General features: G+C 63.9%; 41 protein-coding genes. 24 read left to right on the top strand and 17 right to left on the bottom strand.

Annotated features, from left to right (window positions below):
- The first annotated feature begins 128 nt into the window (after positions 1–128).
- The 8 genes from ABIB91_RS39060 to ABIB91_RS39025 all read left to right on the top strand — a co-directional run bounded on the left by ABIB91_RS39060 (position 129) and on the right by ABIB91_RS39025 (position 6,565).
- The gene (locus ABIB91_RS39060; RefSeq protein ID WP_354163268.1) at positions 129–1,400 is read left to right on the top strand and encodes an FCSD flavin-binding domain-containing protein; all 1,272 of its coding nucleotides are present in this window, start codon (positions 129–131) and stop codon (positions 1,398–1,400) included.
- The gene (gene soxX, locus ABIB91_RS39055; protein WP_354163271.1) at positions 1,393–1,839 is read left to right on the top strand and encodes a sulfur oxidation c-type cytochrome SoxX; all 447 of its coding nucleotides are present in this window, start codon (positions 1,393–1,395) and stop codon (positions 1,837–1,839) included. Before ABIB91_RS39060 ends, soxX begins: the two co-directional genes overlap by 8 nt.
- Before the next feature lie 8 nt (positions 1,840–1,847).
- Positions 1,848–2,315 carry a SoxY-related AACIE arm protein gene (locus tag ABIB91_RS39050; protein WP_354163274.1) on the top strand — a complete coding sequence of 156 codons (468 nt, stop codon included), beginning with the start codon at positions 1,848–1,850 and terminating at the stop codon, positions 2,313–2,315.
- Entirely contained in the window at positions 2,315–2,632 is a 318-nt protein-coding gene (soxZ, locus tag ABIB91_RS39045) for a thiosulfate oxidation carrier complex protein SoxZ (RefSeq protein WP_219682779.1), read from the top strand. The genes ABIB91_RS39050 and soxZ overlap by 1 nt, the downstream gene beginning before the upstream one ends.
- Positions 2,629–3,408 carry a sulfur oxidation c-type cytochrome SoxA gene (soxA, locus tag ABIB91_RS39040; RefSeq protein ID WP_354163277.1) on the top strand — a complete coding sequence of 260 codons (780 nt, stop codon included), beginning with the start codon at positions 2,629–2,631 and terminating at the stop codon, positions 3,406–3,408. The genes soxZ and soxA overlap by 4 nt, the downstream gene beginning before the upstream one ends.
- A gap of 78 nt (positions 3,409–3,486) precedes the next feature.
- Positions 3,487–4,809: an ABC transporter substrate-binding protein gene (locus tag ABIB91_RS39035; RefSeq protein ID WP_354163280.1), complete on the top strand. Its 1,323-nt coding sequence runs from the start codon at positions 3,487–3,489 to the stop codon at positions 4,807–4,809.
- Positions 4,806–5,744, top strand: coding sequence for a carbohydrate ABC transporter permease (locus ABIB91_RS39030; RefSeq protein WP_354163283.1), 939 nt, complete (start codon positions 4,806–4,808; stop codon positions 5,742–5,744). The genes ABIB91_RS39035 and ABIB91_RS39030 overlap by 4 nt, the downstream gene beginning before the upstream one ends.
- A complete protein-coding gene (locus ABIB91_RS39025; protein ID WP_354163286.1) occupies positions 5,741–6,565 on the top strand; it encodes a carbohydrate ABC transporter permease in 825 nt (274 codons plus the stop codon). Before ABIB91_RS39030 ends, ABIB91_RS39025 begins: the two co-directional genes overlap by 4 nt.
- Here the strand turns inward: ABIB91_RS39025 and ABIB91_RS39020 are convergent, their stop codons facing one another.
- Entirely contained in the window at positions 6,566–8,221 is a 1,656-nt protein-coding gene (locus tag ABIB91_RS39020) for a regulator (protein WP_354163289.1), read from the bottom strand.
- A gap of 10 nt (positions 8,222–8,231) precedes the next feature.
- Positions 8,232–8,933 (bottom strand): cysteine hydrolase family protein, encoded by a 702-nt coding sequence (locus tag ABIB91_RS39015; RefSeq protein ID WP_007594065.1) that lies wholly within the window; start codon positions 8,931–8,933, stop codon positions 8,232–8,234.
- A gap of 759 nt (positions 8,934–9,692) precedes the next feature.
- Here ABIB91_RS39015 and ABIB91_RS39010 point away from each other — a divergent pair.
- Positions 9,693–13,169 (top strand): indolepyruvate ferredoxin oxidoreductase family protein, encoded by a 3,477-nt coding sequence (locus ABIB91_RS39010; protein WP_354163292.1) that lies wholly within the window; start codon positions 9,693–9,695, stop codon positions 13,167–13,169.
- A 137-nt stretch (positions 13,170–13,306) separates the two neighbouring features.
- Here the strand turns inward: ABIB91_RS39010 and ABIB91_RS39005 are convergent, their stop codons facing one another.
- The 4 genes from ABIB91_RS39005 to ABIB91_RS38990 form a co-directional block, all read right to left on the bottom strand.
- Positions 13,307–15,031 (bottom strand): FAD-dependent oxidoreductase, encoded by a 1,725-nt coding sequence (locus tag ABIB91_RS39005; RefSeq protein WP_354163295.1) that lies wholly within the window; start codon positions 15,029–15,031, stop codon positions 13,307–13,309.
- Positions 15,032–15,090: 59 nt separating this feature from the next.
- The gene (locus tag ABIB91_RS39000) at positions 15,091–16,110 is read right to left on the bottom strand and encodes a S1C family serine protease (protein WP_354163298.1); all 1,020 of its coding nucleotides are present in this window, start codon (positions 16,108–16,110) and stop codon (positions 15,091–15,093) included.
- Between the two features lie 91 nt (positions 16,111–16,201).
- On the bottom strand, positions 16,202–16,651 hold the full coding sequence (locus ABIB91_RS38995) for a gluconate 2-dehydrogenase subunit 3 family protein (protein WP_007594075.1): 450 nt from the start codon (positions 16,649–16,651) through the stop codon (positions 16,202–16,204).
- A gap of 7 nt (positions 16,652–16,658) precedes the next feature.
- A complete protein-coding gene (locus ABIB91_RS38990; protein WP_354163301.1) occupies positions 16,659–18,257 on the bottom strand; it encodes a GMC family oxidoreductase in 1,599 nt (532 codons plus the stop codon).
- A 196-nt stretch (positions 18,258–18,453) separates the two neighbouring features.
- Here ABIB91_RS38990 and ABIB91_RS38985 point away from each other — a divergent pair, with 196 nt between their 5' ends.
- The gene (locus tag ABIB91_RS38985) at positions 18,454–19,242 is read left to right on the top strand and encodes a thermonuclease family protein (protein WP_007594078.1); all 789 of its coding nucleotides are present in this window, start codon (positions 18,454–18,456) and stop codon (positions 19,240–19,242) included.
- A gap of 219 nt (positions 19,243–19,461) precedes the next feature.
- On the opposite strand, the gene cyoD is transcribed toward ABIB91_RS38985, so the two are convergent.
- The 4 genes from cyoD to ABIB91_RS38965 are packed head-to-tail and all read right to left on the bottom strand — an operon-like array spanning position 19,462 to position 23,312.
- Positions 19,462–19,851, bottom strand: a complete 390-nt coding sequence (gene cyoD / locus ABIB91_RS38980; protein WP_007594086.1) for a cytochrome o ubiquinol oxidase subunit IV — start codon at positions 19,849–19,851, stop codon at positions 19,462–19,464.
- Entirely contained in the window at positions 19,848–20,489 is a 642-nt protein-coding gene (locus ABIB91_RS38975) for a cytochrome (ubi)quinol oxidase subunit III (protein WP_354163304.1), read from the bottom strand. The genes cyoD and ABIB91_RS38975 overlap by 4 nt, the downstream gene beginning before the upstream one ends.
- Positions 20,489–22,489, bottom strand: a complete 2,001-nt coding sequence (gene cyoB, locus ABIB91_RS38970; RefSeq protein WP_354163306.1) for a cytochrome o ubiquinol oxidase subunit I — start codon at positions 22,487–22,489, stop codon at positions 20,489–20,491. The genes ABIB91_RS38975 and cyoB overlap by 1 nt, the downstream gene beginning before the upstream one ends.
- On the bottom strand, positions 22,479–23,312 hold the full coding sequence (locus tag ABIB91_RS38965; RefSeq protein WP_354163308.1) for a cytochrome ubiquinol oxidase subunit II family protein: 834 nt from the start codon (positions 23,310–23,312) through the stop codon (positions 22,479–22,481). Before ABIB91_RS38965 ends, cyoB begins: the two co-directional genes overlap by 11 nt.
- Positions 23,313–23,536: 224 nt before the next feature.
- On the opposite strand from ABIB91_RS38965, the gene ABIB91_RS38960 reads away from it, so the two are divergent.
- Genes ABIB91_RS38960 through ABIB91_RS38950 form a run of 3 tightly spaced genes read left to right on the top strand, consistent with a single transcriptional unit; the run spans position 23,537 to position 25,734 of the window.
- Complete coding sequence (locus tag ABIB91_RS38960) at positions 23,537–24,358, top strand: SDR family NAD(P)-dependent oxidoreductase (protein ID WP_354163310.1); 822 nt, start codon at positions 23,537–23,539, stop codon at positions 24,356–24,358.
- Positions 24,359–24,377: 19 nt separating this feature from the next.
- Complete coding sequence (locus ABIB91_RS38955) at positions 24,378–24,932, top strand: carboxymuconolactone decarboxylase family protein (RefSeq protein ID WP_007594091.1); 555 nt, start codon at positions 24,378–24,380, stop codon at positions 24,930–24,932.
- 1 nt (position 24,933) lies between these two features.
- Complete coding sequence (locus ABIB91_RS38950; protein WP_354163312.1) at positions 24,934–25,734, top strand: SDR family NAD(P)-dependent oxidoreductase; 801 nt, start codon at positions 24,934–24,936, stop codon at positions 25,732–25,734.
- Between the two features lie 184 nt (positions 25,735–25,918).
- Here ABIB91_RS38950 and ABIB91_RS38945 read toward each other — a convergent pair whose 3' ends face one another.
- Entirely contained in the window at positions 25,919–27,250 is a 1,332-nt protein-coding gene (locus ABIB91_RS38945; RefSeq protein ID WP_354163314.1) for a PQQ-dependent sugar dehydrogenase, read from the bottom strand.
- Positions 27,251–27,485: 235 nt separating this feature from the next.
- Here ABIB91_RS38945 and ABIB91_RS38940 point away from each other — a divergent pair, with 235 nt between their 5' ends.
- From ABIB91_RS38940 to ABIB91_RS38930, 3 genes are all read left to right on the top strand, one after another.
- Positions 27,486–28,676, top strand: coding sequence for a urate hydroxylase PuuD (locus ABIB91_RS38940; protein ID WP_354163316.1), 1,191 nt, complete (start codon positions 27,486–27,488; stop codon positions 28,674–28,676).
- 146 nt (positions 28,677–28,822) lie between these two features.
- Positions 28,823–29,680 carry a VOC family protein gene (locus tag ABIB91_RS38935; RefSeq protein ID WP_354163318.1) on the top strand — a complete coding sequence of 286 codons (858 nt, stop codon included), beginning with the start codon at positions 28,823–28,825 and terminating at the stop codon, positions 29,678–29,680.
- Positions 29,681–29,759: 79 nt separating this feature from the next.
- Complete coding sequence (locus tag ABIB91_RS38930; RefSeq protein ID WP_027516602.1) at positions 29,760–30,035, top strand: hypothetical protein; 276 nt, start codon at positions 29,760–29,762, stop codon at positions 30,033–30,035.
- Here ABIB91_RS38930 and ABIB91_RS38925 read toward each other — a convergent pair.
- On the bottom strand, positions 30,032–31,066 hold the full coding sequence (locus ABIB91_RS38925; RefSeq protein ID WP_354253298.1) for a L,D-transpeptidase family protein: 1,035 nt from the start codon (positions 31,064–31,066) through the stop codon (positions 30,032–30,034). The two genes, ABIB91_RS38930 and ABIB91_RS38925, sit on opposite strands and share 4 nt — an antisense overlap.
- A gap of 182 nt (positions 31,067–31,248) precedes the next feature.
- On the opposite strand from ABIB91_RS38925, the gene ABIB91_RS38920 reads away from it, so the two are divergent.
- Positions 31,249–32,205: a lytic transglycosylase domain-containing protein gene (locus ABIB91_RS38920; RefSeq protein ID WP_354163323.1), complete on the top strand. Its 957-nt coding sequence runs from the start codon at positions 31,249–31,251 to the stop codon at positions 32,203–32,205.
- A 49-nt stretch (positions 32,206–32,254) separates the two neighbouring features.
- Here the strand turns inward: ABIB91_RS38920 and ABIB91_RS38915 are convergent, their stop codons facing one another.
- Positions 32,255–33,379, bottom strand: a complete 1,125-nt coding sequence (locus ABIB91_RS38915) for a DUF1236 domain-containing protein (RefSeq protein WP_354163325.1) — start codon at positions 33,377–33,379, stop codon at positions 32,255–32,257.
- Between the two features lie 101 nt (positions 33,380–33,480).
- On the opposite strand from ABIB91_RS38915, the gene ABIB91_RS38910 reads away from it, so the two are divergent.
- Positions 33,481–33,966 carry an NUDIX hydrolase gene (locus ABIB91_RS38910; protein WP_354163327.1) on the top strand — a complete coding sequence of 162 codons (486 nt, stop codon included), beginning with the start codon at positions 33,481–33,483 and terminating at the stop codon, positions 33,964–33,966.
- Here the strand turns inward: ABIB91_RS38910 and ABIB91_RS38905 are convergent.
- Positions 33,953–34,927, bottom strand: coding sequence for a Bug family tripartite tricarboxylate transporter substrate binding protein (locus ABIB91_RS38905; RefSeq protein WP_354163329.1), 975 nt, complete (start codon positions 34,925–34,927; stop codon positions 33,953–33,955). The genes ABIB91_RS38910 and ABIB91_RS38905 overlap by 14 nt on opposite strands.
- 439 nt (positions 34,928–35,366) lie before the next feature.
- Between ABIB91_RS38905 and ABIB91_RS38900 the strand changes: the two genes are divergently transcribed.
- Entirely contained in the window at positions 35,367–35,969 is a 603-nt protein-coding gene (locus tag ABIB91_RS38900) for a hypothetical protein (protein WP_354163331.1), read from the top strand.
- On the top strand, positions 35,966–36,256 hold the full coding sequence (locus ABIB91_RS38895; RefSeq protein WP_354236459.1) for an HGGxSTG domain-containing protein: 291 nt from the start codon (positions 35,966–35,968) through the stop codon (positions 36,254–36,256). Before ABIB91_RS38900 ends, ABIB91_RS38895 begins: the two co-directional genes overlap by 4 nt.
- A 52-nt stretch (positions 36,257–36,308) precedes the next feature.
- On the opposite strand, the gene ABIB91_RS38890 is transcribed toward ABIB91_RS38895, so the two are convergent.
- The gene (locus ABIB91_RS38890; RefSeq protein WP_007594113.1) at positions 36,309–36,485 is read right to left on the bottom strand and encodes a hypothetical protein; all 177 of its coding nucleotides are present in this window, start codon (positions 36,483–36,485) and stop codon (positions 36,309–36,311) included.
- Positions 36,482–36,745 (bottom strand): hypothetical protein, encoded by a 264-nt coding sequence (locus tag ABIB91_RS38885; protein ID WP_219685128.1) that lies wholly within the window; start codon positions 36,743–36,745, stop codon positions 36,482–36,484. Before ABIB91_RS38885 ends, ABIB91_RS38890 begins: the two co-directional genes overlap by 4 nt.
- A 372-nt stretch (positions 36,746–37,117) precedes the next feature.
- On the opposite strand from ABIB91_RS38885, the gene ABIB91_RS38880 reads away from it, so the two are divergent.
- The 3 genes from ABIB91_RS38880 to ABIB91_RS38870 all read left to right on the top strand — a co-directional run bounded on the left by ABIB91_RS38880 (position 37,118) and on the right by ABIB91_RS38870 (position 41,445).
- Positions 37,118–38,629 carry a CYTH and CHAD domain-containing protein gene (locus ABIB91_RS38880; protein ID WP_354163334.1) on the top strand — a complete coding sequence of 504 codons (1,512 nt, stop codon included), beginning with the start codon at positions 37,118–37,120 and terminating at the stop codon, positions 38,627–38,629.
- A gap of 69 nt (positions 38,630–38,698) precedes the next feature.
- Positions 38,699–40,318 carry an inorganic phosphate transporter gene (locus ABIB91_RS38875; protein WP_354163336.1) on the top strand — a complete coding sequence of 540 codons (1,620 nt, stop codon included), beginning with the start codon at positions 38,699–38,701 and terminating at the stop codon, positions 40,316–40,318.
- 716 nt (positions 40,319–41,034) lie between these two features.
- Positions 41,035–41,445, top strand: coding sequence for a hypothetical protein (locus ABIB91_RS38870; RefSeq protein WP_007594128.1), 411 nt, complete (start codon positions 41,035–41,037; stop codon positions 41,443–41,445).
- A gap of 83 nt (positions 41,446–41,528) precedes the next feature.
- Here ABIB91_RS38870 and ABIB91_RS38865 read toward each other — a convergent pair whose 3' ends face one another.
- Positions 41,529–42,668: a lysozyme family protein gene (locus tag ABIB91_RS38865; protein WP_354163338.1), complete on the bottom strand. Its 1,140-nt coding sequence runs from the start codon at positions 42,666–42,668 to the stop codon at positions 41,529–41,531.
- A 251-nt stretch (positions 42,669–42,919) separates the two neighbouring features.
- Between ABIB91_RS38865 and ABIB91_RS38860 the strand changes: the two genes are divergently transcribed.
- Positions 42,920–44,197 carry a L,D-transpeptidase gene (locus tag ABIB91_RS38860; protein ID WP_354163340.1) on the top strand — a complete coding sequence of 426 codons (1,278 nt, stop codon included), beginning with the start codon at positions 42,920–42,922 and terminating at the stop codon, positions 44,195–44,197.
- The last annotated feature ends 221 nt before the right edge of the window (positions 44,198–44,418 follow it).

Here is a 44,418-nt window from a genome sequence, read left to right as displayed (position 1 = left end):
TGTTTTTTGTGGGGGCCCGTTCAAACATATGGGTTTGGGGGGGGTCCCCCCACAAAAACAACCCCTGCCCTTATACCCCCGGGGGGGGCCGGAACCGCCCCCCGCGGCACACTTTCCGGACAAGACCCATGAATGCGTCGGTGACACGGCGGGATGCCGTCCTCGGCATCACCGCCGCGGCCACATCAATCGCCGTCCCTTCGATCCTGCGCGCGCAATCGGCAGGCCGCGTCGTCGTGGTCGGCGGCGGCTTTGGCGGTGCGGCGTGCGCCCGCGCGCTGAAGCGCGCGCAGGCGAACTTGCAAGTCATCCTGATCGAACCCAGTCCCGTCTTCACCTCCTGCCCGTTCAGCAACGAGGTGATCGCGGGTCTGCGCGAAATCGACGCGCAGCAGTTTGGCTATGACAGACTCGCCGCCGAGGGCGTCACGGTGATCAGCCAGGCCGTAACCACAATCGAGCCGCAACTGCGCAGCGTCATGACTGCCGATGGCGTTGCGCTGCCCTATGATCGTCTCGTACTCTCCCCCGGCATCGACTTCCATTTCGAAGCCCTGCCCGGCTACGACGACGCGGCATCAGAAAAAATGCCGCACGCCTGGACGGCCGGCGCACAGACGCTGCTGCTGCGTCGCCAATTGGAGGCAATGCCGGACGGCGGCACCGTCGCCATTGCGATCCCCGCCAATCCCTCGCGCTGTCCGCCGGCGCCTTACGAGCGCGCCAGCCTGATCGCGCATTACCTGAAAACGAAGAAGCCACGCTCAAAGGTCTTGATCCTCGACGCCAAGGACAGCTTCTCCCAGCAGCGACTGTTCGAGAGGGCGTGGAAAGAGCTGTACGGCGATATGATCGAACGCATCTCTCTGTCGCAAGGCGGCCGCGTGACCTCGATCGATCCCGCGACAAGGACCATCGTCACCGAATTCGGCAACTACACGCCTGACGTCGCCAACGTCATTCCGCCGCAGCGAGCGGGACGCATCGCCGAGATCGCGGGCGCTGCGGATGCCACCGGCTGGTGCCCGATCGATCCCGTGACCTTCGAATCGAAACTTGTCCAGAATATCCACGTCGTCGGCGATGCCTGCCTCGGCGGGGGCATTCCCAAATCGGCGTCCGCGGCAAGCGCACAGGGCAAGGCCTGCGCTGCCGCGATCGTGAACCTCCTTGCCGGCCGCGCACCAGACACGCCGCGACTGATAGGCGTCTGCTACAACATCGTCGCACCCGGCTACGGCTTTTCACTCGCGGGCAATTACCAGCCCAGGGGCGACATCTTCGCCGAGGTCGAGGGCGGAGCGACCAGCCCGGTCGATGCGCCGCGCGAATTGCGTGCCCGCGAGGCGACCGATGCCGAGCGCTGGTTTCAAACCATCACGGCGGACACCTTTGGCTAAAGCATCGGTCCATATCGCAGCTCTGATCGCCGCAAGTGTTGCCGGCGCTGCTAACGCGGACGAGCTTGTGCCCTACAACGTCGTCGGCGACGGCATCGCGGAATCGCTCACCGGCGCGCCCGGCGATGCCGCGCGCGGGCGCGCGCTCGTGCTCGCGCGCACGACGACCTGCATCCTCTGCCATTCCGGTCCCTTCTCCGAAACCCGGTTCCAGGGCGACCTCGCGCCTGACCTCTCGGGTGCGGGGAACCGCTGGACGGTGAGCCAGTTGCGGCTTCGACTGGTCGATGCGGCGCGCTTCAACCCTGAGACCATCATGCCGTCCTATTATCGCACCGACCACCTCGTGCGGGTCGGGCGAAATTTCGCCGGCAAACCGATCTTGTCCGCCGCCGAGATCGAGGACATCGTGGCTTTTCTTGCAACGCTTCGGGACTAGGACTGTTCATGCCGACCACGCGACGACAATTCCTGACTCTTGCCGGAAGCGTGACGGTCGCCGGAACGATCCCGATCGTCACGCTGCGGCCGCTCGAGGCGACACCGGCGATGCTCAATGCCGCGATCCGCAACGTGGTCGGCGAAGCACCGGTCCGCACCGGCAAGGTGAAGCTCGACATTCCGCCGCTGGTCGAGAACGGCAACACGGTGCCGATGACCGTGAGCGTCGCGAGCCCGATGACGGCGGACGACTACGTCAAGAGCATCCACGTCTTCAACGAGAAGAACCCGCAGCCGAACATCGGCAACTTCCATCTCGGCCCCTCCTCCGGCCGCGCCCAAATCTCGACCCGGATTCGGCTCGCCGACACCCAGAAGGTGGTGGCGATCGCGCGTCTTTCCGACGATACGTTCTGGCAGGTCACGACCGAAATCGTCGTGACGCTGGCCGCCTGCACCGAGGAGATGAATTGATGGCTGCGCTCATCAACGTTCCCACGAAAGCCAGACGCGGCGAAATCATCGAGATCCGCACGTTGACCTCGCACATCATGGAGACCGGCTTCCGCCACACCGCGGATGGGGCGCTGGTACCGCGCGACATCATCACGAGCTTTACGTGCCGCTATAACGGCACCGAGATTTTTCGCGCCGATCTCTTTCCGGCGATTGCGGCCAATCCCTATCTGTCGTTCTTCACGGTCGCGAAGGAGAGCGGCAAGTTCGAGTTCGAGTGGATCGGCGATAACGGTTATTCGTCCAGCGCATCGGCGTCGATCACGGTCGAATGAGTTTTTGGCGCACGATATCGGCCGCGGCGCTCCTCGCCACCGGCCCTGCCCTGCTCGCCGGCGAGATTCCGCCGGATGCGCGCCGCTCCGGCTATTCGTTCATGGGGCTCGACACCCGCGCGATGCAGGATGACGACACCTCAAATCCCGGGATGCTGTTCGTGCTCGATGGTGAGGCGTTGTGGACGAAGAGGACCGGCAGCGCCGACAAGGCCTGTGCGGATTGCCATGGCGATGCACGCGGCAGCATGAAAGGCGTCGCCGCGCGCTATCCGGCCTTCGACAAGGCGCTGGCGCGCCCCGTCACGCTCGACCAGCGCATCAATCTCTGCCGCAGCAATCATCAGCAGGCACCGGCGCTCCCCTACGAGAGCCGCGACCTGCTGGCCCTGTCCGCCTACGTCGCGCACCAATCGCGCGGCGCTGCGATCACGGCTGGCGACGACCCGCAACTGAAGCCATTCGTCGAACAGGGCCGCGACCTCTTCATGCAGCGCGAGGGCCAGCTCAACCTTGCCTGCACCAATTGCCACGATGACAATTTCAACAAGCGACTTGCCGGCGCGCCGATCACGCAGGGACAGCCGACCGGCTATCCGCTTTATCGCCTGGAATGGCAGACGCTGGGATCGCTGGAGCGCCGGCTACGCAGTTGCATGACGGGCGTCCGCGCCCAGGCCTATGATTTCGGCGCGCCCGAGCTGGTCGCGCTCGAACTCTATCTGATGTCGCGAGCGCATGGCTTGCCGATGGAAACGCCGGCCGTGCGGCCCTGAATTCCACAGATTAGGGCTAGGCAGACGCAGAACGGCCGCTAGTATCCGCCCAAATTGAGTCACAGGGAGGGACCTAAAGTGGTCAACCACAAAATCTCGCGTCGTACGCTCTTGACCGGCACGGCCGCAGCTGGAGCGCTCGGCCTGACGGGAATGCCGGCGCGCGCCGAGGTGAACTGGAAGAAATACGCAGGGACCAAGCTCGAGGTGATCCTCGCCAAGGGGCCCCGCGGCGACAACCTGCAAAAATACGTCAAGGAGTTCACCGAGCTCACCGGCATCCAGGTCGAAGCGGAGCAGATTCCCGAGCAGCAGCAGCGCCAGAAGGTGGTGATCGAGTTCACCTCGGGCCGTCCGAGCTTCGACGTCGTCCATCTCAGCTATCACGTGCAGAAGCGGCAGTTCGAGAAGGCCGGCTGGCTCGCCGACTTGACGCCCTTCATGAAGGACCCGGCGCTGACCGCGCCCGATCTCGTCGAAAGTGACTTCTCGGCCGCGGGCCTGCAATACGCCAGGAACGACAAGGGCCAGATGCTGTCGCTGCCGTGGTCGGTCGATTATTTCATCCTCTATTACAACAAGGAGCTGTTCGAGAAGAAGGGCGTCGCCGTTCCCAAGACCCTCGACGAGATGGCTGCGGCGGCCGAGAAGCTCACCGATACCAAGGAAGGCATCTACGGCTTTGTCGGGCGCGGCTTGCGCAACGCCAACATGGCGATGTGGAGCAACTTCTTCCTCAACTATGGCGGAGAATTCCTCGACGCCAAGGGCAACATCCTGACCGACGGTCCGGAAGCCATTGCCGCGACCAAGCTGTATCAGACGCTCCTGACCAAATCGGCACCTCCAGGCGTCGCCGGCTTTAACTGGATGGAGTCGATGGCCTCGTTCACGCAAGGCCGATCCGCGATGTGGATCGACGGCGTCGGCTGGGCGCCGCCGCTGGAAGATCCGGCTGCCTCGCGCGTTGTCGGCAAGGTCGGCTACACCGTCGTGCCCGCCGGCCCCAGGGGCCAATATTCCTCGACCTATGGCGACGGCATCGGCGTTGCCGCTGCGAGCAAGAACAAGGAAGCCGCCTATCTGCTCTGCCAATGGGTGGTCTCGAAAACGCAAGGAGCGCGGCTGCTGCAGGCCGGCGGCGGCGTACCGTTCCGCAACTCGATCCTTGGCGATCCCGAGGTCCAGAAGGGCGTCAAGACCAAGGAGTGGCTGCAATCGGTGATCGATTCCGGCAAGATCAGCAAGCTGGGCCTGCCCGTCGTGATCCCGGTCGCCGAATTCCGCGACATCGTCGGCGCCGCCGTCACGGCGACCTTGTCCGGCGCCGATCCTGCCGCCGAGTTGAAGAAGGCCAACGATCAGTACCGGCCGATCCTGGAGCGTAGCGAGAAGGCGTGAGTGCGTTGACACAATCGACTCCGGGCGCGGCACAGTCTGATGTCGCGCCGGAGAAGGAGTTGCGGCCGCCGTCGTACTGGCCGTTCGTGGTGCCGGCGCTGGTCGTCGTGATCGCGATCATCATCTTCCCGTGGGTCTTCACGATCTGGATGAGCCTGAACGAGTGGAAGGTCGGCTCCTCGACCACGTTCGTCGGATTATCCAATTATCTGCGGCTGACGAGCGACCCCCGCTTCATCGAGGCCGTCGGGCATACACTGGTCTACACCATGCTGTCCGTGCTGCTGCCGCTCGTCCTCGGCACGTTCGCGGCCGTGGTGTTTCACCAGAAATTTCCCGGCCGCGGCTTTCTGCGCGGCGTCTTCATCATGCCGATGATGGCGACGCCGGTGGCGATCGCGCTGGTCTGGACCATGATGTTCCACCCGCAGCTCGGCGTGCTGAACTATCTGCTGTCACTGGTCGGAATCCCTGCGCAGCTCTGGGTATTCCATCCCGCCACCGTCATTCCTTCGCTGGTGCTGGTCGAGACCTGGCAATGGACGCCGCTGGTCATGCTGATCGTGCTCGGCGGCCTCGCCGCGATCCCGACCGAGCCTTATGAAAGCGCACAGATCGACGGCGCCAGCATCTGGCAGGTGTTCCGCTTCATCACCCTGCCGCTGATCATGCCGTTCCTGTTCATCGCCGGCATGATCCGCATGATCGACGCCGTGAAGAGCTTCGACATCATTTTCGCAATCACCCAGGGTGGACCGGGATCGGCGTCGGAGACGATCAACATCTATCTCTACAGCGTCGCCTTCTCCTACTACGACCTCGGCTACGGCTCGGCGATTGCTGTCGTGTTCTTCCTGCTGATCGTCCTGCTTGCGGCGGTGATGCTCTACGCGCGCCAGCGCATGCTGTGGACCGAGATCGCGAGCGGCACATGAGTCCAAGGCAAATCGTCGGCAAAATCGGCCTGTGGTTCTCGGTGTTCCTCATCGTGTCGCCGGCGATCCTGTTCTTTCTCTGGATGCTGTCGCTGTCGCTCAAATTCGAGATCGACAACGCCGCCTACCCGCCGGTGTTCTTCCCCGAGCATGTCGCCTGGAAGAACTATGCCGACGTGCTCGCCTCCAACCGCTTCCTGACCTATTTCATCAACAGCCTGATCGTGACCGGCAGCGCGACGTTGCTTGCGCTGCTCGTCGGCGTTCCCGCCGGCTACGGCATCGCGCGGATGGCCGCGCACAAATCTGCGATCGTGATCCTGATCGCCCGTATCACGCCGGGATTGTCCTATCTGATCCCGCTGTTTCTCATGTTTCAATGGCTGGGATTGCTGGGCACGCTGGTGCCGCAGATCATCATCCACCTCGTGGTCACGGTGCCGATCGTGATCTGGATTATGATCGGCTATTTCGAGACGACGCCGATGGAGCTGGAAGAAGCAGCCCTCATCGACGGCGCCACGCGCTGGCAGGTCTTTCGGCACGTTGCCCTGCCAATCGCCAAGCCCGGCATCGCCGTTGCCTTCATCCTGGCTGTGATCTTCTCCTGGAACAACTTTGTGTTCGGCATCGTGCTGGCCGGACGCGAGACCCGCACCCTGCCGGTCGCCGTCTACAACATGATTTCGTTCGACCAGTTGAGCTGGGGGCCGCTCGCGGCCGCCGCGCTGATCGTCACCCTCCCGGTGCTGCTGCTGACGGTGTTCGCCCAGCGACAGATCGTCGCCGGGCTCACCGCTGGTGCCGTCAAGGGCGGGTAGCTACTCCGCCGGTGCCGCGTGCATGTCCGCGTGCGGCATGTAAGGCTCGCTCGCGCCGAGCCTGCTGGCCGCGAACAGACCGGCGGCCATCACGGCATAGGCGAACGCGACCGCGGGCGTGACGCCAAATCCGCCGCCGATGCCGACGGCTTCGCCGTGCATGAAGCCGAAGTAAGTCAGGACCGCACCAACCAGCGCGAATGCCGAGGCTTTCTCGAAGTCGCGCTCGATGATGAAGACGCCGATCGCACCCAGGATCAGGCCGCCGAGGATGGAGCCGCCGCCCATCACTTCGAGTCCGTGATAGAACACGCCCTGCTGCGGCAGCGCTGCAATCGCGGCCGCCTTGACCGCGTCGGCCTTGTCGGCGGCCATTCCGCCGACGGTCGCAGCCGCGTTCATGGTCGAGCCCAGCATGGTGTCGATCTGGAGCTTGGCCCAGGCGGCCAAATGCGGCGTCAGCGCCAGCACGATCGCGGGCGCGTGCTTGATCGGCGTGGTCTGGAACGCCTGCGCGCCAATGAGCATGCCGATATAGAGCAGGATCGGCGAGATCGCGACGACCGGGACCAGCGCCAGCAGCACCGAGATGATGCCGAACCAGGCCAGCACCACCACCATGATGCCGGTCGCGGCCGAATAGCCGATGCGGCCGCCCATCGCCTTCCAGCCGGGATGGCCGATATAGACGGCGTTGATAAAGGGGTTGCCCATCAGGCAGCCGATCAGGCTGACGATCCCGTCGGCGGTGAGCACGCGCGTGGTCGGATATTCGTCGCCGGCCGCTTCCGCGCTCTCAACATTGTCCATGGCCTCGACAAGATCATAGATGCCGAACGGAATGGCGGTGACCAGGATGATTCCGAGGAATTCGAAACCAGAGAAGACGTAGCCCACCGCCGGGATCGGCACCGAGAAGCCGAAATTGGCAAAGGCATCACCGACGCCCTTGACGCTGAGCCCGCCGAGACCGAGGCCGAACAGGTTCGAGCCCCAGGCGATAACCATGCCCACCGCGATCGCAACGAGACCGGCGGGAATGCCGCGCCAATATTTCACGCCGCCGAACCAGCTCACCAGGATGATGGCGAAGCAGACCAGGCCGATCTGTGGCGTCATGTACATTTCGAGCGCCGGTCGCATCGAGATGAAGGTGACGGAGACGCCGGCGAGCGTACCGAGCAGCGCCGCGCGCGGCGTGATCTTTCGAATGAACGGCGCGATGAAGCCGCCGATCATCAGGATGAAGCTCTGGAAGAACACCCAGACCAGGCCGGCCGACCAGCCCTTGAGCGGATCGCCGGTCTTGATCGTGATCGGCAGCATGATCACGAAGGTGACGATGAACATATGCGGCACGCTGACGCCTGACGGCAACGCACAGACGTCGTTGCGACCGGTCTTCTGCGCGAGACGATAGGCGAGGTACGCGTAGTAGAAGGTGGAAAGGCACATCATCAACCCGAGTGCGGGAAGGATGCGGCCGAACACGAGTGAGTCGGGCATCTTCAACACGAAGCGCAACAGGCCCGTGAGCACCAGCATGTTGACGAGGATGTTGGTGCCGAAGCCGAAAAACGCGTTCCAGTCGCCCGGTGTCCATAGTGCCGGCTTGAACTCGGAGGTGCCGGCCGTCCCTGTCGTGCCTGTGCTCATCGTGATGCCCCTACGCTGATGTGGAAATCTTCATCGCCTCCAGAACCGCGGCTGAGCTTGCGACCCAGCCGAAGATGCCGCCCTGGGCCTTGATCATCTTCAGGCCCATCTCGTGAAATTCGGGGAAGTAGGACGCGCAGCCGTCCGAGATGACGACGCAGCGATAGCCGCGGTCGTTGGCCTCGCGCACGGTGGTGTTGACACACACTTCGGTGGTGACGCCGCACACCAGCAGATTTTCGATGCCGTATTTCTCCAGCACGTCGGTGAGCTCGGTGGCGTAGAATGCGCCCTTGCCGGGCTTGTCGATCACGATCTCGCTGTCGAGCGGATAGAGCTCCGGGATGATGTCGTGGCCGGCCTCGCCGCGAATGAGAATGCGTCCCATGGGACCGGGGTCGCCGATGCGAAGGGATGGCGCGCCGCGCTCGACTTTCGCCGGCGGCGCGTCGGAGAGATCGGGCAGATGGCCCTCGCGCGTGTGGATCACCAGCATGCCGGTATCCCGCGCGGCCTTCAGCACGGCACCGATCGGCTTCACCGCACGCGCGAGCTGGCTGACGTCGTTGCCCAGCGTCTCGCCGAAACCGCCGGGCTCCATGAAGTCGCGCTGCATGTCGATGATGAGAAGCGCGGTGGCCGGCCAGTCGAGCTTGACCGGCTCCGGTTCGGCGCTGATGACACCCAGTGTCGGCTTGGTTGAGTTCAACATGACTCAAGGCCCCCGCGAGAACTCTCTCTGCAGGAGTTCTGCAAGCGCCATGCCATTGTGTACAATTGCGATTAAGCCGACGGCGCAGGAAAATTTACTGCGCTGTCAGAATGTTATTAGGAAAGCCGGGGTCTGCTTATTCGCTGTGCGGCGGCTTTGCGGCGTGCATTTGCCCAAAGGATGAGCGCTCTCCGTCGTTATTCCGGGGCGATGCGTAAGCGTCGAACCCGGAATCCATCGGGCGGCTAAACACGCGCTGAAATCGATCCGGGCTCGCGCGACGCGCGCCCCGGAACGACGAAGGTGGCGCTAGCGACCCGCTCCATACAGCCCCCGATGCTCCTCCCCATGGTGCGCGCAAGAGGCCTTCAGCGTCGTCATGTAGAGCGACCTTCAGGTCTTGAGGATCATGGGGTCGCCAGAGGCATGAGTTCGCGAAGACGTCGAGGGCTGTCGGCGCAGCAACGATATCGGCCGTGCCGCGCAATACCTCTGCTTGGAGCATCTGGCGCGGGTGGCGCCATGGCCCGATCGGAGCCTCAGCTATCTCCGTAATCTCAGTGTCGAAACGCGCTTGCCGTCATGGTGCTCTCCACAGGAAGCCATGACCAGCAGGAGCGCCACGGATGCGGCCAGCGATATTGACTTCGTCTGTGCATGCTTTTGACTGTCACAATTCGCGTCGCGCAGCCGCTCCTCCCTCCCGCAGCGCAAACCCCAAGTCGAAGAAAAGCCAAACAAGAGACGAGGACTCCTGAAATGACGCTGATGCAGGTCGAGCTGGATGACAAATACCGGCTCGAATCGAAGCGGATCTTCCTGTCCGGTACTCAGGCGTTGGTCCGGCTGCCCATGCTGCAGCGCGAACGCGACCGGCTTCAGGGCCTCAACACCGGCGGCTTCATCTCGGGCTATCGCGGTTCCCCGCTCGGCATGTACGACCACGCATTGTGGCGCGCGAAGTCACACCTCCAGCAGCACGACATCGCCTTCGTTCCCGGCTTGAACGAGGACCTCGCGGCGACCGCCGTCTGGGGCAGCCAGCAGGTCGGCCTGTTTCCCGGCGCGAAGGTCGATGGCGTGTTCGGCATCTGGTACGGCAAGGGGCCGGGCGTTGATCGCTCGGTCGACGCGCTCAAGCATGCGAATGCCGCCGGCACCTCGCTCAACGGCGGCGTGCTCGCGCTCGCCGGCGACGACCACGGCTGCCAGTCCTCGACACTGGCGCACCAGAGCGAGCAGGTCTTCGCAGCGGCGCTGATCCCCGTCATCAACCCGGCCACGCTACAGGACTATCTCGACCTCGGCCTCTACGGTTTTGCGCTGTCGCGCTTCTCCGGCTGCTGGGTCGGCTTCAAGGCGATCAGCGAGACGGTGGAGAGTTCGGCCTCGATTGACAGCGATCCCGAACGCATCCAGATCAAGCTCCCCGAAGATTTCGAGATGCCGCCCGGCGGCCTCAACATCCGCTGGCCCGATCCGCCGCTCGACGCGGAAAGGCGCCTGTTCGGCCCGAAGATGGCGGCGGTGCAGGCCTTTGCGCGCGCCAACCAGCTCGACCGCATCGTGCTCGACTCCAGGCCGGCACGGCTCGGCATCGTCGCGACCGGCAAGGCTTATCTCGATCTGCGGCAGGCGCTGGCCGATCTGGGCATTACCGACAAGGACGCGCAGGATTTGGGCTTGCGCATCTACAAGGTCGCACTGACCTGGCCGCTCGAGGAAACCGGCGCCAAGCGCTTCGCCGAAGGACTTCAGGACGTGCTGGTGGTCGAGGAGAAGCGCGGCTTCATCGAAGACCAGCTGATGCGCATCCTCTACAACATCGATGCGTCCCGGCGCCCGACCGTGACGGGAAAACGCGACGAGCGAGGCGCGCCGCTATTGCCGAGCGAGGGCGAACTGACGCCGACCGTCGTTGCAGCCGCACTGGTGGCGCGGCTGCGCAAGCTCGGCCACCACAGCCCGGTGCTTGAGCAGCGCCTCGCCCGGCTCGAGGCCTTCGACACTCCTGTTCCGGCCTCCCAGCAAATCAAACTGGCGCGCACGCCATTCTTCTGCTCGGGCTGCCCGCACAACACCTCGACGCGCGTGCCCGAGGGAAGCCGCGCCATGGCCGGCATCGGCTGCCACGGCATGGCCCTGAGCATGCCGACCCGCCGCACCGATCTGATCTCGCATATGGGCGCCGAGGGCGTGAACTGGATCGGACAAGCGCCCTTCACCACCGAGCAGCACATCTTCCAGAACCTCGGCGACGGCACCTACACCCATTCCGGACTGCTTGCCCTTCGCGCGGCATCGGCCGCCGGCATCAGCATCACCTACAAGATCCTCTACAACGACGCCGTCGCGATGACCGGCGGCCAGCCGGCCGAGGGCGGCTTCAACGTTGCCCAGATCGCTCAACAGGTCTGGGCCGAGGGCGTCAAGCGCCTCGCGATCGTCTCCGACGATCCCACCAAGTACCCTGACGGCAATTACTTCCCGCAAGGCGCGACCATCCATCATCGCCGCGAGCTCGATGCCGTGCAGCGCGAGCTGCGCGACATCAAGGGCCTTACGGTCATCATCTACGACCAGACCTGCGCCGCGGAAAAGCGCCGCCGCCGCAAGCGCGGGCTGTATCCGGATCCCGCCAAACGCGCCTTCATCAACGAGCTGGTCTGCGAAGGCTGCGGCGACTGCTCGCAAGCCTCGAACTGCGTCTCGGTGCAGCCGCTGGAGACCGAGTTCGGCCGCAAGCGCCAGATCGACCAGTCGAACTGCAACAAGGACTTTTCCTGCGTCGAGGGCTTTTGTCCGAGTTTTGTCACCGTGCATGGCGGCACGCTCAAGCGGATCAAGACATCGACAGTCGACTCAGGCCAGCTGTTTGTCGACCTGCCGCTGCCCCCCGCGCGTGAGCTGGACGCCCCCTACAACATTCTCGTCACCGGAATCGGCGGCACCGGTGTCATCACCATCGGCGCGCTGCTCGGCATGGCCGCCCATGTCGACGGCCGCGGCTGCTCGGCACTGGATTTCACCGGCCTGTCGCAGAAGAACGGCGCGGTGATGAGCCATGTACGCATCGCCGCGAAGCCGGAAGACATCTCCGCGGTCCGCATCACCACGGGCGGCGCCGACGTCATCCTCGGCTGCGACATGATCGTCTCGGCCGGTCCCTCCGCGCTCAGCCGCGCCGAGCGCGGCGTAACCAAGGCCTATGTCAACGCCGACCTGCAGCCGACCGCGAGCTTCGTGCAAAATCCGGATCTCGATTTCGAGATGGACACGATGCAGACCGTGCTGCGCGACGCCGTCGGCGACAACAACCTCGACATCATCGACGCCACAGGTATTGCCTCCGCGCTGATGGGCGATTCGATCGCGACAAATCCCTTCATGCTCGGCTTCGCCTTCCAGAAAGGCGCGATCCCGCTGTCGCTGGAAGCGCTGCTCCGCGCCATCGAGATCAACGGCGCCGCGATCGAGATGAACAAGCTCGCCTTCACCTGGGGACGTCTCGCCGCCCACGACATGTCGCGGGTGCGCAGCGTTCTGCAGTTCAGGAGCCGGGCCTCCACGCCGGCGAAGTCGCTCGACGACATCATCGCGACGCGCGCCGAGTTTTTGACCGGCTATCAGGGCAAGGCCTACGCGGACCGCTACCGCACCGCCGTTGCCAAGGTGCGCAAGGCGGAAGCTGCTGCCTCCCCAGCGTCCACCGAGCTGACCGACGCTGTCGCGAAAAACCTGTTCAAGCTGATGTCCTACAAGGACGAGTACGAGGTCGCGCGGCTCTACACCGACGGCAGCTTCTCCAAGAAAGTCTCGGAGAAATTCGACGGGGACTTCAAGCTGAAGTTCTATCTGGCGCCGCCGATCTTCGCACAGCGCGACAAGACCACCGGACATCTCCAGAAGAAGGAATTCGGCGGCTGGATGATCCACGCCTTCCGCGTGCTGGCCAAACTGAAATTCCTCCGCGGCGGCGCGTTCGATCCATTCGGCCGCACCGAGGAGCGCCGGACCGAGCGGAAGCTGGTCGCGGATTATCTCGACATGATCGATCAGCGGATCGCCGGGCTGAAAGCGGAGCAGATCCCGCTATTGGCGAGGCTCGCGCGGCTGCCGGAGACGATCCGCGGCTTCGGGCATGTCAAGGAAGCCAACATCAAGCTGGCGGCGGCGGAGAAGTCGCGGCTGGAAGCGGAACTGGAGAACAGCCGCTTTGCGGCGGCTGCGGAGTAGTAGATGCGCGCTCCGCATTCTCTGCCGTCATCGCCCGCGAAGGCGGGCGATCCAGTACTCCGAGCCGGTTGTGATTAGTCGATGGGCTGCGGCGTACTGGATGCCGCCTTCGCGGGGCATGACAGCGGTGGTAAAGGCTAGACCAACGCTGTGGCCGCACTCGCCCCGGCCACACTCCCCTCCGCCAGATGCCTTCCCGCGATGTAGCCGAATGTCAGCGCCGGCCCGAGCGTGATGCCCGGCCCGGGGCAATTGCCGTTCATGATCGAGCCCATGTCGTTGCCGCAGGCGTAGAGGCCCGTAACCGGCGTGCCATCCTCGCGCAACACGCGCGCCTGGGCATCGACCTTCATGCCGATCGCCGTGCCGAGATCGGCTGGATAGATGCGCATCGCAAAGAACGGCGCGCAGAGGATGGGCGCGACGCAGGGGTTCGGCTTATGGCTGATATCGCCGAGGTATCGCTGATAGATGGTGCTGCCGCGACCGAATTCCGGATCTCGGCCGTCCTTCGCATCGGAATTGTAGTTTGCGATCGTCGCCGCGAGTGTCGACGGCTTGATGCCGATCCTCGCTGCGAGCTGCGCGATATCAACGGCCTCGATTAACTCGCCGCCCGCCGCATAGCGCCTGATATTGCGCGTGAACGGCCTGATACGGCCTAGGCCGTAGCTCCACAGGAACGGACGGTCGCAGATCAGATAGAACGGCCGGTCCGGGTCGCCATTGCCATCGCGCAGCATGGCGAGCACGAACTCGTGGTACGACAGCGCCTCGTTGACGAAGCGCCGGCCGGCTGCATTGACCGCGATCACGCCGGGCTTGGCGCGGTCGGTCACAATGTGCGGGAAAACGCCTCGGCTCCCATCGGCGCGCCGGAACAGCGAGGCCGGCACCCAATAGGCCGGGCTCGTCGCATCCGTATTGAGCGCGGCGCCGGTTGCAGTCGCAAGGCGGAGCCCGTCGCCAGTAGCGGACGTGTGGGTCGCCGAGATGAATCCGGCCGCGGGTGGGAAGAAGTGTTTTCGCAAGGTCGCGTCGTGCGAAAAGCCGCCGGTCGCGAGCACCACACCGCGCCGCGCGGCGATCAGGCGATCGCGCGAGCCATGACGGATAATTACACCGCCGACGCGCTCGCCCTGCATAGACAGGCCTTCGACGTCCGCGCTAAAGAGGATCTCAACCTGCCGCGCCAGCAGCGAGGCATACAGCCGTGCGGCGAGCGCATTGCCGAGATGCAGCGTCGTGCCGCGCGAGCTCCGCAGCCGCTGCCACGCATACTCCGAAACCAGCCGCATCGCGCGAACAGTCGAGCGCAGCGATCTTCCGGCCCGGCGCAGATGCGGGATGTCGAGGCGGTTGACCATCATCCCGCCGAATCGCGTGAACTCCGGCAGCGGTGCGCGCAGCCGCGCGAAATGCGCGCCCAGCCGCGTGCCGTCGAAGACGACCGGCTCGAGCACGCGCCCGCCCGCGGTCGCGCCCAACCGCTCCAGATAATAGTCCGGACAGGCTTTCACCGGCTGGAGGCGCACTTGCGTGTTGGCTTCGAGATAGGCGACCGCCTCCGGTCCGCGCGCGAGGAAGGCGGCGCGCAGGCCCGCATGGGCGAGCTCGGGCACTGTGCTCGACAAATATTGCACGGCGTCCGTGACGCTGTCGGCGAGCCCCGCCTCTTTCATCTTGGCATTGGCGGGAATCCAGATCATGCCGTCGGACCATGCGGTGGTGCCGCCGGCGAAAGCGGTCTTCTCGATCACCAGCACGCGCAGGCCCTCAGCGGCGGCGACGGCCGCGGCCGTTATGCCACCGGCGCCGGCGCCGACGACGATGACGTCGTAGGTCTCATGCGCCGGCATCATGCGGCGGGGTTCCCGAAGCGAGGCATGACACCGTCATACCCCGCTTGGGCGCCCGCACGCTAGCGCGCCGGCTTGCGCTCGACCGGGTCGATCTCGATCGCCCGCAGGCGGCCGAGCCGCAGCACGTCCATGGCCAGCCGCCGGCCGATCCGGTCGCGGTCGAGCACACGGATCAGATCGTCCACGCCGTTGATCTCGACGCCGTCGAGGCCGATCACGACATCGCCGGACAACAGGCCCGCCTTCGCCGCCGGCCCGTCCGGCTCGATCTGCGCCAGCAGCGCGCCCATCTTGTTCTCGACGCCTGCCAGCACCGCGTGCCGCCGCGGGATCGGCGCGGTCTGGCCGGCGACGCCGATATAGGCGCGGCGGACATAGCCGTGGCGGATGATCTCCGACAGCACGAATTGCGCGGTGTTGCTGGCGACCGCAAAGCAGATGCCTTGCGCGCCATTGATGATCGCGGTGTTGATGCCGATCACCTCTGCATTCGACGAAACCAGCGGCCCGCCCGAATTGCCGGGGTTAAGCGCAGCATCGGTCTGGATCACGTCCTCGATGGTGCGGCCACTGACCGAGCGGATCGAGCGCCCGAGCGCCGAGACCACGCCGGCGGTGACGGTCGATTCGAAGCCGAGCGGATTGCCGATCGCAATCACGAGCTGGCCGCGCCGCAAGGTCTTGGAGTTGCCGAGCGCCGCATAGGGCAAGTCACGCACGCCGTTGGCGCGAAGCAGCGCAAGGTCAGTGTCGGGATCGACGCCGAGCACCCGGGCGTCGCCGACATGGCCCTCGATGTCGCGCAGCCGGATCTCCTTCGACGAGCCGACCACGTGGCTATTGGTGAGAACGAGCCCGTCCGGCGAGATCACGATGCCCGAGCCGAGCCCGCCGCGCTCGCGGCCGTTCGGCACCTTCGGTCCGGTCTCGACGCGCACGACGGCCGGACCGACGCGGTCGGTCACGTCGATCACGGCATTGGAGTAGGCGTCCAGCAGGGCCCGGTCATCGACCGGAGCGGCCGTTTCCGTTCGCGATGACGCGGCGTCATCGACGGTATCTGAGGTGAAATCCAGCATGATAGGAGTCCTTGAGGCTCACACAGATGGTGGCCTGCTCCGTCAAGCGCAAGGGACCCGTCCGGGGCGCAAGTCTGGACTGCCCAGATGGCTAGGGCACTCGCCGCAGCGTGCCTGCCTTGGCCTTGACCGGATCGAGCAGCGACCAGTCGCCGTCCGGGAGCACGTAGCCCTTGGGAAAAGGTGCGCGCAGTTCGAGGCCGAGCGAGCGCAGCACCCGATCGTCGCGGTAATAGCATTGCAGCACCACGCGGACGAGCGTGGCCGCAGCCGCCCCGCCGGAACTGCGAAACTCCTGCGCCACCGCATCGCTCCTGGCAGCATCGAGCTCGGCGAACGGCTGCCCCGCGAGCCGCGCCAGATGGTCGAGTGCCGCCGCCACCAATTTTGCGTCACGCCCCAGCGTCGCCAGCATGTCGGCCTGGATCGCGGGGTCGTCGGCGCCGGGCACCTTGTACTCGTCGCTCGCGGGAACGATCATCGCGGCGATGGTGCGAAGGTCGTCGCGCTGGGCGCGCGTCAGTTGATTGTCTGCGGACATGACGGCCTCAATCGAACAGATTGGCGAGGCGCTGCTTCATCTGGTCGGCGATGTAGAGCGCGAGGGCCTGAATGGTGGACGTCGGGTTAACCCCGCCCGAGGTGACGAAGATGCTGCCGTCGACGATGAAAAGGTTTTTGACATCGTGCGAGCGGCCCCATTCGTTGACGACGGAGCGTTCGGGATCGGTGCCCATGCGTGCCGTGCCGAGCAGGTGCCAGCCGCCCCAGGGGATCGGCGAGTTGACGCAGATGTCGGTCGCTCCCGCCGTTTCGAGAATCTCGCGGCCGCGCGCCAGCGCATGCTCCATCATCTTCCGGCTGTTCTCGCTGGTCGTGTAATTGATCTTCGGCGCGGGAATGCCGTGGCCATCCTTCAAGACCGGATCGAGCGTGACTTGGTTGTGCTCCTCCGGCAGGTCCTCGCAAATCGCGGAAAAGCCGAGCCGGTGGCCGTTGAGCTTGCGGAAGATGCGGTGATGATCGGCGCCCCACGGCAAAATGCCCTTCTGCTCGCTGACGACAGCCTCGAACACCGGCCCGGCGCCGCGCACGAACTGGACGCCGTAGCCGCGCACGAAGCCGCGCGAGAGGTCCGTGTCATACCATTCCTTGCTCCACAGGCAGGTCGGCGGCGCGCGGTTGCTATCGGTCGGCTCCTTCACATAGCCGTAGATCTGCGCATAGGGATGGAACATCAGGTTCTTGCCGACGAGGCCCGACGAATTGGCAAGCCCGTTCGGAAAGCGGTTCGACGCCGAGTTCAGCAGCAGTCGCGGCGTGCCGACGCCGTTGCAGGCGATGATGACGACATGCGCCGGCTGGAACTGCTCGACGCCGTCCTTGTCGTAGTAGACCACGCCGGTGGCCATGCCGTTCTCGTCCGTGGTGATCTCGCGCACCCGGCAGTGCGTACGCAGCTCGACGCCAGCGCGGACCGCGTGCGGCCAATAGGTGATGTCCGTCGAGGATTTAGCGCCTTGCGCGCAGGCCGGCGTGCAATGGCCGAGATTGATGCAGCGCGCGCGGCCCTCGTAGTCCATGGTCGCGACCGTCGTGTCCGAGGGCCACCAGTGCCAGCCGAGCTTGTTCATGGCCTTGCCGATGATCGCACCGGACAATCCGAGCGGCTGTTGCGGCATCGGCGGATGCGTCAGCGGTGACAGCGGGTCACCCGACAGGCCGGACGTGCCCATCATCCGGTCGTTCTCTTCGAAGAACGGGGTCAGTGCGTCGTAGTCGATCGGCCAGTCGTCGGCGACGCCGTCGAGCGTCCTCACCTTGAAATCGGAAGGATGCAACCGCGGCCAGTGCGCGGTGTACATCACCGTCGAGCCGCCGACCGCATTGTAGTTGACGACCTTGATCGGCGAATTGTCGTCGTTGATCGGATAGTCCTCGGGCCGGCCGCGGACGTTGGGGCTGGACGACCACTCGCCGTAGAACTTGGCCTCCCAGTCCCGGCCCGTGCTGGGATATTCCGCCGGGTTCATCCAGCCGCCCTGCTCCAGGCAGAGAATGTGCATCTTGGTCTCGGCCAGCGACCACGCCACCGCCGCGCCTGAAGCGCCGGCGCCGATGATCAGGACGTCCACGGGGTCTTTCATCGCGAAATTTTCCTCCCTTCGCCGCTTCCCGGGCGATTCGGCCTCCGCTCTGCTGGGCCGGCGAACGATAGGATCAGAGCTACGGCCGAGTAAAGCCGCGGGGCCGGAATGTCGCACTTCGCGGGGCGCAGACCATTGGTATCGCCACATCCGGATGCTAGGAACAAGGCGCACGAGCCATCGATAGCGAGACCTTATGTCCTTCCGAAACTCCTTTGCCAGCGCCCGCGCTTTTGCGTTCGTTTCCTTTCTCGCCCTGTCCGGATTTCTGGGCACCACCGGCCCCGCCTCCGCGCTGACCGCCGCCGCGACGGTCCGCGACGGCAACGCCATCCAGCTCGGCGACGTCACCTATCGTCTCGACGGTGTCGACGCGCCCGAGCTGGACCAGGTCTGCATCGACGATCACGCCGATCCCTGGACCTGCGGCATCGAGGCCCGAGATCAGCTCGCCAAGCTGATTGGCAAGCGATCGGTGCGTTGCGACGATGTCGGACCGGAAAAGAGTTTCGGCAAGCGGCACCGCGCGATCTGCACGGCCGAAGGCGACAAGACCAGCTTGAACGAGCAGCTGGTCAAGCTCGGCTATGCCATTGCCCGCGAGCCGGTCAAGGCGAACGTCAAGTCGGCCGCGGCCGACGCAAAATCGACCTCGGCCGGAATTTGGAAGGGCTGCTTTGTCGCACCGCAAGAATTCCGCACCGGCAAGAAGGATGGCGCGCTGCTGGGCGCCGCCTGCCGCGCCGACCGCGACAAGGAGATTCGCGCGGCGTTATTTCCCGAGGATCTGACGATGCCGCCGAGCTGTGGCATCAAGGGCAAGCTTGCGGTGCGCGCGCGCGTGACCGGCAATATCGGCATCTACCATTTACGGGGCTGCCCGAGCTACCCCGCGACCACCAAGCCGGATCGCTGGTTCTGCTCGGAAGACGACGCCCAGGCTGCGGGCTTCCGCAAGGCCTACAATTGCCGACGGCCGAAATGACGAAGCTCATCACGCAGCCGTGAGCGCAAGCCGGAGACAGTATTCATCCGGAATTGAACTCCATCGAGAGTTTCTGCATTTGTAAGCGTACGCGAGCGCTTTGCGCGAGCGTTTCCTTGGCGGCAATCCGGCTCTGGCCCGATTGCTTTGCTCGGGCGTTTCCTCCCTAGACTTGGGCCGCTTGTCACAACAAGCGGCTCTTCTTTTTTGCACAATGCGCTAGCGGCGCATTGGCATGATCTGATCCATGGCTGGCATGTTCGCATTCAGATGCGCCATGATCCAGACGGTGCCACCGACCACCAGGAACACGACCAGCAGCCCGAAGGCGAGCGCCAGCACGTTGTTGGTGTTATCGGGGCCGGTGGTGATGTGCAGGAAGAACACAAGGTGCACGCCCATTTGCGCGATCGCCAGCACGATCAGCGCGACGGGAATGGAAGGCTGCCAGACCAGATCCGTGCCGGCGATGAAGAACGAGGTCGCCGTCAGCAGCAGCGCAAGCACGAGACCGACCACATAGCCGAGAATCCTGGTGCCGACACTGTGTTGCTCTTCCTCGCCCGGCGCGAGGTCGTGTTCGGTCCGCATATGTGCCTGATCGCTCATACGCCACTCCCAAGCAAATAGACGACGGAGAAGACCCCGACCCAGACAATGTCGAGTGCATGCCAGAACAACGCAAAGCACATCATCCGGCGCAGCACGTCGGCACGAAAACCCTTTGCGAAGACCTGGGCCATCATGGTGAGGAGCCACAATATGCCGGCCGAGACGTGGAGGCCGTGGCAGCCGACCAGGGAGAAAAACGCAGTCAGGAACGCGCTGCGCGATGGGCCATAGCCGCGGGCGACGAGGTCGGCGAATTCGCGAAACTCGATGATCAGAAAGATGAGGCCGAGCAAACACGTCACGGCCATCCCGAGATAGAACCAGAGCCGGTTGCGCACATCGGCCGCGATACTCGCCATGCCACAGGTGAAGCTCGACAGCAGCAGGCAGACCGTCTCGATCGCGACGTTTCGCTGCTCGAATATCTCCGAACCCTTCGGGCCGCCGGCGGTCTGGTCAGACAGCACCGCATAGGCCGCAAAGAAGCAGGAGAACATCACGATGTCGGAGAGCAGGAAGATCCAGAAGCCATAGGCGGTCACGATTCGCTTCGGCGCCGGGCCGGGATGCTCGATGACGAGCCCGATGTGGTGGGGATCGGCGTGAGCACGGCCGGCGGTCGCGGTCATTGACATCAGACTGTCCCCGCCATGCTGACAAGACTGCGCCGCTCCTCGAGATTGACGCGGTCTATCGCCGCGACTTCCTCGGCCGGAATGACGTATTCGTCATGGTCGCGCCAGGCGAACACGACGAAGGTCGCGAACGCTCCGATACCGCCCAAAATCACCATCCACCAGATGTGCCAGATCAGCGCAAAGCCCATGACCGTGGCGAAGAACGCGCAGACGAACCCGGTCGGCGAGTTCCTGGGCATCTCGATGTCATGATACTCGGGCGCATCATGCTGGAGCGATTGCTGCTTGGCATGGGCCTTCAGATCCCAATAGGCATCCTCGCCGCGCACATCGGGATTGAAAGCGAAGTTGAAGACCGGCGGCGGCGACGACGTCGCCCATTCCAGCGAGCGGCCGTCCCAGGGATCGCCAGTGTGGTCGCGCATGGCCTCGCGGTTGCGGATGCTGACCACGAGCTGCATGATCTGGCAGATCACGCCGATCGTCAGCACGGCCATGCCAACGGCTGCAACCAGCATCCAGGGCCGCCACGCCGCGACGTCATAGTGCTGCATGCGCCGCGTCATGCCCAGCATGCCGGCGACGTAGAGCGGGATGAAGGTGACATAGAAGCCGAGGAAAGTGAACCAGAACGCGAGCTTGCCCCAGCGGTCGTCGAGGCGAAAGCCGAACGCCTTCGGAAACCAGTATTCGAAGCCGGCGAAAGCGCCGAACAGCACGCCGCCGATGATGACGTTGTGGAAGTGCGCGACCAGGAACATGCTGTTGTGGAGGATGAAATCGGCCGGCGGCACCGCGACCAGCACGCCCGTCAATCCGCCGATAATGAAGGTGACCATGAAGCCTATCGACCACAGCATCGGCGTCTCAAAGCGGATGCGGCCGCCATACATCGTGAACAGCCAGTTGTAGATCTTCACCCCGGTCGGTATCGCGATGATCATGCTGGCGATGCCGAAGATGGCGTTGACGTCGGGGCCCGCGCCCATCGTGAAGAAGTGATGCAGCCAGACCATGAAGGAGATGACGCAGATCGCCATGGTCGCCAGCACCATCGAACGATAGCCGAACAGCGCCTTGCCGGAGAAGGTCGAAACCACCTCGGAGAAGATGCCGAAGGCCGGCAACACCAGGATATAGACCTCGGGATGTCCCCAGGCCCAGATCAGGTTCATGAACATCATGACATTGCCGCCGGCCTCGTTGGTGAAGAAGTGGAAGCCGAGATAGCGGTCGAGCAGCAGCATCGCGAGGGTGGCGGTCAAAATCGGGAAGGCCGCGACGATGAGAAGATTCGAGGCCAACGTGGTCCAGCAAAACATCGGCATGCGCAGATAGTTCATGCCTTTGGTGCGCAGCTTCAGCACCGTCGTCACGAGATTGATACCGGCCACCAGCGTGCCGACGCCGGATATCTGCAGCGACCACGCGTAATAGTCGACACCGACGCCCGGCGAGTAGGACAGTTCCGACAGCGGTGGAAACGCGAGCCAGCCGGTGCGGGCGAACTCGCCAATCACGAGCGAGAGATTGACCAGCAGCGCACCGGTCGCTGTCAGCCAGAAGCCGACCGAATTGAGCGTCGGGAAAGCGACATCCCGCACGCCAAGCTGGAGCGGCACGATGAGATTCATCAGCCCGATGACGAACGGCATCGCCACGAAGAAGATCATGATGGTGCCGTGCGCGGAGAATATCTGGTTGTAGTGCTCCGGTGGCAGATAGCCCTGCGACTGGTAGGCGACAGCCTGCTGGATCCGCATCATGATGGCGTCACTGCCGCCGCGCAGCAGCATCACCGAGGCCAGCAGGATATACATCACGCCGATCCGCTTGTGATCGACGCTGGTGATCCACTCGTGCCAAAGATAGGGCAGATGTCCCTTCACCACGACCCAGGCCAGCACGGCGAGAATCCCCACCAACACCACGGCGCCCGCGATCAGCGGTATAGGCTGGTCGAACGGGATCGCCGACCAGTCGAGTTTACCGAGCATCATGGCCTCCACTTTGCGCACGGCCTGCTTCAGATGCGGGCTCCGGGCCCGGTCCCGGCGGAATGTGCTGGGTCGCGATCAGGTCGAACAGCCGGGGATCGTCGAGCCTGTAGGTCGGCCTTCCCTTTTCGACGCCCTGCTGCATCAGCTTCTTGTAGCTGTCCTCATTGAGGACAGCATCGCTTTTCGCCGTGGTCGCCACCCAATCCGGAAAGGCGAGCGGCGAGATCACGTTGACGTCGAACATCATGTCCGGAAACCCGTCGCCGGAGAAATGCGCCGACAGGCCCTGCAGCTTGCCCTCGTTGTCGGCGCGCAGGTTCAGCTTCGTCACCATTCCGTTCATGGTGTAGATCATGCTGCCGAGCTGCGGGATGAAGAACGTGTTCATCACGCTTGACGACGTCAGCTGGAAATTCAGTTCGGCGCCCGCCGGCACCGTCAGGGTGTTGACGGTGGCGATGCGCTGGTCCGGATAGATGAACAACCATTTCCAGTCGAGCGAGACGGCCTGAATGCGGACCGGGCTGCCGGTGCCAGGCACGGGTGCTGCGGGATCGAGCTGATGCGAGCCGATCCAGGCGACGCCGCCGAGCAGGATCACGGTGAGCGCGGGGATCGCCCACACCACCATTTCCACCCGCCCGGAATAGACGAAGTCCGGCTGAAATTTTGCTTTCGGATTCGAGGCGCGAAACCAGAATGCAAAAGCCAGGATCGCGAAAATGGTCGGCACCACGATCGCGAGCATGATGAAGACGGAATCGACCAGGATGGTGCTGTTGGCCGCAGCCACAGGCCCTTGTGGATCGAGCAGATTCATCGGCAAGCCACTGGCGGTTGGGAAGCCCCGGGACAGAGCCTAACGTGGGAACGGCTCCGGCAGCAAACGCGATCGTGTGAGGTCGGTTCCTAACGGGGCAGGTCGATCGTTCGCCCTTCTCGCGCGGCGGCATGCAATTCCATGCGATGTCAATGACATGAAAGCTGGAGCCCGGCCCTTCTCTCCGCTCGGGGCGATTGCTAGAGTGCACGAAAATATTCGGGATGAACGACATGCAGGGGCTCGAGGACGATCCCGGTCTCGCCGGCAAGGTGGCGCTGGTCAGCGGCGGCGGCGCTGCGGGCGACGGCATTGGCAACGGCCGCGCGGCCGCAATTCTGCTGGCCCGCGCCGGCGCCAAAGTTCTGGTGGCCGATCGCGAGCTCAAGCTCGCTGAACGAACCGTCGAGATGATCGCAGCCGAAGGCGGCACGGCCGCGGCGCATGGCGGTGACGTCACCAGCGAGAGCGATTGCAGGACGCTGGTCGAAGCCACGCTTGACCATTGGGGCCGGCTCGATTTCCTCGACAACAATGTGGGCATCGGCAGCCGCGGCAGCGTGGTGGACGAAGCGCCCGAGCAGTATCGCCGCGTCATGCAGGTCAATGTCGAGAGCATGTTCCTGCTCTCCAAGCACGCGATCCCTGCGATGATCAAGACCGCGCGGGGCGGCGCGATCGTCAACATCTCGTCGATCTCGGCGCTGCGGCCGCGCGGGCTCACGAGCTACACGACATCGAAGGCCGCCATCATCGGTCTCACCCGCGCGATGGCGGTCGATCACGGCCGCGACAACATCCGCGTCAACTGCATCTGCCCCGGGCCGATGTACACGCCGATGGTCTATGGCCGCGGCATGAGCGAACAGGCGCGCGCTCAGCGGGCCAAGGCGTCTTTGCTGAAAACGGAAGGCACCGGCTGGGACGTCGCCCACGCCGTCAAATTCCTGCTCAGCAATTTTGCGCGCTATATCACCGGACAGGTGCTGGTGGTGGACGGCGGGGTGACGCTGCAAGCGCCCGAACGCGAGTCACAAGAACACTAGCAAGGAAGGAAACACAGGGATGGCCCGCCTGCCCTATCTCGAGGCCGACCAGGTCGCGCCCGAATATCGCGACATGCTCAAGCGCAACACCAATTTGCACAAGCTGTTGGTCAACTCGCCGGAGATGGCGCGCGCCTTCAACGGCATCGGCGGATACATTCGCTTCAAGAGCAAGCTCGACCCGCGCCTGCGGGAGCTTGCGATCCTCCAGGTCGGCTGGATGGAGAAATCGGAATACGAGTTCACTCATCACGTGAAGATCGGCAAGGAGTTCGGCGTCACCGACGATGACATCGCCGGCCTGATGGCTGAGACCGACGGCAAACCCTCGACGCTCGAGCCACAGGCGAAGGCGATCCTGAAAGGTGCCCGCGAGATGGTACGCGAGCTCGCGATGTCGGACGCAACCTTTACCGAGATCAGGCAGCATCTCTCGGACGAGCACATGGTCGACCTCGTGCTGACCATCGCCTTCTATTGCGGCGTGGTGCGCGTGCTCGCCACCATGAAGATCGACAACGAGCCATATTACAAAGAGGTACTCCAGCAGTACCCGATCCCGGGAGTGAACTGACATGCGCGTGAAGGACAAGGTTGCGATCATCGTCGGCGCCGGCCAGAGCCCCGGCGAAGGCATGGGCAACGGCCGCGCCACCGCACTGACCTTCGCGCGCGAGGGCGCCAAGGTGCTGTGCGTCGATCATCATCTGGAATCGGCACAGGAAACCGCCGCCATGATCGCCGCGAAGCATGGCACCGCCGCGGCGTTCAAGGCCGACGTGACCAAGATCGCCGACATCGAGGCGATGGTCGCGGACGCGCAGGCGCGCTGGGGCCGGATCGACGTGCTGCACAACAACGTCGGCGTCAGCCTCTCCGGCGGCGACGCCGAGTTGCTTCAGATCACCGAGGAAGCCTTCGACCGTATCGTCGCGATCAATCTGAAGAGCTGCATTTTGGCGGCGAAAGAGGTGATCCCGATCATGCGCGCGCAAGGAAGCGGCGTGATCATCAACATCTCCTCGATGGCGGCGATCACCACCTATCCCTATGTCGCCTACAAGGCGACTAAGTCGGCGATGATCGCCTTCACCGAACAGCTCGCCTACCAGAACGCGGAACACGGCATCCGCGCCAACGTCATCCTGCCGGGCCTGATGAACACGCCGATGGCCGTCGACACCCGCGCCCGCGAATGGCACAAGACCCGCGCCGAAGTCGAAGCCGAGCGCGACAGCAAGGTGCCGCTGCGCAGGAAGATGGGCACGGGGTGGGACGTCGCGAATGCCGCGCTGTTCCTGGCATCGGACGAGGCGAATTTCATCACGGGTGTGACGCTGCCGGTGGATGGCGGAGCGAGTGTGAGACGGGGGTGAGCGCCGCAAGCGCAGTGCCTCTTCCCTTCTCCCCTTGCGGGAGAAGGTGGCGCGAAGCGCCGGATGAGGGGTTTCTCTCCGCACACGCATAAGGGAGTTCGCGGATAGAACCCCTCGCCCGTCTCGCCGCTGCGCGGCGAGCCACCCTCTCCCGCAAGGGGCGAGGGTGCACCTCCACCGCGGCTCAGCGCATGCTTGTCACCCGCCAGATCGTCCCGTTGCCGTCCTCCGACACCAGCAGCGATCCATCCTTCGCCACAGCAACACCGACCGGCCGCCCCCACACCTCGGTGTCGCTCACCACGAATCCCGTGACGAAATCCTCGTACTCGCCGGTCGGCTTGCCGTCCTTCATCCGGATGCGGATCACCTTGTAGCCGGTGCGCTTCGACCGGTTCCAGGAGCCGTGCTCGGCCGCGAAAGCATCGCCCTGGTATTCGGATGGAAACTGCGTGCCCTGATAAAAGGTCATGCCGAGCGAGGCCGAGTGCGGTTGCACCAGCACATCGGGTATCGTCACCTTGTCCTTGAGGTCCGGCCGGGCGCCGGCATGGCGCGGGTCTTCGTTGCCGCCGATATAGAACCACGGCCAGCCGTAGAATGCGCCTTCCTTCACGCTGGTCACATAGTCAGGCACGAGATCGTCGCCGAGCCCGTCGCGTTCGTTGGTCGAGCACCACGGCAGCCCGGTCTGTGGCTGGACCGCGAGTCCGACGCAGTTGCGGATACCAGTGGCGTAGATCTTCCGCTCCTTGCCATCAGGATTGAAGGCCAGCACGGCGGCGCGCTCGGTCTCGCTCGCCCACGCCGCACCAAGCGGATGGGTTTTCGACCACACATCCAATCCGCCCGGCGGCGTACCCATGCCCTCGGCGACGTTGCTGAGCGAGCCGACCGACACCAGCATGCGCTTGTTGTCAGGTGTGAAGACGATGTCGCGGGTGGAATGACCGCCGTCATGCGGCAGGCCCGCCACGATCGTCTCCGCCTTGCCGCGCGCCTTGAGATCGCCGGCCTGGTACGGAAAGCGGACCACGCTGTCGGTGTTGGCGACATAGACCCATTGCGGATTATCGCCGTTTGGAAAGAAGGCGATGCCGAAGGGCTGCCGCAGTCCGGCAGCGAACACCTCATTGGTCGCGGCCTTGCCGTTTTCGCCGGCGCGCATCACGCGGATGTTGCCCGCGCGCGTCTCGGCGACGAAGATATCGCCGTTCGGCGCCACGCGCACGATGCGCGGAGCCCGCAGGCCCTCGGCGAACAGCTCGATCTTGAAGCCGGTTGGCACCTGAAGCGCCCCCTCCGGCGGGCGCGGCACCACGCGCGACGAACTCGCAACCGACCGCGTGGCCCCGGGCCTGACCAGATCCTGCGGCTGGATCAACCTGACCGTGCCGGGCTTGTCGGCCTGCCAATCGCCGTAGGCGTCCTTGCCCTGCAGCACCGGCTCAGCCTGTGCGCAGGTCACGACCAGCCACCCCGCGGATATCGCCACGAACGAAATCTTGTTCTTCAAATCGTTTCCTCCCGGCCGTCACGTCTGGCGCACCAACGCCGATCGACGCGCAAACGTTCTGCGACAGGCCAAATGCCTGCCGAATCCCACGTCAGCTCATGCCCGCACGATGTGCATCAGCCGCAGCCCATCGTACTGGAAAATGCGGCCGATCGGTGCGACACATTGTAAGGGCGGGGCCGCCGGTTGCGGTCATCAAGGCTGCGGCATTGGGGTCGCATCTGTTGGGGTGATCATGTGGGGATCCATCATATCCGAATGGGCGAGCCTGCTGCTTCGCTGGCTGCACGTGGTCGCCGCGATCGCCTGGATCGGCAGTTCCTTCTATTTCATCGCTCTCGATCTCAGCCTCAAGCCCAGGAGCGATCTGCCGGACGGCGTGCAGGGCGAGGCCTGGCAGGTCCATGGCGGCGGCTTCTACCGGATCATGAAATATCTGGTCGCGCCTGCCCAGATGCCGGACGAGCTGACCTGGTTCAAATGGGAGGCCTACACCACCTGGCTGTCCGGCTTCGCGCTGATGGTGGTGGTGTATTATCTCGAGGCCGATTTGTTCCTGGTCGACAAGTCGATCCTCGACCTCACGCCATTCCAGGCCGGCCTGTTCAGCCTCTGCAGCCTCGCGCTGGCATGGCTGCTCTATGAAGGCGCTTGCCGCACCGGGCTCGCGCAACGCGAACTGCCCTTCGCCATCGGCGGCTATCTGTTCCTGGTCGCATTGACCTATGCTTTCACCCACGTGCTGAGCGGGCGCGGCGCATTCAACCAGATCGGGGCGATCATCGGCACCATCATGGTCGCCAACGTCTTCACGCTGATCATCCCGAACCAGAAGAAGATCGTAGCCGCCCTGCTCGCGGGACAGGCGCCCGATCCGAAGCTCGGCAAGTCAAGCAAGGAGCGCTCGGTTCACAACAACTATCTAACGCTGCCTGTCGTCGTGCTGATGATCAGCAACCACTATCCCCTGCTCTATGCCACGCGCTTCAACTGGATCATCGTCGCCATCATCCTGGCGCTCGGCCCCGTGATCCGGCACTTCTTCAACGAGGGGCATGCCGGGCGCAAATCGCCGTGGTGGGTGTGGGGCATCGCAGCGGCGGGCGTGATCGCGATCCTCTTCCTCTCCGCGGCCGGCCCGCGCGAGGTCAAGACGAGCGCGCTGTCGGCGCCGGTCACGGTGGCCAATGTCGAGGAGATCGTGATGTCACGGTGCAGCATGTGCCACGCCGCCGAGCCGGTCTGGGCCGGCATCGTGACCGCCCCCAAGGGCATATTGCTCGACGCGCCCGAGCATATCCATCGCAACATCCGCCTGATCGGCCGCGTCGCCGCCTGGTCCAATGCGATGCCGCCGGGCAACATCACCGAAATGACCAGCGAGGAGCGCGCCATTCTCGCCGCCTATATCGAGCAGGCGCGCTGACGCCGTCGCGCGTCGATATCGCCTTTCGCGGAATGAAATTTCCGCATGTCCCGCCGATTTGAAAATGACTTGACCGCCTATCCAGCGTAGACAGGATTTGTGGCTGCCAACGGCGGTCCAGTCAGTTTGCATTCGGGGAAAGAACAGTGGCTCTCAAGAACGTCATCGGTATCGACCACGCCGTGGTCATGGTTCAGGACCTCGACAAAGCCGCCGAGAATTACCGGCAGCTCGGCTTCACCCTCTCGCCGCGCGGCACTCACAGCGCACATATGGGCACCGGCAACTACACCATCATGTTCGACCCGGATTATATGGAGCTGCTCGGCGTGCTCGCCGCGACCGAGCACAATGCACCCGCGCGTGCCTTCCTGGACCAGCGCGGCGAAGGCATCGAGCGCATCGCCTTCACTGCGGTCGATTCCGCTGCCGGCGCAGAGGAAATCCGCGCACGCGGCCTGGAGCCGATCGGCCCGACCGATTTCGAAAGGCCCGTGACGCTGCCTGGCGGCACGATCTCGGCGGCGAAGTTCCGCACCTTCATGTGGCCGACCGCGGAAGCGCCCGGCGGCGTGCGCATTTTCGCTTGCCAGCACAAGACGCGGGAGACGGTGTGGATTCCCGAGCTGATGAAGCACGCCAATGCGGCCAAGCGGATCAAGCAGACATTGATCGCGACGCCCGAACCCGCGAAGGAGGCCGCGCATCTGGGACGGCTGATCGACCGCGAGCCGAAGAGTGAAACCGACGGCGCCGTGACCGTGGCCTCCGGTGGCGATCGGGCCGATTTCGTTTACTTGACGCTGGAGCAGCTCGGCAAACGCTATCCCGGCGTGCCGCTCGCGGGTCTTTCCGAACGCGGAGGCGCTGCGCTGGTGCTCGTGAGCGGCGATCTCGCGGCCACCGAGAAGGCGCTTGGTTCGGCAGCGGTGCGCAGCGGGTCTGCGATCTGCGTGCCGCCGGCCAAGGCGAACGGCACTCTGCTCGCCTTTGTTGCCGGCTGATTTGAACTAATTCTTTAACAAGCGTTTTACCGGGCCGCCCTAGGCTTCTGGGCTACCCGCGCCTTCAGGGGCCAAGCGCATGTTCAAAGAGAAATCGCCGATCGCCTATGACGCGCCGGCCGAACTGAAGAAGTGGCCGTCGCTGAAAGGCGAGAGGCAGAAGGATCGAGGTCCGCCCTATCTCGTCTACAACGGCACGCTCGCCGACTGCGTCCGCGAGCTCATGGGCAAGCCGATCAAAGGCATCTCGCTTTACGACATCATGACGAGGCCGCAAGCAGCGTTCGACCAGACTGTGCTATCGCCCGGCGATGCCGCCGAGATCGCGATGCGCAAGGACTTTCCCAAAGACTAGTTCGAGGCGCGCCTGCCGACGGACTTCCGCCGCTGCTCGGACGAGGAGTCCGTCGGCGCATCCAGGAAGACCACCGGTGTGCCGCGCTTGACGTGCTCGCCCAGCGCGCGCACGTCCCAATTGGTCAGCCTGATGCAGCCATGCGATGCGGACTTGCTGACCCTGTCGGGCTCCGCCGTTCCGTGGATGCCGTAACCCTGCGCGGACAAGCCGATCCAGTATGCTCCTACCGGATTGTTCGGGCCCGGCTGAACATCGAACGGCTTTTTCGATTTGACGCTTCTGAACTTGTAGTCGGGGTTGTAGTGATAGACCGGATTCTCGTGGGCGCTGGTGACCTTGAGCGTACCGCTCGGCGTCGGACGATCCGGACTTCCGATTGACGCAGGATAGAATGCGATGAGGGTGCCGCCCTCGTCGAATGCTTTCAGCGTGCCGTTCTTCTTGTCGATGTCGAGCCGCGCGATGTGCGGCAGCTCTCGCCGCGCCGGAACGTTTGCAACGACGATGGTCACTCCGGCCTTGTCGAAGGCCTTGTCCGGGTTGAGCGCCCTGAGCAGATCTGCGCTCATGTGGAATTTCTCGGCAAGCCCTTCGAGCGGACTGGTGTAGCTCAGCGCCTTCAGCGGCTTCATGTCATCAAGCTTGCCGGGCAGCTCCTTCAGAAACGGCCCCTTCACATCCGCATCCGTGATCTTGTATTCGATCAGGACCGGGCCTTCGCTCGCGGCGTTCAACTTATCCCAAAGCTCCGGTGCGATCGTTTTGTCGGATGCAACGCCGTTCTGCTCGGCGAATGCCTTCAGCGCCTTCTGCGCGTTCTCCCCGAGCTTGCCGTCGATCTCCCCCGGCGAGAACCGCGCACGGTCGAGCAAAATCTCAAGCTTCACGATCGATGCGTTGAGCTTATCGGCAGCAATTTGCTTTGCGGGACGCGCAGCGTCGTTCACCGCTGCTGGATCAAGATTGCCTGCAAGCGCCGCAGAGATCACCGACAGCGAAATCACCGCGCCAAGCATCCGTCGCATCATCTCGCTCGTCCCAATTCGCCATGCCCGCAAATTCGCGGAGACAAGAGTTTCCCGGCGGGAACACCGTAGTAACACCGGCGGAACCGGTGAGACCGCAGCTTTGCCGCAATCGCACGGTTAAGAACTCCTTATCGCCGGCGCACCGCCGGCCGTTCACCCACAGTTCGAGGTTGCTCCAGCAAATGCGATTTGTCGTCGCGGCTTGCGCCGCGTTCATGATTCTGATGTGCGACTTCGATCCGTCGGTGTCCCGCCAAACGTCAGCCTTCGATCACACCGTTCTTCAAAACACTCAGGCCTCGCCACTTGTTCCGGTGGTCGAACTGTTCCTCGCAAGCGTGCAGGCGCTTGAGCTCGCCAACGCGCGTGCGTCCTATGAGGAGACGTCCGAGCCGCCGGATACGGTCGAACCCGTCGCGCAGGCGCCGGTTTCGCCGACGGAGCGCTTCTGCCACGCGCTTCGCGGAGCGGCCGAAGCCAGCGGCATTCCGGTGCCGTTCTTCGCACGTTTGATCTGGCAGGAGAGCCGCTTCAAGTCGAACGAGGTCAGCCAGGCCGGCGCGCAAGGCGTCGCACAGTTCATGCCGCAAACGGCAGCGGAGGTCGGGCTGGATGATCCGTTCGATGCGATGAAGGCGCTGCCGGCGTCGGCCAAATTCCTGCGCAAGCTACGCGACGATTTCGGCAATCTCGGACTTGCCGCAGCCGCCTACAACGCAGGCCCCGGCCGGATCCAGAAATGGCTTGCCAAAGAGAGCGAGCTGCCGCGTGAGACACGCGATTATGTCCGCATCATCACCGGCACCAAAGCCGAGGACTGGACCGAGCGCGCGGAAGCCCTCGCGATCCGGATCGACCTGCCGCGCGAAGCTCCCTGCGAGGGCATCGGCAGCCTGTCCAAGACGAAAGACGTCGCCTGGGTTCCGGTGAACCTGACGCCCTCGGTCACGACCATCATTCGCAAGGCGGAGCAGCTGGCGGCGCGATTGACGGCCAGCCGCGCACGCAAGCGGCTCGCGTCCCTGATCCGGAAGAGCACCCACGGTAAGGCACGCAACATGATCGCCGCGCGCGCGGCGGGAAAGAGCGCGAAGGCCCGCGCCATCCGTTTTGCGGCGCGCGAACGATCTTCGGGCTGATGCGAAATCCGGAAGCTGCTCGATGGAGCGGCTTCCGGTGGTCCGCGAACTAGTCGATCTCCTCGATGATGCGGCGTTCGCTGGGCTCGACGACATAGGTCCGCGTATCGCGGTGGATGTAGCGGTACTCGCGCAGGTCGGGCGCGTCCCGGTAGACGCTGCTCGGGAATTCCTCGACCTCGACACTCTCGGGAACGCGGTCACCAACATGAATTTCGGACCGCGCAGTGCTGCCGGTGGTCTGTCGTTCGCTCCGTCCCTCGGTGCGGGTCTTCGCATGCTTGCGGATCACTTCGCGATCGCGATCCGAAAACTTGCTGGCGCTGCGCTCACGCGTCGTCGTCGTTGTCGCGGTGGATTGTCCCGAGTACGGCAGCACGGTGACGATCTTGTATGTCGCCGGATCGACCACGACGATCTCATCCTTCACCAGCGCAAAGCTGTAGCCGCGATATTGCGGCACGATCTCGACGACATCGGGCGGCAGCGTCGACAGCTGGATATCGCGCGGCACGACCGTGCCGACGTTGAGCGAGAAATTGACGCTGGTCAGCGGCCGCACGTTGAGATGCGAAATGGACGCGCTGATCTTGGTCTCCTGCTGCTTGTTGAGGTTGACGTCGGTCCGGGCCGCGGCCTGTGAATTGGCGCCGGTCCGTTGGTCCTGCGCCTGATTGCTGCTCGGCGCGTTCGGCGATTGCTGGGCCTGGTTGGTTCCAGATGCACCAGCCGCCTGCTGTGCCTGATTGGTATTGTTCGACGGAGCGTTGGATCGATCCTGCGTCTGGTTCGCGTTCGCCGCCGGCGGATTGGCGCTCTGCTGCGAGGCGGGCTGGTTGCCGGCCGCGTTGGAGTTTGCCGTACCGCTGGGCGGCCGGGAGGACGTGTCCGCGCTATTGGTAGCGTTGGTCCCGGACGGGGAATTGGCCGACCCGGAAGACGGAGTGGTCGCCTGGGTATTCTGTGTCGATGCTCCCGGCGTTGATGATTGCTGCGGCTGCGATGGCGGCTGCTGCGTTTGTGCCGCGCCAGACGGCGACGTGTTGGACGGAGCTGCGGAATTGGACTGGGATTGCGGCGTCTGCTCAGACTTGGTGTTGCTGCTTGGCGATTGCGCAAAGGCGGCGTTCGCCAGCACCAGCCCTAAGGCTGTCGTTGCCAACAGGCGGATCATGGTTCACTCCCTTGTTCGGTTAAAGCGTTGGCTATTAACCTGCGCTAAAACCGTCTGTTCCACTTTTCCCGAGCGAATGCGCCGCCTGCACGGAACCTGCGATGCCATCGAAGAGTGCCGGGATCATTGCCTATCGGAAACGCGGGGAGATCGAGGTCCTGCTCGTTCATCCCGGAGGGCCGTTCTGGCGCAACAAGGACCTCGGCGCCTGGTCAATCCCGAAGGGCGAGTACGCGGACGGAGAAGACGCAGACATCGCCGCGCGACGGGAGTTTGCCGAGGAGCTTGGACTTGAGCTGTCCACGCCGCTGACCTCGCTTGGCCAGGTCAAGCAGCGCGGCGGCAAGATCGTCACCGCGTTCGCGGCCGAGTTCGACATCGATCTGCGCAGCATTCGCAGCAACACTTTCGAGATGGAATGGCCGCCGCGCAGCGGCAAACGTCAGACCTTTCCGGAGGTCGATCGTGCCGAATGGTTCACGCTCGCAGAAGCGCACGGGAAGATCAACACAGGACAGCGCCCGCTGCTCGAGCGGCTGGCTGAGGTGGTCGGCAGCACACCAAGCAGACGCCCTACTCCGCCTTGATGTTCGCAGCCGCCACGACTTCGGCGAGTTCCCTGGTCTCCTTCGCGATCTTGGCGGCATACTCGGCCGGACTGAGCACGCTGACGACGCCCTGCGTCTCCAGCCGCTCACGTAACACGGGATCGTTGGCGGCGGCGACGATCTCCCGGTGCAGCATGTCGAGCGTCGGCGCGGGCGTTGCCTTCGGCATGAAGAAGCCGACCCAGAACGAGATGTCGAAACCGGGATAGCCGGCTTCCGCGACGGTCGGCACATCCGGCAGCGCCGGCAGCCGCTCGGCTGAGGACACCGCGAGCGCGCGCAGCTTACCGGCCTTCACCAGCGGCACGGCGGACAAGGGATCGAACACCGCCAGGACCTCCTGCGCGAGGATGCCGACCTCGGACGCCGCACCACCGCGATAAGGCACGTGGATCATCCTGACGCCGGCTTTCTGGCTGAGCAGCTCCATGGCGAGATGGGCGAGGTTGCCGTTGCCGCCCGAGCCGTAGGCAAGCGCGCCGGGCGCACCCTTTGCCGCGGCGACGAGATCGGCGACGGTCTTGATGTTGGCTGTCTTGGGATTCTCCGGGTTGACCACGAGCACGAGCGGCGCCGACACGACGGTGGTGAGCGGCGCGAAGTCTTTTTCCGGGTCGTAGCGGATATCCCTGAACAGCGTCTTGTTGAGCGTGATCGTGGATGAGTTGCAGGCCAGCATCGTGTAGCCGTCGCCTTCTGCACGGGCGACGCCTTCGGCTGCGATCATGCCGTTGGCGCCTGCGCGGTTCTCGACCACGAAGGCTTGCCCGAGCTTGTTGCTCAGCCGATCGGCGACGATGCGCGCGACGACGTCGACCGGGCCGCCCGCGCTGAAGCCGACCATGATCTTGACCGGCCGCACCGGATATTTTTGCGCAAGGGCCCCCGTCGGGGCGCACAATCCGGCGACGATCGCCAGCAGGCGAAGCGTTCGTTGCATTCGTTCTCTCCCCAGACCAATCGCGCCGCTTTGTCATGACGCGGCGGATTCGCGGATCATGATGAGCGGCCGTGCCGGATTTCGCAATCGCGTTTGCATACTGGCATTCCGTCGCGCGGCAGGTTGGAGCGACTTCGAAACAAAAAACACGAAAACAACCCCATGCACAGTAGCCGGCACCTGCAAGAACAAGGACTTGCACGGAGAAGGATTTGCACGAACGAGGATTGCGCGCTTCGCAATCTTCGTTTGACTCGTCGGGCAAAACACCGGCAGAATGCCATCATCGCAACATTCGCCTGCGTCCACGCCGCCCGACTACGGGGCGCCTCGCGGCAATTGTGCGTAAGCCCTTCATCAACATCCCGAAAATCCCACAGGCGCGCAGCGAGCGATCGATGTCGCGCGCAATGAGCCCGCTCGGGCAAGGACACAGCACATGACGACATCTGCGAAACGCCACAGCACGCTGCCGGTTGCGGCAAACGATCGCAGCGGCCCCGCCGCGAGCCCGCGGATCAAGCTCTACAAGCGGGGGATTGCGATCCTTCATGCCGACCCGCAAGCCGGCGAACGGCTGCTGGCCGAGGCGCTCGGCGCCGCCGACCGCGACGCGCTGCATGGTCTGCTAAGCCAATTGGTGAAGGCCAGCGTGATCGGGCGCAAGCCCGATGAAGCCAACCTCGCCTTCCTGATCTCACTGGTGAAGAATATCGCGCCGAAGGACTCGATCGAGGCCATGCTCGCGGTGCAGATGGTGTCCGTTCACGCCGCAGCGATGCGCTCCGCCTGCCGCCTCGCCCTCACCGATGACATCCCGCAGCAGGAGAGCCTCACACGCGCGCTGACCCGGCTGGCCCGCACCTTCGCAAGCCAGATCGAGGCACTGAGCCGCCACCGCAATAACGGCGAGCGCGCGATCACGGTCCGGAATTTGTCGGTGCAGGACGGCGGCAGGGCGATCGTAGGCAACGTCACGCAACACGCCAGCATGATCGTCGCGGAGCCGAACGTTGACGTACAGGACGGCGCCATCGCATGACCAGCGATCACGTTCGCAACACCAGCCCGATGCAAGCGAGCCGCCGCTGCGGCGCAAGGGCTCGTAGTGGTACCCCCTGTTGCGCGCCGGCGGTGCGCGGCAAGAGTCGATGTCGCATGCATGGCGGCGCCGCAAGGACAGGCGCGCCGCCCGGCAACCGCAATGCGCGGAAGCATGGGATGTTCACGGGGGAAGCGGTCGCGGACCGGAACAACGTTCGGACGCTGCTGGATCAGGCAGGCGAACTGCTTCGCGAACTAAGCCGCGCCAGTCCGTCGGCGGAATGACAGCGAACGGCTGTTGCGCGTAGCGTCGATCGCGACCGTGGATATCCGGAGGTCACGGCGACCATCGATCGTGCTCCTCGCGGTAGGCATGCTCGTTGAGACGGTCGGCGATCTCCTCCGCCACCGGCTCGCTTTCGGCGTCCGCAAGCGGTTCGCCCTTGTTGGTCTTGACGGTCGTCTTGCTGGTCTCAACCGGGAAGTCATCTGGATGGATCGCGGGCTTTTTCATGGCTCGTCCTTCGGTGGCGGTTCGTCAACCAATTCAAACATCGGCTCGAGATCGTCTCTCGCCTGCCTCAAGACGCTGGCCGCGCGCTGCACATCGGCGCCGCCGCTGTCGACGAGATTCGCGTGCCAAGTCCTTCCCACGCCGGTGATCTCAACCGGCGTGATCGCGATCTCCTTCACGAGCTCGCAGTCTGGATGCGCATGGACAATGGCAAGCACCCCGGCCGTGAGGTCTCGAACGGTGATCGCGGTTCTGGACATCGACGTATTTGCTCTCCGGTCAAGCGCTGCAGCAAGCCTGGCTCTCGGCAGGATCCGCCCGGCTCAATCCGATGCCGTCCTTGCCGAATCCGCGCGACTGGTACGGGTTCCTTCGCCGGTATCCAGACGATAAAGCGCAGCAGCACCGCCAGCGAGGATGAGCACGATGATCAGGATCGCAATTGCGTTCGTTCGCCTCAAGGCTGCCTCCTTCAATCGTGGTGCTGCTCCTCAATCGAGCACGCTGGCGCCGGGTTCCGTGAAGTTTCCATGACTTGCGGCGCCCCTAATCGCCAGCCGCTTTGAAATGCTCGCAGCATCGGAACTTCCCGCGGGTGCGCCACTTTGAATGGGCAACGGAAAGATCCAGCCATGAATGCAGAAACGGAACTGAAATTCCGGATTTCACCGCACAAACTGTCGTCGATTTTGCGGAGCGGCGCTGCGGGCCAGCGCCGCGACAAATCCGAGCAGACGCTGGTGTCGACCTACTACGATACGAACAGGCACAAGCTGAGGCGCCACGGCCTAACGCTACGCGTTCGCAAGATCGAGGACCGCTACGTGCAAACCGTCAAAGCAGGCAGCGCGGGCGGCATAAGGCGCGGAGAATGGGAGCACGAGGTCTCCGGCGCAAATCCCGATCTTGCCAAGACCAGCCATACACCGCTCCGGCGCCTTGCTACGGGGAAACTTCCCCGCAAGCTGAAGCCGGTATTCCAGACCGACATCCGTCGGATGGCGCAGGCCCGCCGCGTACGAAAGAGCCAGATCGAACTCGCCGTCGACCGGGGCCGCATCAGCGCCGGGCGGCGGTCACGGCCCGTTGCCGAACTGGAGCTGGAACTCAAATCCGGACATGTCGCGGACCTGTTCCGCCTCGCGCGCCATCTCGAACGCCGAACGGGGGCCGAGCTTGATCTGCGCTCCAAGGCCGAGCGCGGTTACCAGCTCGTCGCGAACAGCGGCGGCGGCGCGCAACATGCCGAGGCGATCGAGCTCATTCCCGAGCAATCGCCGCACGAGGCATTCCGCGTGATCGCGCATTCGACGCTGCGTCACATCACGGCGAACGCCGATCCGGTGCGTGACCTCGATGCCGAGGGCGTTCATCAGATGCGCGTCGGGCTGCGGCGCCTGCGCGCGGCGATTTCGCTGTTCGGCGACATCCTGCCGCGAGCAAGCACGGCGCGGATCAAGGCCGAGCTGAAATGGCTCACCGACGAACTGGCGCCTGCGCGTGAAATCGACGTGTTTCTGAAGGAGAGCATACAGCCGATCACCAGGCACGGCGTCCCGGCACGCGGCGCACGGGCGATCCGCGAGAGGTTCTCAAGGCAAAGGATGGCGGCTTTCAAGCGCGCCCGCGACGCGGTCGCGGCGGCGCGTTACCGCCGCCTGCTGATCGATACGATCGAGTGGATCGAAGCCGGACGGCCTCGCGTCGATGACGACCGCTCGATCGCCGCCTACGCCGCGGAGGTGCTGGATCGGCGCATCAGGAAGGCGCGAAAGCAAGGCAAGCGACTGAATGATCTCGATCCGGTGCAACGCCACAAGCTGCGGATCAAGATCAAGAAGATTCGCTATGCAACCGACTTCTTCAGCAGCCTTTACGGCGATCGCGGCCAGAGGGAGCTTGCAGCTCTTTCCGGCCGGCTGAAGCAGATTCAATCGGCCCTGGGATCGCTGAACGACTTCATGACACACCGCAAACTGGCGACCGAGGCTGCGCTGGCGGCGCCGCCTGCACACCGCCGCGCCCAGGCTTTCACATCGGGGGTCATCGTCGGCCAGGAACGCGAGGCCGCCGATGGCCTGATGAAGGACGCGGCAAAGGAGCTGCACCGGTTGCGCCGGCTGCGCGCCGTGCCCAGCGGCTGAGCTGAGGCTCCCATGGATTTCCTGATCCGCCGGGATCATCGCTGACAGACTGACCGCCGAGCAATCCCCATGTCCGATCTCGCACTCAACGATGCACGTCCGGCCGCGCAAGCCGCCGCCAAACCCGACCTCCACAAGAAACCCCATGTCAGCATGGTGGCGGTCTTCCTGCTCTTCCTCGTCAGCGGCATCGGCTATGCCGCCTACGGCATCTTCACCGATACGCAAAGCGTCGGCGAGCCACTCGCGATCAGTGCGCTGCTGCTGCTGGGCGTTGCCCTCATGATCGCACTCGGCTTCGAATTCGTGAACGGCTTCCATGACACCGCCAATGCAGTCGCGACCGTCATCTACACCCACAGCCTGCCGCCGCTGACCGCGGTGATCTGGTCGGGCGTGGTCAACTTTCTCGGCGTGCTCGTTTCCACCGGCGCGGTGGCCTACAGCGTGATCACGCTGTTGCCGGTCGACCTGATCCTCCAGGTCGGCAGCGCCGCCGGCTACGCCATGATCTTCGCCCTGCTGATCGCGGCAATCATCTGGAATCTCGCGACCTGGTCGATGGGCATCCCGAACAGCTCGTCGCACTGTCTGATCGGATCGATCATGGGCGTCGGGCTTACCAACGAGCTTCTCGCCCCCGCCGGGCAGGCCACGTCGGGGGTCGACTGGACCCAGGCCATGAGCGTGGGCAAGGCGCTGCTGTTCAGTCCGGTGGTCGGCTTCGCGTTGTCGGCCTTGCTGCTGCTGTTGCTGAAGGCCGTCGTTCCCGTGCCGAAGCTGTACCAGGAGCCGAAGGGCAAGACGCCGTGGTGGATCCGCGGCATCCTGATCCTGACCTGCACCGGCGTGTCCTTTGCGCATGGCGGCAATGACGGGCAGAAGGGCATGGGCCTCATCATGCTGATCCTGATCGGCGTGGCGCCGACCGCCTACGCTCTGAACCGGACCATGCCGGATTCGAGCACGCCGGCGTTCGTCGACATCACCAGCAAGGCGAAGTGGGTGTTCGCGGCGCATGCACAAGGCGCTCAGCAGGTCAGTCCGAACGATGCACGCGGCCTGATCGGGACCGCGCTCAAGACCCGGAACCTGAACCGGCCGGACGTGTTCGCAGCGCTCGCAAGCCTGTCCGACGAGGTCGCCAATGGCGTGAAGAGCTACGGATCGATCAGCCGGGTTCCGGCGGCGGCGACGGCCAATATGCGCAACGACATGTACCTGGCGGCCGACGCCATCCGTCTGCTGCCCGAGGCGGGCGCCAAGCTCGAGCCGGGCGATGCCGCGATCCTGAAGAACTATCGCACCAGCCTGGAAGACGGCACGCGCTTCATTCCCACCTGGGTCAAGGTCTCGGTCGCGATCGCGCTTGGCCTCGGCACCATGGTCGGCTGGCGGCGGATCGTCGTGACGGTCGGTGAGCGCATCGGCAAGCAGCACCTGACCTACGCGCAAGGTGCTTCGGCCGAGCTGGTGGCCGCCGGCACCATCCTCGGCGCTGAGTTTTACGGCATGCCGGTGTCGACCACGCATATCTTGTCCAGCGGCGTCGCCGGCACCATGGCGGCCAACGGCTCGGGGCTGCAGACGGGCACGATCAGGAACATCGTGTTGGCATGGGTTCTGACATTGCCCGCGGCCATGCTGATCGCCGGCCTGCTGTATATGATGTTCCACGCCGTGATCTGACCGTTCGCCATCTGCAACGATGGTCTGTCGGCGCGCCACTTGCGCACGGGCCGCCCGATCGTGTAACGCCACCGAAAAGCTGATCGGGACGGGACGCTGATGGGGACCGCGCCACCAACGACGCGGGCGGTGCCCGCGCGCTGATCCTTGCGTTGCTCGCATTGGAGCGAGATCAAAATAGCTGTCTTCTCACCCGCCGTGCACGGCAAGTCTCGCTGGCGCATGCACGGCGGCGCACGGAGATCAGGCGCGCCGAAAGGAAATCAGAATGCGCAAACGCACGGCGCATTCACGCGTGATACGGCCGCTGAACGAAGGCAGCTTCACGAGGTGCTGGATGATGCGTTGAAGCTACTTGGGGAGCTGTCGCGAGTTGCCGAATAGATTCTCAAGCCAGCGTAGATCGCAATTGTTGTTGACGAGGACGCTTGCAGAGACCCGCAACAGATGCCCTGCAGACTTGCACCGTGGGTCATTTCCTTAAAGTCCCTGAGGGCTTTGCTCGGCTACGCCGTCACGAGCGGACAAGCTCGGCGCCAGCCTGGAGATCGGCTAAGGGTTGAAAATCAGCAGTGGGCGCCAAGCAAATGCTGTTGGTCCACGCCTGGGCGCGGGCTAACGCTGCGCTGGCGCGCCAGAAAGCCCTTGACGCAACAGAACACCATGGATTTGGATCGGTCGGAGGGCCTTGATTAGTCGATGGACGGAGCCGACCCTTGGGATTTTTGCTGAGAATTATGCTCGCAACCGCTTTCGTGAACCTTGCTCCAGCCGTTGTACAAGCGAAGAAAGCCGTCGCTTCTCCTGCCTTGCAGAAGGAATTCGATGCCTTCATCGAGAGGTTTCGCGCGGCGCTGAGGACAAACGATTCCGCCGCCGTCGCCGGTATGACACGATTGCCGTTCATGAACGACAGCGCAATTCGTGACGCCGCGCAATTTCGCGCCAAGACCTATCCGACCTCGTTCACGGCGAAAAACCGCGCGTGTATCCAGCGCGGCAAGGCCGTCTACGACCGCGATCAAGAGAACAACGACACTTACTTCGTCTTCTGCGGCGAGGTCATCTTCGTCTTTACCAAGACGCCGGCGGGGTTCCTTTTTACCGATGTCGGCGCGAATGACTGATCAGGCAACAATGTAAAGTGCATCCGCGCGACCAGCGACGGAAGGCCCGCTCGCCCGCGGGTGCGGCAACTCCTGCTAACCACTCAACGGACATTCACTGGTGCCTGCGCCCGCTCGGCGTCGGCGGTCGCGGTGCCCATGTATTTCGATTGGAAATGAGCAACCCGCTCGCGCCACATTCCGACGAACGCCTCCGACGTCAGCGTCTCCACGGATTTCCACGCCTCTTTGACGGCCGGAAGCGTATTGCCCCAGATCGCGCGCCTGCACCATTTTTCGCCCTTCTCCCTGCCTTCGCCAGTGGCGCACATCGATTTCCAGGCGATGCGATTGGGTTGACTGAGGTGCTCCGCGGCGCCTTCCCAGCCCTGCTGATGGATCAGGTAAAGATCGTTCAAGTCCGGCTTCCTGTGCGTCACCCACTGGAATAGAATGCCTTCCGTGATGACCTTGTAGGCTGCCGCAACGGCATTATCGCGGGGACTAAGAATGTCTCCGGAGCCGAATTTTCTGAACTCGTATTTGCTCAGCTGGAACAGCCCGATATATGACCCGGTGCGCTGCTTGGGATCGAAACCGGACTCGACCTTGGCCACGGCCTTCATGAAAGTGAAATCCAGACCGAAAGCGTCGGACGCGCGCTTGATCTCTTCCACCGGCGTTCCGACCGGGATGTCCTTGAACGAACGCAAGACGATCGCCGCCGGCTTCTCGGCAGGCGGCAGTTCGGACCAGACATAACAAATGAGATACCGGAAATCCTGCGGCCCCGTGCTGGAGGCACCGCCGGATGCACCGCACGTGGTCGGCGCCGGCTGGACGACATCGTGGTGGCCCAAGTCCACCGAGTCCTGCGCAGGCGGTAAATCGGCCGACAGCGTTTGCGACGGATCGGGCAACGCGGCCACGACGATTGATTCCGATTTATCCGAGGCCGCCGTCGTGTCGGTGGCCGTCACCGCCGCGGGCTCAGCGGCCGTCGCCACTTCGGCGCTAGCGACAGCGGCGTTCGCGGGTCCGGTGTTGCCCATTGCGATTGCCTGCGGTTCATCCGCGAGCATCGCGGTGGCGGCGAGAGATGCTGCGCGGTCCTGGATGGTCACTGCGCGGCCGTTCTCGGAGCCGGCCGGACCGAAGCCGGCCAGCCAGCCAACGATCCACCCCGCGAGAACGACCGTTCCGCAAAACGTCGGCGCCACCATCGTAAGTCGCCGCGGGTTCATGATGCCGTCGCCCCCATAGGCTCCACCGGAGCCGTGTAGAAAAGCCAAGCATGCGAAGAGGCTCATTCTTGGGATCAATGTGGGTCGCGCAATGGCGCAAACGGCCGCTCGTCAATTTTTCCGAAACGTGTTGCCCGATTGCAACGCGTCGATCGCAAGCAATCGCGCCCGTCTCAGCGGCAACTCCCACGGTAATTGTGAGTACGGTCCAATTTTCGACCCACTGCGACCAGATTTGGAGGAGAGGCTTGGTGCGCCGTCAGGATGACGCATCAGGCTTCGGCTTCGCGCATCGTCTCGAAACGATGGAATCGCGCCTACGGGACCGGGCGATGCTCGTTAAGGAATTACCAGCAATGCAGCGCGCGATAACAACCGCTGTACTCGCCATTTTCATGCTCCCTGCGGGGATCGCACACGCTCAATTTCTGTTTGGACCCCAACACACGTTCTGGCGAAGCCAATACGCTCCGTACAAAGACAAGCACCACCACCGGCAGACAAACTCTGAAACGGCCAAGAGCGTTCGGCCCGAGCCCCTTCCGAAGGGCCCGCTCCAGATCATCATCTCGCTCGCAGACCAACGGGTCTCGCTTTTTGACAACGGGGCCCTGATTGCACGCTCTTCGGTGTCCACGGGAATGGAGGGGCATCCGACTCCCCTCGGCGTGTTCAGCGTCATCAGCAAAGAACGATGGCACCGTTCAAATATTTATAGCGCCGCCCCCATGCCCTACATGCAACGCATCACCTGGTCAGGGATAGCGTTGCACGCCGGTGTCGTGCCCGGGCATCCAGCGTCACACGGCTGCATCCGTTTGAAAAATGATTTTGCCGTTCGACTCTGGCATCTCACGAAGCGCGGCACGCGCGTGATCATTGCGCATGGTGATGTCCAGCCGGTCGAGATAACCAATCCGCATCTTTTTCAACCGAAAGCCGCGTCCGGTTCGTCCGAATTCCAGAGTGCCACCGTCGCAACCAAGAGCATCGGTGCAGCCGCGGCAACGCAGGGATCACTGGTGTCAAGCGCCGAGACTCCAGAAGCCGCCAGTCTCCAGGAGCCGGGCTCGGCTCCCGCTGCAAGCGTGCCTAAAAAGATCGTCCCGATCTCCATCTTCGTCAGTCGTAAGTTGAGCAAGCTGTTCGTGCGTCAGGGCTTCACGCCGTTGTTTGATGTCCCGGTCAAGATCGAAAATCCGGAGGAGCCGCTGGGAACGCACGTGTTTACCGCAATGGAATTCCAGAACGAGGGAACGGCTATTCGCTGGAGCGTCGTGTCGATTCCAGAGGAATTGCCCCGTATGTCCGAAGCTGCCACGAAACGGCGAGAAGCGCCCGCGAAGCAAACCGCGCCGGAACCGTTACCCGACAAAGCCAACGCGGCGCTCAACCGCATCGAAATGCCCCAGGATACGGTTGAGAAGATCTCTGAACTCCTGACGCCGGCCTCTTCGTTGATTGTTTCCGACAACGGAATTAGCCAGGAGACGGGAAAAGACACGGATTTCATCGTGGTAACGCATTGACGCGGCGGCGCACCCCACCAACACACGATGTCGCTGCGCAAGCCGGTGGAATTGTCCGACCGCAATTCTGGTGCAACTTGATGTCCGCACCTGAGCCAAAGCGGCGCGAGGTCGGCTAAGGGTCACAGGACTAAACCGCTCGCGCGGTAGGCACGACGGCCGGCAGCGCGGCTGAGAGGATAGCGCAACGAGGCGTCCTGTCTTGAGATGAGGGGTTCGCA

It is taken from the genome of Bradyrhizobium sp. JR4.3, from assembly GCF_040547695.1.
GTDB classification, from domain to species: Bacteria; Pseudomonadota; Alphaproteobacteria; order Rhizobiales; family Xanthobacteraceae; genus Bradyrhizobium; species Bradyrhizobium canariense.
The sequence above is the reverse complement of the archived record's forward strand: the minus strand, read 5'-3'. Positions and strand labels throughout refer to the sequence as shown.

Coding starts and splice junctions, on each gene's coding strand:
- ABIB91_RS39060 (WP_354163268.1), top strand. CDS start 129: ATGAATGCGTCGGTGACACGGCGGGATGCCGTCCTCGGCATCACCGCC.
- ABIB91_RS39050 (WP_354163274.1), top strand. CDS start 1,848: ATGCCGACCACGCGACGACAATTCCTGACTCTTGCCGGAAGCGTGACG.
- soxZ (WP_219682779.1), top strand. CDS start 2,315: ATGGCTGCGCTCATCAACGTTCCCACGAAAGCCAGACGCGGCGAAATC.
- soxA (WP_354163277.1), top strand. CDS start 2,629: ATGAGTTTTTGGCGCACGATATCGGCCGCGGCGCTCCTCGCCACCGGC.
- ABIB91_RS39025 (WP_354163286.1), top strand. CDS start 5,741: ATGAGTCCAAGGCAAATCGTCGGCAAAATCGGCCTGTGGTTCTCGGTG.
- ABIB91_RS39020 (WP_354163289.1), bottom strand. CDS start 8,221: ATGAGCACAGGCACGACAGGGACGGCCGGCACCTCCGAGTTCAAGCCG.
- ABIB91_RS39015 (WP_007594065.1), bottom strand. CDS start 8,933: ATGTTGAACTCAACCAAGCCGACACTGGGTGTCATCAGCGCCGAACCG.
- ABIB91_RS39010 (WP_354163292.1), top strand. CDS start 9,693: ATGACGCTGATGCAGGTCGAGCTGGATGACAAATACCGGCTCGAATCG.
- ABIB91_RS39005 (WP_354163295.1), bottom strand. CDS start 15,031: ATGATGCCGGCGCATGAGACCTACGACGTCATCGTCGTCGGCGCCGGC.
- ABIB91_RS39000 (WP_354163298.1), bottom strand. CDS start 16,110: ATGCTGGATTTCACCTCAGATACCGTCGATGACGCCGCGTCATCGCGA.
- ABIB91_RS38995 (WP_007594075.1), bottom strand. CDS start 16,651: ATGTCCGCAGACAATCAACTGACGCGCGCCCAGCGCGACGACCTTCGC.
- ABIB91_RS38990 (WP_354163301.1), bottom strand. CDS start 18,257: ATGAAAGACCCCGTGGACGTCCTGATCATCGGCGCCGGCGCTTCAGGC.
- ABIB91_RS38985 (WP_007594078.1), top strand. CDS start 18,454: ATGTCCTTCCGAAACTCCTTTGCCAGCGCCCGCGCTTTTGCGTTCGTT.
- cyoD (WP_007594086.1), bottom strand. CDS start 19,851: ATGAGCGATCAGGCACATATGCGGACCGAACACGACCTCGCGCCGGGC.
- ABIB91_RS38975 (WP_354163304.1), bottom strand. CDS start 20,489: ATGTCAATGACCGCGACCGCCGGCCGTGCTCACGCCGATCCCCACCAC.
- cyoB (WP_354163306.1), bottom strand. CDS start 22,489: ATGCTCGGTAAACTCGACTGGTCGGCGATCCCGTTCGACCAGCCTATA.
- ABIB91_RS38965 (WP_354163308.1), bottom strand. CDS start 23,312: ATGAATCTGCTCGATCCACAAGGGCCTGTGGCTGCGGCCAACAGCACC.
- ABIB91_RS38960 (WP_354163310.1), top strand. CDS start 23,537: ATGAACGACATGCAGGGGCTCGAGGACGATCCCGGTCTCGCCGGCAAG.
- ABIB91_RS38955 (WP_007594091.1), top strand. CDS start 24,378: ATGGCCCGCCTGCCCTATCTCGAGGCCGACCAGGTCGCGCCCGAATAT.
- ABIB91_RS38950 (WP_354163312.1), top strand. CDS start 24,934: ATGCGCGTGAAGGACAAGGTTGCGATCATCGTCGGCGCCGGCCAGAGC.
- ABIB91_RS38940 (WP_354163316.1), top strand. CDS start 27,486: ATGTGGGGATCCATCATATCCGAATGGGCGAGCCTGCTGCTTCGCTGG.
- ABIB91_RS38930 (WP_027516602.1), top strand. CDS start 29,760: ATGTTCAAAGAGAAATCGCCGATCGCCTATGACGCGCCGGCCGAACTG.
- ABIB91_RS38925 (WP_354253298.1), bottom strand. CDS start 31,066: ATGATGCGACGGATGCTTGGCGCGGTGATTTCGCTGTCGGTGATCTCT.
- ABIB91_RS38920 (WP_354163323.1), top strand. CDS start 31,249: ATGCGATTTGTCGTCGCGGCTTGCGCCGCGTTCATGATTCTGATGTGC.
- ABIB91_RS38915 (WP_354163325.1), bottom strand. CDS start 33,379: ATGATCCGCCTGTTGGCAACGACAGCCTTAGGGCTGGTGCTGGCGAAC.
- ABIB91_RS38910 (WP_354163327.1), top strand. CDS start 33,481: ATGCCATCGAAGAGTGCCGGGATCATTGCCTATCGGAAACGCGGGGAG.
- ABIB91_RS38905 (WP_354163329.1), bottom strand. CDS start 34,927: ATGCAACGAACGCTTCGCCTGCTGGCGATCGTCGCCGGATTGTGCGCC.
- ABIB91_RS38900 (WP_354163331.1), top strand. CDS start 35,367: ATGACGACATCTGCGAAACGCCACAGCACGCTGCCGGTTGCGGCAAAC.
- ABIB91_RS38895 (WP_354236459.1), top strand. CDS start 35,966: ATGACCAGCGATCACGTTCGCAACACCAGCCCGATGCAAGCGAGCCGC.
- ABIB91_RS38890 (WP_007594113.1), bottom strand. CDS start 36,485: ATGAAAAAGCCCGCGATCCATCCAGATGACTTCCCGGTTGAGACCAGC.
- ABIB91_RS38885 (WP_219685128.1), bottom strand. CDS start 36,745: ATGTCCAGAACCGCGATCACCGTTCGAGACCTCACGGCCGGGGTGCTT.
- ABIB91_RS38880 (WP_354163334.1), top strand. CDS start 37,118: ATGAATGCAGAAACGGAACTGAAATTCCGGATTTCACCGCACAAACTG.
- ABIB91_RS38875 (WP_354163336.1), top strand. CDS start 38,699: ATGTCCGATCTCGCACTCAACGATGCACGTCCGGCCGCGCAAGCCGCC.
- ABIB91_RS38865 (WP_354163338.1), bottom strand. CDS start 42,668: ATGAACCCGCGGCGACTTACGATGGTGGCGCCGACGTTTTGCGGAACG.